44 protein-coding genes (1 of these 44 cut by a window edge) are annotated in these 57,671 nt (G+C 44.8%); 29 read left to right on the top strand and 15 right to left on the bottom strand.

The window, feature by feature from the left end; all coding sequences use genetic code 11:
- From G496_RS18540 to G496_RS0102070, 3 genes are all read right to left on the bottom strand, one after another.
- Positions 1–430, bottom strand: partial view of a sigma-54 interaction domain-containing protein gene (locus G496_RS18540; RefSeq protein WP_051294770.1) — the 5' end (the start) only. 1,160 nt of this gene lie to the left of the window's left edge; the window shows 430 of its 1,590 coding nt (coding positions 1–430); the start codon lies at positions 428–430; its stop codon lies off the left edge, out of view.
- A gap of 351 nt (positions 431–781) precedes the next feature.
- Positions 782–2,116, bottom strand: a complete 1,335-nt coding sequence (locus G496_RS0102075) for a sensor histidine kinase (protein WP_027177813.1) — start codon at positions 2,114–2,116, stop codon at positions 782–784.
- On the bottom strand, positions 2,116–2,805 hold the full coding sequence (locus G496_RS0102070; RefSeq protein ID WP_027177812.1) for a response regulator transcription factor: 690 nt from the start codon (positions 2,803–2,805) through the stop codon (positions 2,116–2,118). The genes G496_RS0102075 and G496_RS0102070 overlap by 1 nt, the downstream gene beginning before the upstream one ends.
- 192 nt (positions 2,806–2,997) lie before the next feature.
- Between G496_RS0102070 and G496_RS0102065 the strand changes: the two genes are divergently transcribed.
- The 4 genes from G496_RS0102065 (at position 2,998) to G496_RS0102050 (ending at position 9,596) form a co-directional block, all read left to right on the top strand.
- A complete protein-coding gene (locus G496_RS0102065; protein WP_027177811.1) occupies positions 2,998–4,179 on the top strand; it encodes an efflux RND transporter periplasmic adaptor subunit in 1,182 nt (393 codons plus the stop codon).
- A gap of 2 nt (positions 4,180–4,181) precedes the next feature.
- Positions 4,182–6,125, top strand: coding sequence for a MacB family efflux pump subunit (locus G496_RS0102060; RefSeq protein WP_027177810.1), 1,944 nt, complete (start codon positions 4,182–4,184; stop codon positions 6,123–6,125).
- A 10-nt stretch (positions 6,126–6,135) separates the two neighbouring features.
- Positions 6,136–7,599: a TolC family protein gene (locus G496_RS18535; protein ID WP_084407461.1), complete on the top strand. Its 1,464-nt coding sequence runs from the start codon at positions 6,136–6,138 to the stop codon at positions 7,597–7,599.
- 230 nt (positions 7,600–7,829) lie between these two features.
- Positions 7,830–9,596: a BACON domain-containing protein gene (locus G496_RS0102050; protein WP_027177809.1), complete on the top strand. Its 1,767-nt coding sequence runs from the start codon at positions 7,830–7,832 to the stop codon at positions 9,594–9,596.
- A 138-nt stretch (positions 9,597–9,734) separates the two neighbouring features.
- Here the strand turns inward: G496_RS0102050 and G496_RS0102045 are convergent, their stop codons facing one another.
- The 5 genes from G496_RS0102045 to G496_RS0102025 form a co-directional block, all read right to left on the bottom strand.
- Entirely contained in the window at positions 9,735–11,024 is a 1,290-nt protein-coding gene (locus tag G496_RS0102045; protein WP_027177808.1) for a TRAP transporter large permease, read from the bottom strand.
- A 1-nt stretch (position 11,025) separates the two neighbouring features.
- Positions 11,026–11,508: a TRAP transporter small permease gene (locus G496_RS20315; RefSeq protein WP_051294769.1), complete on the bottom strand. Its 483-nt coding sequence runs from the start codon at positions 11,506–11,508 to the stop codon at positions 11,026–11,028.
- Between the two features lie 105 nt (positions 11,509–11,613).
- A complete protein-coding gene (locus G496_RS0102035) occupies positions 11,614–12,687 on the bottom strand; it encodes a DctP family TRAP transporter solute-binding subunit (protein ID WP_027177807.1) in 1,074 nt (357 codons plus the stop codon).
- A 511-nt stretch (positions 12,688–13,198) separates the two neighbouring features.
- On the bottom strand, positions 13,199–15,166 hold the full coding sequence (locus G496_RS20310; RefSeq protein WP_051294768.1) for a response regulator: 1,968 nt from the start codon (positions 15,164–15,166) through the stop codon (positions 13,199–13,201).
- Position 15,167: 1 nt separating this feature from the next.
- Positions 15,168–18,566: a response regulator gene (locus tag G496_RS0102025; RefSeq protein WP_156900571.1), complete on the bottom strand. Its 3,399-nt coding sequence runs from the start codon at positions 18,564–18,566 to the stop codon at positions 15,168–15,170.
- A gap of 1,138 nt (positions 18,567–19,704) precedes the next feature.
- On the opposite strand from G496_RS0102025, the gene G496_RS0102020 reads away from it, so the two are divergent.
- The 13 genes from G496_RS0102020 (at position 19,705) to G496_RS0101955 (ending at position 33,313) form a co-directional block, all read left to right on the top strand.
- Positions 19,705–20,910: an MFS transporter gene (locus G496_RS0102020; RefSeq protein ID WP_027177805.1), complete on the top strand. Its 1,206-nt coding sequence runs from the start codon at positions 19,705–19,707 to the stop codon at positions 20,908–20,910.
- Positions 20,911–21,288: 378 nt separating this feature from the next.
- A complete protein-coding gene (locus G496_RS0102010; RefSeq protein WP_027177804.1) occupies positions 21,289–22,632 on the top strand; it encodes a Na(+)-translocating NADH-quinone reductase subunit A in 1,344 nt (447 codons plus the stop codon).
- A 5-nt stretch (positions 22,633–22,637) separates the two neighbouring features.
- On the top strand, positions 22,638–23,834 hold the full coding sequence (locus tag G496_RS0102005; protein WP_051294767.1) for an NADH:ubiquinone reductase (Na(+)-transporting) subunit B: 1,197 nt from the start codon (positions 22,638–22,640) through the stop codon (positions 23,832–23,834).
- The gene (locus G496_RS0102000) at positions 23,827–24,606 is read left to right on the top strand and encodes a Na(+)-translocating NADH-quinone reductase subunit C (RefSeq protein ID WP_027177802.1); all 780 of its coding nucleotides are present in this window, start codon (positions 23,827–23,829) and stop codon (positions 24,604–24,606) included. Before G496_RS0102005 ends, G496_RS0102000 begins: the two co-directional genes overlap by 8 nt.
- Entirely contained in the window at positions 24,599–25,222 is a 624-nt protein-coding gene (locus tag G496_RS0101995; RefSeq protein WP_034632039.1) for an NADH:ubiquinone reductase (Na(+)-transporting) subunit D, read from the top strand. Before G496_RS0102000 ends, G496_RS0101995 begins: the two co-directional genes overlap by 8 nt.
- 10 nt (positions 25,223–25,232) lie before the next feature.
- Positions 25,233–25,841, top strand: a complete 609-nt coding sequence (nqrE, locus tag G496_RS0101990) for an NADH:ubiquinone reductase (Na(+)-transporting) subunit E (protein WP_027177800.1) — start codon at positions 25,233–25,235, stop codon at positions 25,839–25,841.
- A gap of 64 nt (positions 25,842–25,905) precedes the next feature.
- Complete coding sequence (gene nqrF, locus G496_RS0101985; RefSeq protein ID WP_027177799.1) at positions 25,906–27,132, top strand: NADH:ubiquinone reductase (Na(+)-transporting) subunit F; 1,227 nt, start codon at positions 25,906–25,908, stop codon at positions 27,130–27,132.
- Positions 27,133–27,230: 98 nt separating this feature from the next.
- Complete coding sequence (locus G496_RS0101980) at positions 27,231–28,265, top strand: FAD:protein FMN transferase (RefSeq protein ID WP_027177798.1); 1,035 nt, start codon at positions 27,231–27,233, stop codon at positions 28,263–28,265.
- Positions 28,266–28,276: 11 nt separating this feature from the next.
- Positions 28,277–28,480 (top strand): hypothetical protein, encoded by a 204-nt coding sequence (locus tag G496_RS18520; RefSeq protein ID WP_034632037.1) that lies wholly within the window; start codon positions 28,277–28,279, stop codon positions 28,478–28,480.
- Positions 28,481–28,498: 18 nt separating this feature from the next.
- The gene (locus tag G496_RS0101970; protein WP_027177797.1) at positions 28,499–28,957 is read left to right on the top strand and encodes a hypothetical protein; all 459 of its coding nucleotides are present in this window, start codon (positions 28,499–28,501) and stop codon (positions 28,955–28,957) included.
- Positions 28,958–29,164: 207 nt separating this feature from the next.
- Positions 29,165–30,568 (top strand): anion permease, encoded by a 1,404-nt coding sequence (locus G496_RS0101965; protein ID WP_027177796.1) that lies wholly within the window; start codon positions 29,165–29,167, stop codon positions 30,566–30,568.
- 689 nt (positions 30,569–31,257) lie between these two features.
- The gene (locus tag G496_RS0101960) at positions 31,258–32,541 is read left to right on the top strand and encodes a reverse transcriptase domain-containing protein (RefSeq protein WP_245577843.1); all 1,284 of its coding nucleotides are present in this window, start codon (positions 31,258–31,260) and stop codon (positions 32,539–32,541) included.
- Between the two features lie 187 nt (positions 32,542–32,728).
- Positions 32,729–33,313, top strand: a complete 585-nt coding sequence (locus tag G496_RS0101955) for an SLATT domain-containing protein (protein WP_027177794.1) — start codon at positions 32,729–32,731, stop codon at positions 33,311–33,313.
- Between the two features lie 523 nt (positions 33,314–33,836).
- Here the strand turns inward: G496_RS0101955 and G496_RS0101950 are convergent.
- Positions 33,837–34,943: a LeuA family protein gene (locus G496_RS0101950; RefSeq protein WP_027177793.1), complete on the bottom strand. Its 1,107-nt coding sequence runs from the start codon at positions 34,941–34,943 to the stop codon at positions 33,837–33,839.
- 320 nt (positions 34,944–35,263) lie between these two features.
- On the opposite strand from G496_RS0101950, the gene nifH reads away from it, so the two are divergent.
- The 11 genes from nifH (at position 35,264) to nifB (ending at position 45,957) form a co-directional block, all read left to right on the top strand.
- On the top strand, positions 35,264–36,094 hold the full coding sequence (nifH, locus tag G496_RS0101945) for a nitrogenase iron protein (RefSeq protein WP_027177792.1): 831 nt from the start codon (positions 35,264–35,266) through the stop codon (positions 36,092–36,094).
- A 39-nt stretch (positions 36,095–36,133) separates the two neighbouring features.
- Positions 36,134–36,484, top strand: coding sequence for a P-II family nitrogen regulator (locus tag G496_RS0101940; RefSeq protein ID WP_027177791.1), 351 nt, complete (start codon positions 36,134–36,136; stop codon positions 36,482–36,484).
- A complete protein-coding gene (locus G496_RS0101935; protein WP_027177790.1) occupies positions 36,484–36,858 on the top strand; it encodes a P-II family nitrogen regulator in 375 nt (124 codons plus the stop codon). Before G496_RS0101940 ends, G496_RS0101935 begins: the two co-directional genes overlap by 1 nt.
- 16 nt (positions 36,859–36,874) lie before the next feature.
- Positions 36,875–38,506, top strand: a complete 1,632-nt coding sequence (gene nifD, locus G496_RS0101930) for a nitrogenase molybdenum-iron protein alpha chain (protein ID WP_156900574.1) — start codon at positions 36,875–36,877, stop codon at positions 38,504–38,506.
- A 15-nt stretch (positions 38,507–38,521) separates the two neighbouring features.
- The gene (nifK, locus tag G496_RS0101925) at positions 38,522–39,895 is read left to right on the top strand and encodes a nitrogenase molybdenum-iron protein subunit beta (protein WP_027177788.1); all 1,374 of its coding nucleotides are present in this window, start codon (positions 38,522–38,524) and stop codon (positions 39,893–39,895) included.
- Positions 39,896–39,969: 74 nt separating this feature from the next.
- Positions 39,970–41,097: a radical SAM protein gene (locus G496_RS0101920; protein ID WP_051294766.1), complete on the top strand. Its 1,128-nt coding sequence runs from the start codon at positions 39,970–39,972 to the stop codon at positions 41,095–41,097.
- 36 nt (positions 41,098–41,133) lie between these two features.
- Entirely contained in the window at positions 41,134–41,436 is a 303-nt protein-coding gene (locus G496_RS0101915; RefSeq protein WP_027177786.1) for a (2Fe-2S) ferredoxin domain-containing protein, read from the top strand.
- Positions 41,412–41,900 (top strand): GNAT family N-acetyltransferase, encoded by a 489-nt coding sequence (locus tag G496_RS0101910; RefSeq protein ID WP_051294765.1) that lies wholly within the window; start codon positions 41,412–41,414, stop codon positions 41,898–41,900. The genes G496_RS0101915 and G496_RS0101910 overlap by 25 nt, the downstream gene beginning before the upstream one ends.
- 15 nt (positions 41,901–41,915) lie before the next feature.
- Complete coding sequence (nifE, locus tag G496_RS0101905) at positions 41,916–43,307, top strand: nitrogenase iron-molybdenum cofactor biosynthesis protein NifE (RefSeq protein WP_027177784.1); 1,392 nt, start codon at positions 41,916–41,918, stop codon at positions 43,305–43,307.
- Positions 43,300–44,649, top strand: a complete 1,350-nt coding sequence (locus G496_RS0101900) for a nitrogenase component 1 (protein WP_027177783.1) — start codon at positions 43,300–43,302, stop codon at positions 44,647–44,649. Before nifE ends, G496_RS0101900 begins: the two co-directional genes overlap by 8 nt.
- A gap of 42 nt (positions 44,650–44,691) precedes the next feature.
- A complete protein-coding gene (nifB, locus tag G496_RS0101895) occupies positions 44,692–45,957 on the top strand; it encodes a nitrogenase cofactor biosynthesis protein NifB (protein ID WP_027177782.1) in 1,266 nt (421 codons plus the stop codon).
- Positions 45,958–46,124: 167 nt separating this feature from the next.
- On the opposite strand, the gene G496_RS0101890 is transcribed toward nifB, so the two are convergent.
- The 3 genes from G496_RS0101890 to G496_RS18515 form a co-directional block, all read right to left on the bottom strand.
- The gene (locus tag G496_RS0101890; RefSeq protein WP_084407459.1) at positions 46,125–48,776 is read right to left on the bottom strand and encodes an outer membrane protein assembly factor BamB; all 2,652 of its coding nucleotides are present in this window, start codon (positions 48,774–48,776) and stop codon (positions 46,125–46,127) included.
- Positions 48,777–49,031: 255 nt separating this feature from the next.
- Positions 49,032–50,624 (bottom strand): nif-specific transcriptional activator NifA, encoded by a 1,593-nt coding sequence (gene nifA, locus G496_RS0101885; RefSeq protein ID WP_027177780.1) that lies wholly within the window; start codon positions 50,622–50,624, stop codon positions 49,032–49,034.
- Positions 50,625–51,017: 393 nt separating this feature from the next.
- Entirely contained in the window at positions 51,018–51,887 is an 870-nt protein-coding gene (locus G496_RS18515) for a LysR substrate-binding domain-containing protein (protein WP_034632034.1), read from the bottom strand.
- 112 nt (positions 51,888–51,999) lie between these two features.
- Between G496_RS18515 and G496_RS0101875 the strand changes: the two genes are divergently transcribed.
- Positions 52,000–52,995 carry an aldo/keto reductase gene (locus G496_RS0101875; protein ID WP_211233821.1) on the top strand — a complete coding sequence of 332 codons (996 nt, stop codon included), beginning with the start codon at positions 52,000–52,002 and terminating at the stop codon, positions 52,993–52,995.
- 209 nt (positions 52,996–53,204) lie between these two features.
- Here the strand turns inward: G496_RS0101875 and nhaB are convergent, their stop codons facing one another.
- The 3 genes from nhaB to G496_RS0101860 all read right to left on the bottom strand — a co-directional run bounded on the left by nhaB (position 53,205) and on the right by G496_RS0101860 (position 57,345).
- On the bottom strand, positions 53,205–54,827 hold the full coding sequence (gene nhaB, locus G496_RS0101870) for a sodium/proton antiporter NhaB (RefSeq protein ID WP_027177778.1): 1,623 nt from the start codon (positions 54,825–54,827) through the stop codon (positions 53,205–53,207).
- Positions 54,828–55,025: 198 nt separating this feature from the next.
- Positions 55,026–56,831: an SLC13 family permease gene (locus G496_RS0101865; RefSeq protein WP_027177777.1), complete on the bottom strand. Its 1,806-nt coding sequence runs from the start codon at positions 56,829–56,831 to the stop codon at positions 55,026–55,028.
- 43 nt (positions 56,832–56,874) lie between these two features.
- Positions 56,875–57,345, bottom strand: coding sequence for a hypothetical protein (locus G496_RS0101860; RefSeq protein WP_051294764.1), 471 nt, complete (start codon positions 57,343–57,345; stop codon positions 56,875–56,877).
- Between the last annotated feature and the right edge of the window lie 326 nt (positions 57,346–57,671).

Genomic DNA, 57,671 nt, shown 5'->3' with positions numbered 1-57,671 from the left:
CTTTTTCCATCAGAATTGCGCATTGCTCCGCATCAAAAGCAACGACCTGAACCGCAGCTATGATTCTGCCGTGGACCGCAATGGGCGAAGTGTAGTTGGCAAGGTCGCGGCAGGTAAGCCGTTGTGAGCAGTCCCGGCAGGCAGCGTGGACTTTGGGGTCCGCGACCATAGTCGGACGACCGCTGGCCAGACTGTAACCTATGGCCGTGTCTCTTGGGCTGACACACCCTACAGCAGCTTCATAAAATCCTGACCCTGCCACACATAGATAGTCTGTGTTGATTATATAAAGATCTATCCCGGCAAGTCTGGACATGATTGTCACAGTTCTTTGCAGGTCCCTGCAAATTTCAAGAATGTCAGGGTCAACATTTCGCTGTCCCTTGGGAGGACAGGCCCATAACGGTGCATAACGCTTATTTTCACTCATAGATACATTCCGTTGCTTCCGCTGTCGGCATAGAGTATCAGCTTATTTGAATAGAATTCTCAATTTACAAATATGTAAATAATTAGAGACTCCACCAGCTGTTTTTATTGAGACCTCAGCCTCAATTCCATTTGCAGAGAGTTGCTGTTCAGTACAGGTTCTTACTTTTAATATTCTGAAATTATATACTTATTTTTTAAATGATAAAAGTAGAACAATAAGTTGAAAATTTTCAGTACAAAAAAGTTAAACCTGTATTTCGCATTTTTTGATAATAGAGATGAGAATAAAATAAGATTGACAAATTGCGATGAATAACATCTTGAAATATTTATATAAAAAATAAATATTTTATTGCTGTTCTTCTTCCGGTTCCACTGCCAGAGTCATGGTAATTGTCAATCCGGAACCGTTATCTGTACTTGCATTAATTGTTCCATTATGTGCGGTTACAGCCCTTTTTGCTATGGAAAGTCCTAATCCGGAGCCATGTGATTTATTCTGCCCCAGCCTGACAAAAGGTTCAAAAATTTCTTCGCTGGAATCTGCCGGAATTCCGGGACCGTGATCACTGATTTTAATCGAGCACCGACTGGATGTTTTATCAATTTCAAGCGCAACATCAACTGATGTTCCGCTGGGAGTATGCCTTATGGCGTTTCTGATGACATTCTCCAAAGCCCTTCGCATAAGCTCCGCATCCCCTTTTATTGTGACATTTTCATTTGCCAGCGGGGCTGAGAAATTTATTTCAATTCCATCCTGAGCTGCTTCAAATCTGGAGTTGTTGACTATGATTTTGATAAGTTCTTCAAGATCGAAGTATTCATCAAGGGGGCGGTTTTCATATTCCGCTCTGGAGAGGGTCAGCAGTTCACCTACAAGATCATCCATGCGGGATGATTCTTTTTCGATTCTATCCAGCAGAACCGGGGTGCGCGCCGGAGACTGCCGTGCCAGTCCGATGGCAATATGCTGCCGTGCCAGTGGTGACCGCAGTTCATGAGAAACATCATGCAGAAGACGTTCTCTTGATTTAACTATGGATTCCATGCGGCAGGCCATTTTATCAAAATCTCTGGCAAGGTCGGCTATTTCATCACGGCGGCGACCCATCAGGCTTCCCAGTCTTATATCAAGAACTCCCTCGGCTAGTTTTTCAAAGCCCATACGCAGCCGCCATACCGGAGCTGTAAGATACCACGCCAGCAATGAGCTGAACAGCAGGCCTCCTAAAAGTCCAAGTATTGCCAATTCCGGCGGAATATTAAAGGGACCGGGCTTGTGGTGGGGTACAAGTTCGGTTGTATCGTAATTTAATCGAATTTGTGATCCGTTGCTGCGTGTGGCAGTGGTGTGATAAATCTGTCCTGTATTTGAAATGGACTGATTGTGTGCTTGAGAAATTTCAGTTTTGCCGGAAGATTCAAGATCAAAGCTCAGCCGTGCCGCATCAGATTCCGGCCAGGAGTCACGCAACAGCTTAAGACCTTTTATTCCTCCGAGAATGAATGCACTTCTGGCGGAGTTCAACTGGACATCTGCCACGGAGCGTTGAATTTTTATTTCCCAAGGTCTCGGGTGCTGTGAGTCGTTTATGGAAAAAATTATCCACACTCCTTCAACTATACAGATAAAGGTCAGCCAGAAGCTGAACAGTATTTTCCAGAATAATCTGATGCGCATTATAAATGTATCCTGTAGCCGATGCCGCGGATAGTTTCGATTTTAATATTATCCCCGAGTACTTTCTGGAGTTTCTGCCTGAGGTGGCTCATGTGGACATCTATACTGCGGTCGTATGGTTCTCTCGGTCTGCCGAGAACTTTTTCAGACAGTTCGTCCTTCGTTACCACTCTGTCCTGTAGGTGCAGCAGCATTTCAAGGCAGTTAAATTCGGATACGGTGAGTTCTACCGGGGTATTCCCCCATTGAACTTTACGTCTTGGAATATTCAGTTTCAACTTATCAAGTTTGAGTTCTTCCTTATTCCAAAGGTCCGCATTCTGACTTGTGCGGCGCATCACGGCATGGAGTCTGGCTACAAGCTCCCGTGGATAGCAGGGTTTGGGCATATAATCATCCGCCCCCATTTCAAGGCCGAGAACCCGGTCAATCTGATCCCCTTTAGCCGTAAGCATAATAACAGGAATTCTGCTGGATCTTCTGATTCTGTTCAGGACTTCAACTCCGTCCCTGTCAGGCAGCATAATATCCAGGATAACAACATCATAAGACCCTGTCAGAGCTTCTTCAGTTCCTTTTATGCCTGTATGAACAACATTGACGGAAAATCCTTCTGCCTCAAGATATTCAGTCAGCAGATTACCGAGATCAATATCGTCATCCACAATTAGAATTCGGGTGTTTTTCATAGCTGTCTTTTATACTAATTTTTAAGTTAACCGTAGCTTGTTTAAGCTTCCTTTACACTCTCTTTACACTTTACTTCCCATTAATTAACCCCCGCGGGCAATTTATTAAGGTATCTTTTAACTGTCGATAACGGGGAATACCTACCCATTTTTGTCCCCCTGATTCAGTCTGCGGGACGCTGGAGAATATATATGAAATTATTTTGGAAAATAGTCATACCGATTGTACTTGTCTGTGCCGGGGCAGCCGTTAAAATTTTTATGTTTCCCGCAGAGCGGGAGATTCAGTTTATTACCCAGAAGGTTGCCAGAGGCAATATTACCGAAACGGTTCTGGCAACAGGAACTCTTGAAGCTTTTAAACAGGTCAGTGTCGGAGCTCAGGCTTCAGGCCGGGTGGAATCTCTTAAAGTCAGCCTTGGAGAGAAAGTTGAGAAAGGTCAGCTTATTGCGGAAATTGATTCCAAATCACAGCGAAACGCCCTGCGTATAGCTGAGGCTAATCTTGCTGATATAAAGGCTCAGCTGGAAGCCAAACAGGCTACATTCAAACAGGCTGAATCAGAATATAAAAGACAGAAGGGAATGCTTAAGGCCCGGGCAACATCCACACAGGACTATGAAAGCGCTCTAGCCTCATACGCCGAAACAAAGGCTGATATCGCTTCGCTTAAAGCGCAGATTGTTGCCGCTGAAATTGATGTGGATACCGCAAGGGTCGATCTTGGCTATACCTCCATTACTGCCCCGATGTCTGGTGTGGTTGTAGCGATTGTGACTAAAGAAGGGCAGACGGTCAACGCGGCGCAATCCACTCCGACCATCGTCAAACTGGCTCAAATGGACACCATGACCGTTAAAGCGGAAGTTTCGGAAGCTGATGTGGTTAACGTGCATTCAGGGCAGAAAGTTTATTTCAATATTCTTGGTGAACCTGATCACAACTACACGGCATCGCTCAGAAGCATAGAACCGGCACCTGATTCTATTGAAGATGAAGATACAGACTCTGTAAGCTCGGATGATGAAGCCATCTACTATAACGCTTTATTCGATGTTCCCAACCCTGAACAAAAACTCCGAATAGCAATGACTGCTGAAGTTACCATTGTTCTTGATGAAGCTGACAATACTCTCACCATTCCAGAAGCTGCTTTAGGTGAAAAGGATGCTGAGGGTCTTTTTTCGGTGAATGTTCTCGGTGAGGATAACCGGATTGAGGAGCGAAAAATTAAAACCGGACTGACGGATTCTGTGAATGTACAGGTCGTTTCAGGTTTAAATGAAGGTGAGCGTGTAATTCTGGGGCAGGCTGATGCTGCTGCGGTTATCGCTAAAGAAAAAAGTCGTCATCATCCTCCCATGGGAATTTAAGTATGCCGTTATTACAGGTTGAAAATTTACGAAAGGAATACCCCGCCGGCGAGGGCATGATGGCTGTTCTCAACGATGTGAATTTAAGCATTGAAGCCGGAGAAATGGTCGCCATTGTCGGATCATCAGGGTCAGGTAAATCCACCCTGATGAATATTCTGGGATGCCTTGATCAGCCAACGAGTGGTTCATACCGGATATCCGGCAGTGATGTCAGCGAATTTGATGCTGATGAGCTTGCCCGGCTGAGGCGGGAATATTTCGGTTTTATTTTTCAGCGTTATCATTTGCTATCATCACTAACAGCTTTGGAAAATGTCGAAATCCCGGCCGTATATGCCGGTATGAAACAAAAAGAACGGCGTGAAAGAGCCGGAGAGATCCTTGGCAGGCTAGGTCTTGGTGAAAGGGTGGAGCATCGACCGGGGCAGCTTTCCGGTGGTCAGCAGCAGCGGGTCAGCATTTCCAGAGCATTGATGAACGGCGGGCAGGTTATTCTTGCTGATGAACCAACCGGTGCCTTGGACAGTAGAAGCGGTCAGGACACAATGGAGCTACTGACCGAGTTGAATGCTGAAGGGCATACGGTTGTGGTGGTAACCCATGATATGGAAGTGGCTGCTTATGCCGGGCGTATAATCGAGATTAAAGATGGTGAAATAATTTCTGACAGCAGAAATTCATCTTCACCGGTATCTGCCTCCGGGAATAAAAAATATTCAGGAGGCCGATCTGCCGCATGGGCATGGTTTGACCGCAACAATGAGTTGCTGAGAATGGCTGTTTCCGCAATGGCCGCGCATAAACTGCGTACTTTCCTGACCATGCTGGGAATAATTATAGGCATTGCCTCAGTTGTTTCTGTTGTCGCTCTGGGGCAGGGCTCGCAGCAGCGGGTGCTTCAAAATATCAGCTCCATGGGAACGAATGTCATAAACGTTTTTCCCGGAGAAGGTTTCGGTGACCGCAGATCAGCTAATATTCACACCCTGTTACCTGCGGATGCGGAGGTCCTTGCCCGTCAATCCTATGTGGATAGCGTCACCCCCAAACTTTCAACCACGGTTGAACTTCGCTACCGAAATATTGATGTCTCGGCATCTGTAAACGGGGTCGGGAGTAAGTTTTTCAGGGTTTACGGTTATAAGATGTCTGCCGGAGCTGCATTCAGCAACAGTATGGTCAGAAAAATTAATCAGGTGGCTGTCATTGACGGCAACACCAGCACGCGGCTTTTTGCTTCGCCTTCAGCCGCTTTGGGCCGGGTTATCATTCTTGGCAGTGTTCCATGCAGAATTATAGGAGTGACTCAGAAAAAGGAAGCCATGTTCGGCAATAGTGACAGCCTGAATATCTGGGTTCCTTACACCACGGCAATGCATCGCATAATGGGGCAGTCCTACCTTGGAAATATAACTGTCCGCGTTAAAGACGGTGCTCCAATGCAGGCCGCTGAAAACGGTATACGCAAGCTGCTTTTAAGACGCCATAGAATGAAGGATTTTTTTATAATGAATACGGATACCATCCGAAAAACCATTGAAAGCACTACGAAAACCATGACCATGCTTATCTCAGCAATTGCAGTCATTTCTCTGGTGGTAGGAGGAATAGGGGTGATGAACATCATGCTTGTTTCAGTTACCGAACGTACATCTGAAATCGGTGTCCGTATGGCTGTAGGTGCCAGACGTGGAGATATTCTAAGCCAGTTTTTGATTGAGGCTGTCCTTGTCTGCCTTCTTGGTGGACTGCTTGGTATTATGCTGGCTTTTTCAATCGGTTTTCTGCTTTCATACAGCGGCAGCGGTTTCAGCATGGTTTATTCTCCGGCATCGATGATACTTGCATTCATCTGTTCAACATTTATCGGTGTTGTTTTTGGTTTTCTGCCTGCGCGAAATGCTGCACGGCTTAATCCTGTTGATGCTCTTGTCCGTGAATAGAGGTTAATTAATGCGTAACTTTTTAATATATATTGTGTTGCTGCCGTTTGTTCTTGGTGGTTGCGGATCATTTCTAAAGTCGGAGTTTAAATCTCCGGAAGTAACTTATCCCGCACATTGGAGTGAATTTGGAAACGGAACCACTGTGAATGTCACTGCGGCTGCAAAATGGCCTGACGCTTTCAACGATCCCGAGCTTTCAAGACTTGTGCAGCTTGCTCTTGAAAGAAATAATGACCTTGCTGCGGTAGCATACAAGGTTCGTGAAGCAAGACTTGAGGCTGGTATTGCTTTTAATGATCTTCTTCCGCAGCCTTCAGCAGGGCTGACGGGATCAAATAAAAAGGTTTTTGACAGGCATGACTGGCAGAATACTTATTCCGCGTCTCTTGATGTGAGCTATGAAGCTGACCTGTGGGGAAAACTCTCACGGGCTAATGATGCTGCAACATGGGAAGCTGTGGCTACAGATGAAGACCGCTTGAGTACGGCTCTTTCAATTGTCAGCACGACCATGCAGCTTTACTGGGAAATAGCTTATGACAATGTCCGCATCGAACTTAGCCGTAATAATATTGAATCATCCAAAGAAACCCTGAAACTTATTCTTGCTCAGGAGAGTTACGGTGCTGTTTCCGAGCTGGATGTCAGCCAGTCCAGACAGGACCTTGCCAGTTTAAAAGCTGAGTACTGCACTATTAAACAGTCCAGACAGGAAGCTTTAAGCTCGCTTGCAGTTCTTTTTGATCTGCCTCCGGGAAAAGTTATGGCTGACCCGAAGAACCTGATTGACCTCAATATGCCGGAAATACCGGCAGGCCTTCCTGTGGAAATTTTGAGCCGCAGGCCGGATTTGAAAGCCGCGGAATTGCGGCTCAGAAAGCTTCTGGCAAATACCGATGCTGCCAAAGCTGGATTTTATCCGACACTGTCACTTACCGGAAGTCTTGGAAGCTCAAGTACAGAACTGGCAAACCTGCTTGATAATCCTTTTGCGACGATAGCCTCCAGCATAACATTCCCGTTTCTCAACTGGCATAAACTGAGCCTCCAGCTGGATGAATCAAAGGCTGAATATGAGGAAGCCGTTATCAATTTCAGGCAGACTCTTTATGAAGCTATGAAGGAAGTTGAAGACGCTCTCTCGAACAGAACAAATCTTATGGCACAGGGCCGTCATCTGGCCCAAAGCTATAACTCCGCTAAAAATGTGGAGCATATATACGAGGTTCGTTACAGATCCGGTGCCGGAACTCTTAAAGACTGGCTTGATGCTCAGGATACCAGAAGGAGTGCGGAGCAGGCTCTTGCCGAAAACAGATACAATCTTCTCGTAAATTATGTGACTCTGTATAAAGCTCTGGGTGGTGAACCTTCTCAATATGCCGTCCCGATGAAAGATGTTGCCGGTAAGGAAAAGAAGGGAGACTCCGTTGACAGTGCTGCTGGAACTGCTGTCCATAAAAAATCCTGAAATGGGCAAGGTGGATTAGATAATTAGCTGGAGTTCAGCTGCCCGGTATAAATGCTCCTCTTGAATGTGGAGAACTCCGGGCATACCGGAGTACAGCTTAACTTTAGAATTACAGATTCAGCATAGTTCCGCATAAGAGTATGTCTTGTCATTAAAGCAGGGCATTATTGACAATACACATCATGCTAAATAGGTGTATGACAATTACTTCCAGAATATGGAGAGAAAAATTGTTATCCTACAGATCATGCCCGACTAAATGCGAATCCTTAATTTTTCTTATTCTGTTTCTTCTGCTGATTTCAAGCAGGTGTTTTGCTGCCTATGAGTATATGAAAATAGATGTTGGAGACCTCTATAAAAAATCCGGTGGTCCGGTGGATGTCTCCTATGTGCTGCTGGCAAACAGCGGACTCTGCAATACTCATGTGAAAGCTTTTCTGGATGGCGAAGAGATTTATGAAACTGTGCATAAAGCAGGAACCGGCAGCACCCAGTATTTTACTTTTACTGCTACCGGGGTAGGCCAGAAAACTCTTTCCATACGGCAGTATCAGAGCGGAGATGTTTTTTGTGTGGATTCTTCCGACTCTGTTACGCGCAGAAAAAGTTTTTATGTTGTAGACCCTGATAAATTCTCAATCTCGGTTAAGCCTGACAACTCCTCATGGTTTGATTATTCCAGCCCTCAGGGAACAATAATTATTAAAGCTTCTACACCATGGAAGATAGTTGCTCCGGACTGGGTTTACGGCGACAGATTTTCAATCCTTAAAACAACCGGTGAAGGGGATGCCCGGATACCGATCAGAATCAGCCGCAATACACTTTACGAACCAAGAAAGGGTGCGGTGTATTTATCTGTAAGCCCGGAAATAAAAGCAGATATTATTCAATATAATGAAGGTAATTCTCCCGGAAGCCATGTAGACTTAGCGCCATTTCTTAATATTCTGCTGCTCAATGGAAATCAGGTCTCATATGTGGAAAATGACAGTTATTACAAGCTGAAAGCGTTAACAGCTCAGGGCGATACGAATATTCTTGTTTTTAAAGGTTCAACCGGAGTGGATGGAGCTGTTGTCTCAAGAACAAAAGACGGGGCTGTTCTGACAACGAATTATTATCCCATGCCGGGAAGTACCAGAATTGCTATTACTGCCCGCAAAGGTGACAAAGGATTCTTTCTGGACTTTGCAAATACCAGCAATGTCATAGCAAAATTAGATAAGCTACAGGCTGGGGCTGATGATGCCAATAAAGAAATTCTATTGGATTTTATTAATACGTATTCCCCGGTGCAGCAATTAAACAGTGCGCTTGGCAGGCTTGAAGTCACATTGCCGAAAACTATGACTGCATATCTGTCTAAAACCTCATATGTCTCCAGAATTATGTCACAATTAAATTCCGGGCAGCTTGGAGTCATGGAGGATGACCCTGTAATAGGATGGTATTTTGATGATCCCGGTCCGGGCAGTGATTTCGAATATGTTCTGCCTTCGGAAAATAACGGGGGAACAGTCACAATATATAAGGACCCGGTTATCTTTGACGATTCTCTGACGAAAGTTACTTACAGGGAAGACAGTCAGGTTCAAAGCTACGAAACTAGTTTATTCCGGATTAATGACTTTGTAGACAGCCATGTCTTTTCAAAAGACGATCATTCCTCAGGAATCTATAACGTCTGTATTTCTAATCCATTTTATAAAATTAATGTTCTGCATAGAACTCCGCTGGATTATGAGCAGGAGCTTTATACCTATCTGCTCAGTTATACGGCTGACGGTAAGTGCAGTCTGAACCCGGACGCGGGATCACCCATTTATCTTTCGGCAGAGAATATGAATTATAAGGTAGACGTAGTTTATGGGCCTGAACCGCCTGACAGGGCGCAGTATTCATGTCTGGGAAGTATTGATGAATCAGGTTTGACTTTTGGTGACAGTGGATTCAGCCTGAAAAGAATCTGGATAGGGGTTTTGCCGCGCTGATTTTTAAGTCTGGAGAAATTAACTAAATGTAATTGTTAAATTTTAATTGATATTATTGCAGGATATTTTGTTTTCATGAGTCCTGAGCTTAATAAATAACCCCCATCCCGTTTGTCGAACGGGATGGGGGTTTCTCAGTTACGGATGATAGAGTCCGGCCCATTCAGGAAGGTAGAGAGATAGAGCCGGGATGAGGGATATTATTATCAATACTACAAAGTCCATCGCTACATAAGGTATGGCCTCTTTAGCAATTTCATCCACCTCGCACTCGGCAAGGTTGGCCGCAGTGAACAGGTTTACTCCCACAGGAGGTGTTGCCTGTCCAATGGCCAGAGCGGAGATGAAGATAACACCGTAGAATACCGGATCAACATGGAATGCTGAAAGTACCGGTATAAGGATGGGCATTACCAGATAGCAAATTGAGATAGCATCCAGCAGCATTCCCAGTGCAAACAGAAGGATGTTGACCAGAATGATCATCACCACTGCATTTGGTGAGATATTGATGATAAAATTAGCCAGAGTATCAATAACTCCGGTGACGGAAGCCGCCCAGGTGAAAATGCCGGCAAAAGCGACAATGAACATAATTACGGAGCTGGTAACAGCTGAGTCGACAAGAATTTCCATCAGGTCGCGCCATTTTATGGAGTGGTAGATAACCACAGCAACGAATAGACTGTAGAAAACCGCAACAACTGCAGCTTCGGTCGGAGTGAAAATTCCTGTATAAATTCCCCCGAGGATTACTACAGGGGCAAGCAGAGCCCAGAAGGATTTTCTGAGGGCTGTCATCAGTTCTCTGCAAGATCCCCGGCAGCACAGGCCCTTGTAACCTCTGCGGCGTGAAATATACCAGGCCACAACCATGGTGGCCAATCCGGTCAGAATACCGGGAATGATTCCGGCAACGAAGAGGGCTGAAACTGATACGGAGGTGATGTTGCCGTATATAATGAATGCTATGGAAGGCGGGATAATTATCGAAAGATCGGAGGCATTGGCAATTGTCGCCCCTGCAAAAGCTCTTCCGTAGCCGTTTCTGAGCATTGGAGTCAAAAGAATCATGCCGACAGCAGCGGTTGTAGCCGGTCCTGATCCTGACATAGCTCCCCAGAACATGCAGGTCAGCACGGCAACAATTGAAAGTCCGCCTGTGGCTTCGCCCACCAGCAGTTCAAAAAAACTGGCGATATGGGCCGCAATTCCAGCCCGCTCCAGAATTACCCCGGCAAGGACAAAAAACGGGATAGCCAGCAGGGGGAAGGATGCAATGCCTGAGGCGAAGTTTACTCCGAGCATGTCTGCTCCGAGGTCGAAATACATTATTGTCGCCACCGCAGAAACTCCGAGTGAAGTCCCGATTGGTGCTCCAATTACCAGAAGTATTATAAATAATACCAGAATAAGCAGAAATTCCATTTTATCCTTCCTTATCCTGATCGGTCAGTCTTGTTTTAGCGTCCTGATAAATTCCTCTGAAAACGAACAGGGAAAAGACGGGCAGTCCGAGATAATATATCCAGACCGGAATATTGAGTGAAGCTGATCGCGCCTGAAATAATGTTATCTCGTCGTAGATGGCATCAATCATATACCAGTCGAGGACCGCAAACAGTCCGGCAGCAAGAAGGGAATATATAATTATGCAGGCAGACTGCATTTTTTTGGGAAACAGATTGAAAAATGTTACCATTCCCATGTGCCCGCCGCGTTCGAAGGCAATGCCGATACCGATGGTTGTCATCCATACAAACAGGTTGATGGTGAGTTCTTCAGTAGCTGCGAGGGAAAAATGGAATATGTACCTGCTCAGTACATTTAAAAATGCGATCACTACCATCGCGGCCATACAGATGGCGACCAGCCAGTGATCAAGGCGGTAACCGAATAAGAGCTTTTTCACAGAAATACTCCGCTGTTTGGATTTTCGTTTTTACGAAATCCCATGAGAGGACAGCCCCGGAATATTAATTCCGGGGCGTGCAGAAATCATTAAATGCAGTCGAAGCTAGTTGGCCATGTCGGCTTTTGCTTTTTCGTAAACGTCTTTTCCGATTCTCGGAATCCACTGTTCGTAGACAGGACGGGTAGCTTCGATGAATTCTTTTAGCTCTTCCGGTGATAGTTTATGGACTTCCATACCCTTGCTTTCGAGGAATTTTAGAGGTTCGGGTACTTCCATTGTGTAATTGAATTTTTCTTTCAGCACTTTGATGGCGGTTCCATCATCAATTCCGGCTCTGCACAGGGCTGTTTCCCATTCGCCGGCTTCTTTGGCTGCGGACATAATTTTGTCCTGAATATCTTTGGGGAAAGCTTTCCATTCCCTCTGGTTCCAATAGATAATAAGAGGATCAACCACGTAATTCCACATGGTTACGTACTTGTGGTACTGATAAATCTGGATGGGAACAAGAACGCCTACAGGATTTTCCTGTCCGTCCACAACTCCCTGCTGGAAGCCGGCGACAGCGTCACCCCAGTTCATATTAACCGGGTCAGCGCCAAGTTGACGGAAGGTGTCGATAAAGAGCGGGTTGCCCACAACTCTGATGCGCAATCCCTTCATATCGGCAGGTGTTTTGACCAGCACCTTAGAATTGGTAAGCTGGCGGAATCCGTTTTCAGCCCAGGCAAGCGGCTCAAGGCGTTTGGCTTCCATTGCTTTGAATACAGCTTTACCGGCTTCACCGTTCTTAACTTTATCGAGGTTTTCAAAACTGTTTAGAAAAAAGGGCAGGTGGAAGATATTGGCCTCTGGAATAACCGGACTGATATTTATGGTGGAGTCTATAGCGCAATCAATAACTCCCTTTGCAACCATCTGTGAGCTTTTAAGCTGTGCGCCTTTAAGAAGAGCGGAACCAAAATATGGTTTTACAATAATCTGTCCGTCAGTCTTTTCTTTGACCAGTTCAGCAAATTTAGCGGCACCCATGCCCCAGTATAGTTTGGGACCCACGGTAACCTGCATTTTATATTCTCTTTTAAATCTTGCGGCGTTTGCTGAAACCGCTGTCATCATGAAAATTGCTGCAACAAGAACTGCTGCTGTTTTTGAAAAAAGTTTGAAAGTAGACATCCAAATCTCCACATCCTGAGATTAAAGCCGTAAAACACCAACCGCAATCAGTTTTGTTTTGTCACGGGTAAAAGTGTCTCGGCAAAAGCTATATATAAAAGGAACCGCCGCAGCTTAATGGCAGAGATCATGTCTGTAGATTTATCTTCTAAGGCATGGGGCTGATAACTCCGGTTTGAACTATATGCCTGAGCATAATAACTGGAGATAGCCTTACTGGTCTGCGACATACCGGCTTGCTGGACTGGTTCCCGATTAGCAATTTGATGATTCAGCTCATGCTTCAGGTGATCAATAGGGACTATCTTTTTAATTTAATTAGATAAATTACGATACCCCACTTGCACGCACTGCTGCGTCAACAAATTTGCGGAATATCAGCACAGGTAAATTCAAAAGTCTAGGATTTTGAGGGCCTGATTTTAGGTAAAATCATTTATATGGCCGCCATTAAATGCTGCTGTCACGGCAAAAGATATTTTAAGGAGGAGAAATCATGATTTGAATCCGCTTATGGCAGATAATCTTTCAGAACCTCAATGAAATATTTCATATCTACAGGTTTGGGGATTATGTGGTTTATCCCTTTTTCTTTAAACAGTTTGTTTTCATGTTCCTGAACTCTGGCTGTCAGGGCGATGATGGGTATTTTGGAATTTTCTTCTCCGGCGAGATTGTTCCTGATAGCGATTGTGGTCTCAAGACCGTCCATTTTGGGCATCTGGATATCCATAAGTATCAGGTCGAATTTTTTTTCAGCAAGGGCTTCCAGAACCAGCAGTCCGTTTGAAACGACATGACTCTGCACCCCAATGCTATGCAGCATTTTTTTTATGAACAGTGAACTGATGTCGTCATCTTCAGCTACGAGCACAGTTCCTTTTATCTCAGGAAGATCAAGGTTAAATCTATTCTTTTTAATGCCTGCTTCTGTCTTGTCTTTTTTAAGCTCAATGTCGAAACTTACAGCAGTCCCGCGACCTTCAACGCTGGAGATGCAGATACTGCCATTCATCATTTTTATGATACGGCTGCATATTGAAAGCCCCAGCCCTGCCCCCTGCGTATTGCGAGCGTAACCATCCTCAAGCTGGGTAAATGGTTTGAACAGAACATTTAGTTTTTCAGCCGCAATTCCTATTCCGGTATCTTCCACTTCCACAATCAGTCTGATTTTATTTTTATTAAGATCAATGCCTGTAACTGTTACACTTATTTTTCCCTGAGCTGTAGATTTAATAGCATTACTTATAAGGTTGGTGACAATTTGAATTATTCTTGATGAGTCTCCAATCAGCTGCTCCGGAAGAGTGCTCTCAATATGGAAATCAAGATCAATAGGAAGGGTTTCAATTTTTGGAGTGAAAAGGTCTTTGACCTGATCAAATATGGAGACTGTTTTGAACGGAGCCTCTATAATTTTCAATTTTCCTGCTTCAACCATGGAAAGGTCAAGAATGTCGGAAAGCAGATTGTTAAGTCTTGCGGAGGCCTTAAGAGCCATGGTTGTATATTCGAGCTGTTCTTCATCCTGTTCAGTGGTTTGAAGAACCTGCATCATACCGATAATACCGTTAAGGGGAGTACGTATTTCGTGGCTCATATTGCCGAGAAATTCGCTTTTGGCTTTATTGGCGGCTTCGGCTTTTTGAAGGGCTTTTCTTAAAGATTCTTCACTTTTAATAAGCGCCTGCCGTGATTTAATATTTTCATCAACATCCCTTACAATAACCCACCAGACTTTGTGTCCACCTATGTTGACCAGTCTGTTTTTTATTTCTACGGCTATTTCTCTGCCGTTACTGTTTTTTACAACTGTTTCAAGAGGATAAACAGTGTCGTCCTCTTTTATCTGAAGACTTATGCTCTCATCATTTTCAGGCAGAAATGCTGACAGTTTTTTACCCAGAAGTTTTTCTTCCTGAGAGTCGAGCAGGTTGCAGCACTCCTCGTTAACTTCAAGAATAGTGGTCGATCCATCAGTTATGAAGATTGCATCTGTGGCATGCTTGAAAAGTTTTCGGTATTGTTTTTCAGCTAAGGAGAGCTTTTTTGAGAGGTCTTTTTTTTCATTACTCAAGGCCTGCTGGTAGCTGCGCATATCCAGACAGACTTTAATTTTGGCTATGAGTTCTTCCGAGTCTATGGGGCGTGAAATAAAATCGTGCGCACCGGCTTCGAGTGCTTTAATTCTGAACTCAGGGGTGGAGCTGTGCGATGTAATCAGCAGAACTGGTATGTCTGAAAATTCTTTTTTTGAATGAATAATTCTGCATAATTCCAGACCATCTGTCCCCGGCATCTGGACATCACTTATAACCAGATCCGTTTCAGGAGTTAAAAGGGATATTGCTTCCTCTGCTCCGGAGGCCGAAGACACTTCCATGTCTTCAAGGTATTCGGATAACAGTTCTTCAAGAATAAAAAGGTTGTCCTGCTTATCATCAACAATGATAAGATGTGATTTTTTATTCTTCATATTAATCCGTCTCCCGGGATGTAAGCCATGTGCGCACAGTTTTTATAAGTTCATCAGGTGCATAGGGCTTGGCTATATAGTCGTCACATCCGGCTTTGATGAAATTTTCTTTTTCACCATGCATAGCCCTTGCGGTTACGGCCAAAACAGGAATGGAGGCTGTATCGGGGTTGGCTTTGATTATTTTAGTTGCTTCAAGCCCTGTTATGCCGGGAAGATGTATGTCCATAAGAATCAGGTCCGGCTTTATTGAGAGGGCCAGTGGTATTGCTTCTTCTCCGGTTTCGGCTACGACAAGCTTTCCGGTATAGATATTAAGAACTTCTTTCAGAACCATTATGTTTTCAGCATTGTCCTCAACTGCCAGTATTGTGCTGTTTTCACCGAAAGGTTCATTGGTATTAATCTCAACATTTATTTCTCTCTGTTCTTCTGCCAGTGAATCTGTTTTGGCTTGTTTTGATTTTATTATCTCCTCAATTTTTTGAACCAAATCCAGAATCGTGATGTCATAATCTTCGTCGAGGAACACTATTTCATCATTACCTTCGGCGCGGACTTCTGCCCGGCCGGATATATTTTTGTCGGCAAGCTGTATTAATGGTAAAGCTGAGAGCTTTGGATCATTATATATTTTATGCAGTATTTTTTTGCTTTTTTCTTCATCACCGCAATCGAATATGATTATATCCGTTGCTTCAGGATTCGGGTAGTCGCTTTCACTGACATTAAAACCGGATTTCTCCATGCTATTGCGGAGCAGCGGGAGCTGCCGTGAATTTTCAGGCCCGGTTATGACCACTTTGAGAGACTGCTTTTTTTCCAGACCGGCGAGTATTGAGAGTAATTTTTCTTTGTTGGGCGGCTTGCTTAAATAGCCTGATGCTCCAAGTGCTGAAGCAGTGGTTTTGTCTTTTGCAATGGAAACAAGAATTACAGGAATTTTTTCTGTTTCAGCATTCTGTTTAAGAATCTGCAAAACCTCCCATCCGTCCATGCCCGGCATCAATATATCGAGTATGATAGCATAGAATTTGTTCTGGCTGGCTATTTTAACAGCAGACTTGCCTTCTTCACACTCAATTACGCCGTAACCGTTATCTTCGAGATATTTTCTGATCAGCTCACGGTGTGACTGCATGTCATCAACAACTAATATTTTTTTGGAATTATTCTTTGTTTCAGGTTTATCCGGGACTAAGCAAATATCATCCTTGCTCTCGGTGCAGTAGTTAATCTTTACATAAAATTTAAAAGAACTGCCGTTGTTATCTGATGACTCCACGGAAATATCCCCGCCAAGCATCTGGGCAAACTTTTTGCTTATGGACAGCCCCAGCCCGGTTCCTTCATGTTTCTTGGAAGCTGAACCATCCACCTGTTGGAATTCTCCAAAGATATAGTCTCGCTGATCCTGAGGGATTCCTATACCGGTATCTGATACTGTAAATACGGCATTATCATTTTCTCTTTCAAGGTTGATGCTGATGCTGCCTTCTTCAGTAAATTTCACCGCGTTTGAGCATAAGTTTAATAAAATCTGTAGGATTTTATATCTGTCGGAATTTATTTCGCCCCTGAAAAGTAGTTCTGATTGTAGGGCAAGTCCTTTTTTATTTGCTAAAGGCGTTATAGTTTCAAGAACTTCGCTTACAACGTCTTCTGCTGTGAATCTGGTGATAGCAACTTCCATCTTGCCTGATTCTATTTTGGAAAGGTCAAGAATTTTACTTATCAATGAAAGTAACAGTCGACCGTTTTTTTCAATAACTGTAATATATTCCTTCTCTTTCGGGTTAAGGTGCTTTGCTCTGCGCTCAAGCATCAGTTGCGATAAAGCCAGAATGCTGTTCAACGGAGTACGCAGCTCGTGGCTCATGTTGGAAAGAAATTCTGATTTGAGTCTATCCGATTGTTGAACCTGCTCCTGCTTTATCTCCAGCTCATGTTTCTGCTTTTCAAGCTGTCTGGCTAGTTCGGTCAGCGTAAGGGTTTGCGATTCAAGCTCAGTTGTTTTATCGGCCAGCTCCTGATTACGCTTTGATAATTTTCTGTTTATTTCCTCATTTTCAACTTTCTTCTGTTTCAACATTTCGTTGGATGCGCTGGTTTCTTTGTATAGCTCATCAATCTGGGTTCTATTGTTGATTGAGTTCAGGCTTCCGGCAAGAAATGATCCTGAAAACCTGATGAATTCTGCTTCGATTTCAGTGAAAGATTCCATTTTGGCGAATTCCGCAACACCAACCAGTTCATTTTTGTATATAAGAGGAATGATTAGTACTGAATGCGCGATCATTTCTCCGGAATATGAAAAGCTTGAAGGTGGATTGGTTATATTCCCGGTAAGATATATTTCCTTCATATCTTTGGCCACCTGACCGACAAGTCCATGCCCGGCAGGAATTCTGCTTATTTCATTATCATTGTTATCCAGACTGTACGAAGCGATTAAGACAGAATCACCGGTTGATTGCTCGGATTTAAATACGGCTGCAATTCCGGCATTAATTTTTTTGGACATATAGCTTAACGTCTCGGAAAACATTGCCATTGATGATATGTCCATGAGCCGCTGGTTTAATTCGTTTATCCCGTCTCTCAACCAGAGTTGTCTGTTAATGGCTCCAATGAGGCTGTTAAAATTTTTGGCGAGATCGGTTATTTCGTTATTTCCAGCTTCATTCACTTCCACCAGCTGGTTCAGCTCTTCATTTCTTTTCAGCACTATTTTAAGTTCAGTGATCCTTCCGACAATATGTTTCATGACAATCCATGAAAAGAAAATGAGCGCAAGGATAAGAAAGGCGAGCATGTACCTTGTATTCTGCGCGATATGTTTTTGCACTTTATTGGCATTCTGCATAAAGCCGTCTGCTTTATTACGGGCGTATCCGGTCAGTTCTTCCATTTTGCGCTCAAGCATTCTTGCGTAATCGTCGCCTTCAGTCCTGTTTATTTCAAGAGCTTCCAGTCTTTTACCCTCTTGGAGGCTAGATATTATTTTATCCCGTAAAGTTTTCCACTCGGAGAAAGATTGGCTTGCTGCAACAACAAGCTGGTAACCGCGTTCGCCTAAAATATATTTTTTAAGAATTGCAAGCTGATCGTAAACCCGCTCTTCTTCCTGATTAATTTTTAGAATTATTTTGTTAAAGAGGTGTACTTCCTTTGTGTTCGCTAGCGATTCCATGTCGCGCTGCATTCGTATTATATCTGACTGGGCTGTGAGGGCTGCGTTTGAAACACGTAGAGGGTGGTTATAAAGTGTGCTGGTCAGTTCTCCCAGAGTATTCATTCCTGACATACTGAATACACCGAAAGAAATTGTAATCATTGTTATCAGACCGAACGTTCCCAGCATGCTGGAGCTTAAGCTTAACTTATCAATTATGCTCATTGTATGATCTTCCAGTTTAAATATTGCAGAGATCAGCTTATTTTGTATTGATAATATCAGCTTTTTTATTAAGTGCAAAATAATTTTGAAATAAGGGATGCTGTAATCGTGCGGAGTTAGATTTTTTATTAGATATCTATTTATTTTATAATCTTTCTTAGGATTTAAGCTTTTGGAAAAGGCTTTATAAATTGATGCTGGAAACAAAAAAGACGGCCTTTCAGTATTTAAATACTGAAAGGCCGTCTTTTTCAGAAGTACGGATTTCTAGGTCTACAGTTTTCTGCAGGACTGCACAGTGCACAGAGCACAGTCCCCAGTGTCCAATAAAGCTGCATCCCGGCAGAGGCCGTACTTTTCGGAATGGTTGCAGAGCGTCACAATCATCGGAAAGGAAACAAGTATTCCGGTCGAAGCCCTTTTTCGTCCGAAAATAACTTAAAGTTCCATTGTGGAGCTTTCTTTCAAAGATTGTGAACGTCCCCAAAACTATTCCTGTTCCGCGTGCAGGCTTTTCAGCCCGCGTTGAAGGATGAGTCTCACTGAAAATACAGGCATTACTTCAGAGAAACTCGGAGGAGAGGAGTTGTTCCTTTTCTACACACTACCGGAGTAGATATATTAATTTCGTTTAAAGGTTCTTATTTATGTCCCACTCGGATTAATACGCAGAATTTACCCATCGCAGGATACTTGTTATGAGCAAAATAAATGCCAAGAAATCTTTTTCAGTTTTTTTAGTGTGTTATGCAGAAAGGTTGATTTGTACCGGGGACACTCTTGTAAATTGATGACTCACTTCTGCGAGAAAAAGCTCCTGTTTGTTAATTTACCTCCAAATTAAAATTAATATTTACAGTATGTTATTATAGTAGATAACCTTTTGACCCATCTTATGACCCCAATTGAGTCAGATTGCCCCTTCTCCTGACGCAAAAAAGGTTGATAAAATTTGTATATTCAAATTTTATCGCCAGTGAAGTTTTGTAAGTCTGAAAGAAACTGAGGCTATTGCAGTTATAGCGCATATAAAGATCTCAATCCATAAAAATATTCAAACTGGAAGATGTTTGCATTTAACTGTAACGAATGAAGACATAGAACCTGATAATATGATTGAGTAATGTTAGGAACACATGTGAAAAAAACAGATCTTTTCTGGAGGGACAGCTTAAAGCAGTGTTCTCCTGTCGGACGAAGAGCCGTGGCAGCGGTTCTCGGATCGGCTTTTTTTTCGACCCTCGGAGTAGGGGCCTATACATTTGCTTTGTCATTGACTGCGGGTTCGTCAGGACTTTCCCCTTCATGGCTCGGGCTTGCTTTTTCAGGATATTTTCTGGCCAGACTTATACTTGCCCCTGTTGCCGGTTATTGTGCGGACTATATCGGGGCGGTGCCGCTTGTGCTTGGTGCGGCCGGGCTCGGGGCCTTATCGTGTGTTTCCTATATATTATATCCTTCACTTGAATTTTTGGGGCTCATTCAGATTTGTCTTGGATTCTGCTCGGGGATAATAAAACCGGTGAGCATGTCCATACTCGGGGAATATGCCCCTGAAAGTAACCGGGGCAGACTTTTCGGAGCTTATAACAGCTGTCTCTATGCTTCATTTGTGCTCGGGCCGCTGCTTGGAGGAGCTGTTGTAAAACTTAATACCGGGATAGGGCTTACAACTGTGCTTATTCCGGCAACGGGTATGGGGATATCTTTTCTGCTGTTTCTGCCTGCGGTGGGGAAATCATTAAAGGCCGGGAAGAAAAAGAAAAAAGAATATTCCGGGTTTCGATGGCGTGATCCGGGCTTCATTTCTCTGCTTCTGGCTGTCTTCGGCAGAACACTTGGGGCCTCCGTTGTAATTGCCTTTCTGCCACGGCTGCTTTCCGAGCGGTTTTTATTGGGAGCATTTTCAGCAGGAATTCTTTTTGCCCTGCCTAATGTCGCTATTCTCATAGGCATGCCTTTTACCAGTGGCTGGGCTGATACACGCGATAAACGCGGGCTGACTTTTCTGGGAATGGGGCTTTGTTCAGCCTGTCTTTTTGGATACGGACAGGCTGTTCCATTATGGGTGCTGGTCCTTCTGGTCGCCATGATGGGCTTCGGTTCAGCGCTGTCTCTTCCTGCGTCAATGTCTCTGGCTGCCGATATGGGGCCATCAAAGGGCAGTGTGATGGGAATTTTTCTGGGCGTTTCAAACCTTGGCTTTGTGCTTGGTCCCGGACTGGCCGGTTTTGCCGCTGAGTATGGGAGCATCTCAGACTCGTTTGAGCTTGCTGCGCTTGTCGGAGGAATGTGTCTGCTGCCTATTTTCCTTTTACTCAGCAAAAGATTGAATACTGAATAATAGCTCCCTGATTCAGGGTAATTTTATACTTATATATTTTAGTGTCATTTTTACCCATTAGTGGTTTTGCAATGTTTACGGCGTGTTTCACGCCGGTGACTAATTTTTTTAAAATATCTTTTAATAATCGGGTGATAAATATCACTACTTTATGAGAAAATTTTCACTATCTCTTGACGCAGATCACTGTTATCTGTAACTTAAATTTCACGCAGAATTCTTCGATTTTTCCCACTCATTTTGAATTTCACATTCAAAAGAATCGAAGGAAAATATACCCATCACAGGATACACCAAGGTGTTCGCACCGTGGCGTGCAGTCTTGACTGCACCCCAGTTTAAAGCCCGTAAAACCTTTAGGGACAAGGTGTATTCTCCATGATTAAACTTAAAAAAGGACTCGACATTCCTATCTCGGGCGGGCCGTCGGAGGATTTCTACGAAGCAAATCCACCACGGTATGTAGCCGTTCTCGGAAGCGATTACGTCGGTATGAAACCGACTATGGTTGTTTCCGAGGGTGACACAGTCAAGCTCGGGCAAACGATCTTCATTGACAAGAAGATCGAAGGCGTCGCTTTCACCGCACCGGGAGCAGGCAAGGTAATTGCCATCAACCGTGGTGAACGCAGGGCCTTGCAGTCTGTGGTTATTGAACTGGACGAAAGCGTCGGGGCTGAAGAGTTTCCGGCTTATGACCGGGATAAGCTTCTCGGCCTGAACCGTCAGTGCGTTGTGGACACGCTCGTTTCTTCGGGCATGTGGACTGCGCTGCGGACCCGTCCGTTCAGTAAAAGTCCGGCACTTGATTCCGTGCCCCATTCCATTTTTGTAACGGCTATGGATACCAATCCTCTGGCCGCAAACCCCGAAGACATCATCTGGAAAAATCCTGATGCATGGCAGGACGGCCTTAAGGTTCTGACAAATCTGACGGAAGGTGAGCTGCATGTCTGCATAGCTGATGGCAGCAACATCCCCATGATCAGGAAAGTCGACATTCAGACCTTCTGCGGACCTCATCCGGCAGGACTTGCCGGAACCCACATCCATTTCATTGATCCGGTTGGACCGAGTAAATCGGTCTGGTACATCAACTATCAGGACGTAATCGCCATAGGTAAGCTTTTTACCACCGGCCAGCTTTTTACCGACCGTTATGTCTCCCTTGCCGGACCGATGGTCAAACGTCCCAGAATAGTTAAAACCAGACTCGGTGCTGGTATCACTGAAATTATCAGCGGCGAGATAAAAGACGGCGATGCCAGAATTATCTCAGGTTCAATCCTGTCCGGCTTCAAGGCTGACGGACCTCTTGCCTATCTCGGACGTTTTCATAATCAGATAACAGCGGTTCCCGAAGGCGGAAAAAGAGATTTCATGGGCTGGATGGCTCCAGGTCGTGATAAATTCTCGTTCAAGCCTGTGTTCATGTCGGCTTTCAGTAAAAAGAAGAAAGAATTTGATTTCAATACTCTTCTTGGTGGAAGTCACAGGGCTATTTTCCCGACAGGAGCTTTTGACGATGTCATGCCTATGGATATTCTTCCTACATATCTGGTGCGTGCAATGGCAGTGATGGATTCTGATGAAGCTCAGGCCCTTGGCTGTCTGGAACTCGATGAGGAAGATGTAGCTCTGCTGTCCTTTGTGGACTGCGGTAAAAATGATTTCGGAAAAATGCTGCGTGAGGTCCTGAACCTTATCGAGAAGGAAGGATAGGGCTTATGAGTATATTTAAAAAAATGCACAAGGCAGTCACCGAAAACGAGAAGTACAAAAAATACTATCCGATCTATGAAATGGTGGACACCTTTCTGTTTTCACCTCTTGAAACCAGTTCGGGGGCTCCACACGTCCGCGATTCCATAGATCTGAAACGTGTTATGATTACCGTGGTATTCGCTCTTATACCATGTTTCTACATGGCAATGTGGAATACCGGTTATCAGGCCAACTCCGCTCTTGTCGCTGCCGGACTTCAATCCGGAGAAGGCTGGCGCTGGAGTTTTATGCACGCCATGGGACTTGCTGCAAATCCTGACAGCTTCGGGGCAAACATCATCCTCGGCGCGCTGTACTTCTTTCCTATATATATAGTCTGCAATATCGCAGGTGGTTTCTGGGAAACCCTTTTTGCAATAGTACGCAAACATGAAATCAACGAGGGTTTTCTTGTAACCGGTTCACTTATTCCTCTTATTGTTCCTCCGCAGATTCCATTGTGGCAGGTAGCTCTTGCTACCAGCTTCGGTGTTGTCATCGGTAAAGAAATATTCGGTGGAACAGGTAAGAACATTCTCAACCCCGCTCTTCTCGCAAGGGCCTTTCTCTTCTTTGCCTATCCTGCCCATATTTCCGGTAACAGCTGCTGGGTAGCCGTTGACGGTTATTCCGGTGCTACTCCTCTGGCTCTGGCCTCAGGCGGTGGACTTCAGGCTGTTATGGCAAAATATTCATGGTGGGACTGCTTTATCGGAACCATTCCCGGTTCACTTGGTGAAACTTCGACACTGGCCTGCCTTATCGGTGGTGTTGTGCTGATCATCACCGGTATAGCATCATGGCGCATCATGGTCTCCATTCTCGCCGGCGCATTCACAATGGCTATTATTTTCAATGCCGTTGGAAGTGCCACAAACCCGATGATGGCTGTCAGCCCTCTCTGGCATCTTGTAATGGGTGGACTCGCTTTCGGTACAGTCTACATGGCTACCGATCCGGTCTCGTCATCCATGACGCCGAAAGGGCAGTTCTATTACGGGGCATTAATCGGGGTCATGATCATTCTGATCCGTACGGTCAACCCGGCCTACCCGGAAGGTGTCATGCTGGCGATTCTCTTCGGTAACGTGTTTGCTCCGCTGATCGACCATTTTGTAATGCGGGCCAACATAAAGAGAAGGATGGTGCGCAGTGTCTAACGATTCCACGAAAAAAGTGTTCACTGTGGCGTTTTCTCTGTGCCTTGTCTGCTCGCTGCTGGTTTCCGTTGCCGCTGTCGGTCTGAAATCAATTCAGGAAGGCAACAAGGTCAAGGAACGCAAGGAAAATATCCTGAAAGCTGCGGGAATTTACGATGAAGACGTTCCCGTCAATGAACTTTATAAAAAAATTGAAGCAAAAGTAGTCGATCTGTCCACAGGTGAATATGTGGATATGGATGCCGCTTCCTTTGACCAGCGTAAAGCTGCCAAGGATGCTGAAACCAGCATCAAAATTCCCGCAGGACATGATAAAGCAGGCATAGTCAGACGTTCAAAATATGCCAGTGTTTATCTGCTTAAAGATGGCGGGAAACTGAAGCGCGTCATTCTGCCTATTCATGGTAAGGGACTCTGGTCCACAATGTATGGATTTATCGCTATCGCTCCCGATTTCAACACCGTCAAGCAGTTTGGATTCTATGAACATGCTGAAACACCCGGACTCGGCGGAGAAGTTGACAATCAGAAATGGAGAGATCTGTGGGTCGACAAAAAGATATATAGTGCCGACGGAAAGCCGATCATTGATGTGATTAAAGGTCATGTCACTGCCGAAGATCCGAAAGCGGCTTATAAAGTTGACGGCCTTGCCGGCGCAACTTTGACATCACGCGGTGTTGCTCATCTGGTTCAGTACTGGCTCGGTGAAGACGGTTTTGAACCATACTTAAAGAGACTCGCCGCTGAGAGAGGTGACCAAAATGGCTAAATTCAAGGAAGTCCTTCTCAAACCGATTCTGGAGGATAACCCTATTGCAGTGCAGATCCTGGGTATCTGCTCCGCTCTTGCGGTTACCACCAAGCTGGAAACAGCTTTCGTTATGAGTCTCGCGGTTATGTTTGTTACCGCTGCATCAAATGCTTCTGTCAGTGCGATAAGACAGCATATCCCTTCAAGCATACGTATCATCGCGATGATGACCATCATCGCAACGCTGGTTATTATTGTTGACCAGTTCCTGAAAGCGTTTGCCTATGGAGTAAGTAAACAGCTCTCGGTTTTTGTCGGGCTGATTATTACCAACTGCATCGTTATGGGACGTGCTGAAGCTTTCGCCATGCAGAATGATCCGAAAATAAGCTTTGCTGACGGACTCGGAAACGGCCTTGGTTACGGACTTGTACTGATGACTGTAGCTCTTTTGCGTGAGTTTTTCGGCTCCGGCAAAATCTTCGGACTCAGTATATTAAAGCTCGGCTCCGAAGGCGGCTGGTATGAACCTAATGGTCTTATGCTGCTTCCGCCCAGTGCCTTTTTCATTATTGGTCTGCTTATCTGGTCGGTAAACGTCTATGACAAGCGGAAGAAAGGCAACAAGCGCTAAGGAGTGAGCCATGGAACATCTGATTAATATCTTTGTTAAGTCCATCTTTATTGAAAATATGGCTCTGGCTTTCTTTCTCGGCATGTGCACCTATCTTGCCGTGTCGAAGAAAGTCGCAACAGCCTTGGGACTCGGTGTTGCTGTTGTCGTTGTTATGACCATAACAGTGCCGGTCAATAACCTCTTATATAACTACTTCCTGAGAGAAGGCGCTTTAGCATGGGCCGGTTTTGATAATACCGACCTGACCTTTGTCGGACTGATCTCCTACATCGGTGTTATCGCGGCGATCGTCCAGATTCTGGAGATGGCTCTCGATAAGTATGTGCCATCGCTGTATAACGCGCTGGGTATCTTCCTGCCGCTTATCACAGTTAACTGCGCTATTCTCGGAGCTTCACTCTTTATGGTCGAACGTGATTACAACTTTGCGGAATCCGTTACCTTCGGTCTCGGTTCCGGTATAGGTTGGGCTTTGGCCATTGTTGTTCTGGCCGGTGTGCGTGAAAAAATGAAGTATTCGGATGTGCCCGAAGGACTTCAGGGACTTGGAATCACTTTTATTGTTGTTGGACTTATGTCCTTCGGTTTCCTGTCCTTTTCCGGAATCCAGATGTAGGTGTATCGGGCGTTATTTGACGTCACTTGTTAGAGAACAGTCAAACTATGGGAAGTGAAAGACCATGGTTGAAATAATACTCGGTGTAGTAATGTTTACCGGCGTGGTTCTTGCGCTGTGTGTGTTCATTCTGCTTGCCCGGGCTAAACTTGTCCCGAGCGGCGAGGTGAGCATTGAAATTAATGGTGATCCGGAAAAGACTCTTGAAGTCAGACCCGGAGCTAAATTGCTTGGCGCGCTGGCTGAAAAGGAAATCTACGTTCCATCCGCATGCGGTGGCGGTGGTTCCTGCGGACAGTGCAAATGCAAAGTCCATGAAGGCGGTGGTGATATTCTGCCCACGGAAACTTCACATATAAGCAAGCGTGAAGCCCGTGAAGGAGTCCGCCTCGCCTGTCAGGTAAACGTCAAGCAGGACATGAAAATAGAAGTCCCGGCTGAAATCTTTGATATCAAGAAATGGGAATGCACGGTTAAATCCAACATTTCCCGCGCTACTTTTATTAAAGAACTCACCCTTGAGCTTCCGGCAGGAGAAAATGTTGACTTCCGCGCCGGTGGTTACATCCAGATCGAAGCTCCGGCTCACACTATCCACTACAAGGATTTTGAAGTCGGCGAGAAGTTCAAGGAAGACTGGGATAAATATAACCTCTGGCGTTATACGTCAGTAGTTAAAGAACCGATCATCAGGGCTTATTCAATGGCAAACTATCCCGGTGAAAAGGGTATCATCATGCTTAATGTGCGTGTATGCCCACCACCGCCGTTTGCTCCTGATGCCCCTCCCGGACAGATGTCCTCGTTCATATACGGTCTAAAACCCGGTGACAAAGTTACTATTTCAGGTCCTTACGGCGAGTTCTTTGCCCGTGATACTGATGCTGAAATGATCTTTATCGGCGGTGGTGCAGGTATGGCTCCTATGCGTTCACATATCTTCGACCAGCTGAAACGTCTGGATACAAAACGTAAGATCAGCTTCTGGTACGGTGCCCGCAGTCTGCGTGAGATGTTCTATGTTGATGAGTTTGACAAACTTGCCGAAGAGCATCCCAACTTCAGCTGGCATGTTGCTTTGTCCGATCCACTTCCTGAGGATAACTGGACAGGCAGTACCGGATTTATTCATCAGGTCTTGTATGATAACTATATTAAACAGCATCCCGCACCTGAAGATTGCGAATTCTATATGTGCGGACCGCCGATGATGGCTTCTGCCGTTGTTGATATGCTGATTTCGCAGGGCGTTGAAAGAGAAAACATCATGTTTGATGATTTCGGCGGCTAATACGGAAAAAGTCTATATGTGGTAAATATACGGGCCGGGATTTTACCCGGCCCGTGAAAGTAACAATCAGTTTTGATGGGTTTGAGAAAGGGAAGTTTATGAAGATGTTGCCGGGAATATTCCGAAGCTGGTTTGTCCTGCTTGCTTTTATCCTAGTGCTTGGTGGCTGCAGTGACGGGTCAAAACCAGTGAGACTCAAAGGAAAAGCGATAGGAACATATTATTCTGTTGTCGCTTACGGAGTTCCGCAGGGAATCTCCGCTGATGATTTGAGTAAAGGGATTGATAAGGTCGTTTCAGACATAAACTCGGTAATGTCACTTTTTGAAAAGGATTCGGAACTTTCACGTTTTAATGCCTACCAGAAGTCGGACTGGTTTCCGGTTTCGGCAGAAATGGAAAAGGTTGTTCAGACGGCGAAAGATGTTAACAGGGAAACCGGGGGAGTTTTTGATATAACAATTGCCCCTCTGGTCAATTTATGGGGATTCGGACCGGATAAACGGCCTGAAAAAATTCCGTCGGAAGCTGAAATTAAAACAGCAATATCTGAAATGGGATCACAGTATATTGAAACCCGTTTACAACCTCCGGCAATACGCAAACTAAATCCTGATATTACACTGGATTTAGCTGCAATAGCCAAAGGGTATTGTGTTGATAAGGTCAGCAACTGGCTTGAAAAACAGGGCGTAACCGCTTCTATGGTTGAAATAGGCGGAGAAATAAGAACCAGAGGTATGAAACCGGATGGTTCTCTATGGCGGATAGCTGTGGAGAAACCGGTAAGCATGGAACGCTCGGTGGAAGCTGTTATCGCTTTTACTGATAAATCAATGGCAACCTCGGGTGATTACCGCAACTATTTTGAGGATGGCGGAATTCGGTATTCCCATATCATCGACCCGACAACAGGGCGTCCGATTTCCCATAAACTTGTTTCAGTGAGTGTTATGGACGACACCTGCATCCGCGCTGATGCTCTGGCCACGGGACTAATGGTTCTCGGACCGGAGAAGGGCGTTGAATTTGCAAAAAAAATGAATCTGCCTGCGTTTTTCATCGTGAAGACTTCTGACGGGTTCGCTGAGTTCGTAACAGGGAATTTCCCCAAACATGAAAAGTTAAATTAAGGGGTACTTCTATGACGACACTTATGCTGACAGCTATAATTTTTGTGATTGCCTTTGCCGGTCTGGCTGTAGGAATCATTTTTAAACGCGGTTGTATTCGCGGTTCATGCCATGGCAGTATTCAATCAGGTGATGGTTCGGGATGCAGATGCGGGAAATACGATTTCGATAAGAAATGCAATGATAAGAATAATTCACCGAGGCCGTTTTTATAAAGCGACCGGGAGAAAAATATGACCCAGGTTCAAACTGCAAAGGATGTGATAGAGCAGACAAAAGCTTTTCACCATAAATTAAGTTCGTTCTACAAGAATCTCGCTGAGTCGGTTGAAAAAGAAAGAGTCAAGCTTGTTCTGGAATATATGAGTCGGCATCAGGAAAATATAGCCTGCATCATGGCAGATTATGAGTCAGAAGTTTCGGAACGCGTTCTAAATACTTGGATGATGTTCGCAGCCAAGGAATGTGACCTTAGTCCGTTTTTTGATGCTGAACTCAAAGAAGATATGACCGCTCAGGAAGCTATTGAAGTAGCAATAAAAGTTGACGGATGTATTCTTGATACCTACAAGGCCATGCTTGGTAGGGAAGTTCCTGACGATGTCAGTTCTGTTTTTGAGGATCTTCTTAAACTTGAGGAACGTGAAAAAATTAAAATGGCTAAAGCCGCTCTCAACATTGAGACCTTGTAACCAGATATAATTCTGATAATCTCTATTTCAGAGTCTGAGTCCCCTGTTTTGTTTTAAAAGCAAAGCAGGGGATTTATTTTTTGAAAGAAGCCACCATGAATTGGAATTTGTTGACCAAAATTAATTATTATGTGCATAATGGTTATAGGACTGTTTTCTTAGGTGTGAAGTCTGGTTCTCAGAAAATCAAAACAGGTGGTGGCTGTTATGGATTTACTGAAAAAATTTTCTCCGGTGATTGTTGCTATTCTCATTGCCTTGATTCCTACTCCGGAAGGCTTGCAAGCGGATGCATGGTATTTTCTCAGCATTTTTATCGGAGTGGTCGTGGGCCTTATAGTTGAACCTGTTCCAGCTGCTCTTGTGGGACTTATAGGAGTCTCAACCGTTGCCATGCTCGGTCTTGTTGCTCCCGGTGCGACAGCAAACCGCAACTGGGCCTTGTCCGGTTTTTCCAATGGAGTCATCTGGCTTATTTTTTCGGCCTTCATGTTTGCCCTCGGCTATCAGAAAACAGGTCTTGGAAAAAGAATCAGCCTGCTGTTGATAAGATACCTAGGAAAAAACACCCTTGGACTGGGCTACGCCGTAGCTTTTTCAGACCTGATCCTGTCCCCGTTCATGCCGTCAAATACAGCAAGAAGTGCAGGGACAATCTATCCCGTAGCCAGTAATATACCGCCAATGTTCGGCTCATACCCTGATAATGAACCCAGAAAGATGGGCGCATATCTTACATGGGTCGCATTTGCTTCTACATGCGTTACCAGCTCCATGTTTTTAACCGCCCTTGCTCCAAATCTTCTGGCTGTGGACATGTTTGCTCAGGGAACCGGGCATACCATTCAGTGGGGTGAATGGGCCAAAACCATGATACCGGTGATGCTTCCGCTGTTCATCATAACTCCGTGGCTGGCCTTTGTTATCTATCCGCCAACGCAGAAACATTCTCCCGAGGCTCCAAAGTGGGCTGCTCAAGAACTCTTGGAAATGGGAAGTATCAGCCGAAAAGAGCTGATGATGCTGGGCTACGCCGTTGTTGCTTTGTTTTTCTGGATATTCGGTAAAGAAATAGGTGTAAACGGAACCGTCGCCGCTGTGTTTGTGCTTTCACTGATGGTCCTTAGCGGTATCATCACCTGGGAGGATGTTATCAGAAACAAAGGCGCATGGAATGTTCTGGTGTGGTTTGCCACACTTGTTTCCATGGCCAGCGGCTTGAAAAAAACAGGTATCCTTAAGTGGATAGGTGATCTTGTCTCAATCTATCTACAGGGATTGCCACCCGGTACTGTAGCTATTCTGCTTATCGTTTTGTTTTTTGTGCTGCATTACTTTTTTGCCAGCACAACAGCTCATACCACAGCACTTCTGCCACTTTTTATAGCTATAGCCTCACCGATGATTTCACCGGAAATCATGCCGAAGCTGACTTTGATGCTGGCTGCATCCCTTGGAGTAATGGGAATAATCACTCCCTATGCAACAGGCCCTGCTCCTATCTGGTATGGCGCGGGATTCATCAGTCAGGCCAGATGGTGGGCTTTAGGTGGGATTTTTGGATTGATCTATCTGGGCTCTATGATTGTAGCGACAATATTTTATATTTAGTCAATTGGTCCTGCTGCCATTCTAAACTGGAATCAGCCTTGACTGCCGTGTCGGAAGCGGCGGTCAAGGCTGATTCTACCGGCTTGGCAAGCTGGACTAATTTTTTAATGTCTTAACGTGGAACCAATCTGGAGATCACTCCAACCCGTGCGGATTGCTTGATCAGTTCGAGACGTATGATCCGTCGCAGGTGGACAAGTGGATTGAGAAAGAGAAAGAGCTGTAAAACATAGAATCTCTAAAATGAAAGACCCACCGGTTTTCAGGTGGTCTTTTGGGTTTTCTGAGTCCAGACTATTTGTGGTTAAACCTTAGGAGAACAGGGTGTCAATTTAACCTTTATTAAACTCTAGATCGACAGCTAATTAGCTCGCTGAGATTGTTCACGTTGTGTATACTCTAGATGGACTTGTCCCCCGATGTCTCTCAAGCTACCCACCTTAAAAACGCTGCTCAGTGGTCCAATAAAGTGGCCTCATTTCTCATTGTTGTCTCTTGAGCTCTTGAATTAGATGGGTGAAAGGTGTACCAGATTTAGGTTATTTGTGCTCACGTTGAATATGACTTATTTTCAACCCTAGATTATTATGCAACTGTCTGAAAAATATAAAGAATATTTCTACACTTCTGCGTTGTTAGAAATTTATGAGTCTAAGGTTAAGCCTAAGTCTGGCCGGGGGCTTGATAGGATGTCAATTGTTGATTTTGACCGGAAAAAAGAGTTTCATTTTTCAGTAATCAGCTCGAAGTGCATAAGTGGGACTTATAAGTTTACACCCTACTTGCAGAAGCTAATCGTAAAATCTGCCTGCGAACGCCCTCGGATGATTTCTATACCCACCGTGCGCGATAAAGTGGTCTTAACAACTCTTAACAGAATTTTGCAGGACGTAATGCCGGATTTCGTTAATCGCGAACACCCTAATCTTAAAATAAGAAATCTATCAGACTATATGGGAGGCTCTGGAACTTGCGGGAAAAAGTTGTCTTTAAATAGGATAGATATTAAAGGTTTTTATGATAATTTGAACCGTGACAGATTGAAAGATATACTTCGCACTAAAATGAATGATGATGCGTTGGTTAGTTTGCTGTTGAAGGCTATCAATAATATCTCTGTACCCAACGGATATCATAAGGAAGAAAGGTCAAAATACAAGGAGTCGCAGAAAAATGGAGTCCCTCAAGGGCTGCCAATATCGAACATCCTTGCTGAGGCGTATTTAGAAGAGTTTGATGCGGTTTTGACGCGCTCTTCAAACTATTATGATCGGTATGTCGACGATATAGTTGCCATCACAGATGTTGATGATTTTGAGGAGCAGTGTTTGGAGCTGTTTTCGGAGTTGAGGCTTGAATTGAATGTAGAAAAATCAAGTTTTGACTGCAGCTTGAACAATCTTGATTTTCTTGGGTATAAATTTGTTAATGGGTACGTATCTGTTAGGGATAGCTCTTTCGAGAGATTCTTGCGGTCTATTTCGATGATGTTTGTTCGTTTGAGAAAGGCGATAGGAATAGATAGACGAAAAGAAAAACTAAGGCAGCTTGGTATCGAGAATATTGAGGCGGCTTTTATTGAAGATTTAAATGTCAAGATTAGTGGAGCCAGATTTAAAAGCAAAAGATATGGTTGGATACAGTACTTTTCTGAAATCAACGACATGAGTAAATTAAATATTATAGATAGTCATGTGGCCCGTGAGTTGGGCCGATGCTCTTTTTTTAGAAGCCTTCCAAAAGTTAAAAAGGCTACTCGCGCGTATTTCGAATTGAAATACAATTGGCGCGACTCGGAGTATTTTTTTGACTACGAAACAGATGATATAGAAGTAAAGCACAGGTGGTTAAGAAGGCGTGGGCTAGCAAAAGTTTCTTTTTCCACCGACGAAATCGATCGGCTTTATGACTATCATGTAGGAAAATTTCTTAATCAGATGGAGACTGATTTGGGAGTTGATTACCATATTTAGGAGGGGAGGGGCTTAGGCCATACCCGCTGCCAAGTTCGCTTGGTATCGGCTAATCTAATCTAATCGCTTAATTGCTGCGAGTCGAAAGGGGGGAGGCCCCGAGTAGACTGGATCCCCTAGCTTGAAGAGCTTAAGGTGGGAAATAACTTTAAATTTAGCACTCCCCTCCTTCTAATTTGGAGCAAAAATGAATTTTATTAAATCTCTAGATGACAAGGTTTGGATGACTGCTAAGGCTCGCTATAATGCCTCAGCTCGTCTTAATAAAAAACACCAAGCATTGACTTTTACCATCTCTTTCCTTTCGGTTGCGCAAATTGTACTTACCTTCTGCATGTTGGTTGATATCTGTTTCGGTTTTCCAGAAAAGGTTCTCATGTTTATAGCTATGACTACCTCGGTGATGATCTTAGTTATTGCCAACCAGTCTGCTTTGGGCTCTCTGTTGATAGAGTCAGAAAAATTGCATCGGTTTGGCATTAAATTCCAGTCCCTCTATGAGGAAATTTCCCTTTATATTAAGTTGGATAAGGCCAATAAATCTGTTGAGGAGGGGTTTCAACAGAGGTATTCACAGCTGCTTCGAGAGGCAGATATTAATCATCTAAAAATTGACGAAGAGTTGGTTAAGGCTGAAAGAAAATCTTTCGAACTCAATCCTATTTGTGCTTTATGGATTAAGTTTAAAAATCTTGTGGCAATTTATTTGTCATCATTTCTCTACTTGGCCATCCCCTTAGGCCTGCTGTGGGGCGCAAGTTGGTTAAAATAGCATTGGTGGGGGGAGAGTGTGAACACTTGCCTGTCCTTGAACTTGCTACACCAAGTTACTACAGTAGAACTAGCCGTTGCTGCTGTGACTTGCTGAAAAACAGACCGTTGGGCTCTTTTTGATTCTGGCGTAACTGCCTGAAACAAGAATCGAAAATGAGGAAGATTCTGGAAAGCGTGTGTGGGCTAACGTCCACCGGAGGTTTAACCCTTCTCCTCTCCGCCACAATGACAACAAAGTCCCTCTAAAATTAGAGGGACATCATACCTATTTCGCTACCACTAATTCAGCTGACTGAGAAATATACATCCCAGAACCTCCCCCTTGCACTCAATTTATATCAACCGCGCATATCAAATCCTGCCGACGGAATGTGCTTATATACCATTGATATTATAGCTCATCTTTCCAGAACGTGGCTAACACAACTCGCCTTTCAGCATTCTAAACTGGAATCAGCCTTGACTGCCGTGTCGGAAGCGGCGGTCAAGGCTGATTCTACTTGGGAGAACGATGGGATAGATCAGGATAAATGTTCTCCACTGCTGAGTTTGATAAATTCACTTCTCGTAAGCGGTCGTTTCAACCTGCTTGAAAGCTGTCTCACTGCCATTGTCAGGGCTGTAATATCTTTGGGATCATTTTCAACACCGCAGTCTTTAAGGGCTGATTTCACCGCGGCTTTTCCGCTTTTACCACCAACGGCAAGCTTGCGGGATATGCCGACTGATTCAGGCTGATAAGGCTCAAAAAGTTCGGGTGATTTGCTTAGAGCGTGTGTATGCAGGCCGGATTCACAGGCAAAGATATCTTCACCCACAACAGCCTTGGTTCTGGGAACCACAACTCCTGCTTCTAATGCAACCATGCTGCATAAGGCTTTTATTTTCTGTGTGGAATATCTTTTTTTACCACAGCGCAGGGCCAGATATGCGGCCAGTTCTTCCGTTGCGGCTATACCGGAGCGTTCCCCGATACCAAGCACAGAAACATCAGCATAATCAGCACCACATTCAAGAGCTGTAACCGCGTTGGCCGTAGCCATGCCGAAGTCATCGTGACAATGAACAGCCGTATCTATTTTTACGTGGTTACGAAATGTTTCAATCAACTTTTCCATGCTCTTAGGAGTCAGTTGTCCGAGAGAGTCAGAAAGCCTTATGCGGGAAGCTCCACAATTTTTGGCATGTGCTGCAACCGTTAAAGCAAAATCAGGATCAGCTCTGGAGACGTCCTCCATGCCGACTGAAACATATTCAATTCCAAAGGCTTTAGCTGTTCTGATAGCTGATGAAAGACGGTGCAGAAGTCCGTTGCGGTCAAGTCCAAGTCTCTCTTCAATATGCAGATCAGAAACAGGAACACCAATATTAACCCTGTCTATAGGCAGTTTAGAAGCCTTCATAATATCGGCCTCCCTGCATGGTGTCCAAACACTCAGGTAAGTGTCTTTTGAAATGTCTTTTATATATTCAGCAAGAGTGCCGAGATTATCCTGTCCTATCCATCCCAGCTCTATTTCGTCTATTCCGACTTCAGCCAGACCCGCAGCAATTTTTTTGCGGGTGGACAGATTGAAATATGCGCCGAAAAGCTGAGCTCCTTCACGCAGTGTAGTATCTATAAGCATTGTCCAGGCTCCTTATTAGCAGTTAATCTGTAAATATTTAGAAGCAGGAATAATGCCAAAGGATCAATACTATATAATAGGGGCTAACTCTCTGAATTTAAAATGTATTTATATTGGTTATAATGAATACCAAAATGTAGGTTAATACACTTTTGAATTGTATTTTCGTAACAAGATACACTTTTGAAATTCTGAAAAAAATCGCTGTCATATTTTAAATATTTAATAAATATAGTATGTTATGTAGTGTATTCAGTTTTGGCACGGCAATTGCCCTATAGCCTTCATCATACGAACAAAATCCATGATGGAGGATTATCATGAGAAAGGTAGCAATCTACGGTAAAGGCGGAATCGGTAAGTCCACAACAACTCAGAACACAGTAGCAGGCCTGAGCACAATGGGCCGTAAAGTAATGGTCGTCGGATGTGACCCTAAAGCTGACTCAACCAGACTTCTTCTTGGTGGTCTTGCTCAGAAGTCCGTTCTCGATACCCTTCGTGAAGAAGGTGAAGATGTAGAACTCGAGGATATCCGTAAAAAAGGTTTCGGCGACACATGGTGCGTTGAATCAGGCGGACCTGAACCTGGAGTAGGTTGTGCTGGCCGCGGTATCATCACCTCGATCAACATGCTTGAAAGCCTCGGTGCTTATGAAGAAAGCGAAGGCCTTGACTATGCCTTCTACGATGTTCTCGGTGACGTTGTTTGTGGTGGATTCGCAATGCCTATCCGCGATGGTAAAGCAGAAGAAATTTACATTGTCTGTTCCGGTGAAATGATGGCCATGTATGCAGCTAACAACATCTGCAAAGGTATCATGAAATATGCTCAGTCCGGTTCAGTTCGTCTTGGTGGTCTCATTTGTAACTCCCGTAATGTTGATAACGAAAAAGAAATGATCGAAGAGCTCGCTAAAAAAATCGGAACTCAGATGATCTACTTCGTACCCCGTGACAACGATGTTCAGCGCGCAGAGATCAACCGTAAAACAGTAATTGAATGGAACGATCAGGTTCCTCAGGCAGAAGTCTACAAAGGCCTCGCCAAGGCTATCGACGAAAATGAAATGTTCGTCGTCCCCACTCCTCTCGAAATTGAAGACCTTGAACAGCTCCTTCTTGACTTCGGTCTCTTGGAAGTTGCTTAACCCCCAATTGCATAACGATAAACCACAGGAGAATGTGAGATGATGATCATGGTGAGAGCTATTGTAAGACCTGAAAAAGCAGACGCTGTACTCGCTGCCCTCATGGACAACGGGTTCCCGGCCGTAACCAAATACTCCGTAGCCGGCCGCGGTAAACAGCGCGGTATCAAAATCGGTGAAGTTACTTACGATGAAATTCCTAAAACCATGCTGGTAAGCGTTGTTAAGGATACAGATAAGGATTTCGTAATCAATACTATCATGGACGCCGCTCGTTCAGGTTCCAAGGGTGCTTTTGGTGACGGTAAGATTTTTGTGAGTGAAGTTGAAGACGTTTACACCATCAGCTCCGGTATCAATGAAGCCGCTTCCGCCGAGGAGGATTCTTGATGAAAGAGATTATCGCAATTGTGCGCATGAACATGATGGGACGCACCAAAGCCGCACTTACCGAAGCTGGCGTAGATGCTTTCTTTGCTCATGAAGCACAGGGTCGCGGACAAGGGTTCGTGAACAAAAAGGTCTTGGAAGGAGCGGAAGAAGGATATGAGGAAGCCGCCGCAGTTCTGGGCGAAAAAGGCAAACTCTATCCCAAAAGAATTGTAACAGTAGTTGTCCCTGATCCAATGGTGGATGACGTTGTTGAAGCCATTATAGCAGCAAATAAGACCGGAAAGCCCGGTGATGGAAAGATTTTTGTCACACCCCTTAAAGATTCAGTTCGCGTAAGAACCGGGGAAGCTGGCGAAAAGTCCATAGTCTAGGGAGAAGACCATGACCATGACAAAGAATAAGGCACAGTGGAACCCCACGGATATCAAGGAGGAACTCCTTAAGAAGTATCCGCCTAAGGTAGCCCGTAAACGTGCCAAGCAGATAATGATCAATGAAGCTCTTGAAGCCGGAACCCCGCCGGAAATCGTAGCAAACGTACGTACCATTCCGGGAATTATCACCATGCGCGGCTGTACTTATGCAGGCTGTAAGGGTGTTATCATGGGACCCACACGCGATGTTGTAAACATCACCCACGGTCCTATCGGATGCGGTTTCTATTCATGGCTTACACGCCGTAACCAGACTGATGCAGGTGCTGACGGCGAAAACTACATGACCTACTGCTTCTCCACCGATATGCATGACAAAGATATCATCTTCGGTGGTGAAAAGAAGCTGGAAGCAGCAATTCAGGAAGCTTACGACCTGCTGCATCCCAAGGGCATCTGCATTTTCTCAACATGCCCCGTAGGACTCATCGGTGACGACGTTCACGCCGTTGCCCGCAAAATGAAAGAAAAATTCGGTGACTGCAACGTATTCGCCTTCTCCTGTGAAGGATACAAGGGTGTTTCTCAGTCCGCAGGTCACCATATCGCCAACAACCAGATTTTTACAAACCTCGTAGGTGAAAACAAGGTTGCCCCCGAAGGTGAATATAAAATTAACCTTCTTGGTGAATACAACATCGGTGGTGATGCTTTTGAAATCGACCGTATCCTTAAAAAATGCGGCATAACAAACATCGCAACCTTTTCCGGAAACTCAAGCTACGACCAGTTCGCTTCGGCTCAGCATGCAGATTTAAGCTGCGTTATGTGTCACCGTTCTATCAACTACGTAGCTGACATGCTTGAAACCAAATACGGTATTCCGTGGATCAAGATCAACTTTATCGGAGCTGAAAGCACTGCCAAGTCACTGCGCAAAATCGGTGCATACTTCGGTGAGAAAAAGCTCATTGACAGGATTGAAGAAGTTATAGCTGAAGAAATGCCCGCAGTTGAGGAAGCAGCTAAGAAAGCTCTGCCCACTACCAAAGGCAAAAAAGCAATGCTCTTCGTTGGTGGCTCCCGTGCTCACCATTATCAGGACCTCTTTGCTGAACTCGGCATGAAGACTCTTTCTGCCGGTTATGAGTTCGCACACCGTGATGACTATGAAGGCCGTCGCGTAATCCCTGATATCCAGGTTGATGCTGACTCCCGTAACATCGAGGAAATCGAAGTTACTGCCGATCCGGAACTTTATAATCCGCGTAAGTCTGAAGCCGAAATGAAATCTCTGGAAGACAGCGGCTTCAAGTTCAAAGAATACGAAGGCATCAACAAGGATATGGATGAAGGTACCATCGTTATCGATGACCTGAACCAGTACGAAGCTGAAAAGCTTGTTGAACTCCTCAAGCCGGATGTTTTCTGCGCAGGTATTAAAGAAAAGTATTCCATTCAGAAACTTGGTGTCCCCATGAAACAGCTTCACAGCTATGACTACGGTGGACCTTACGCAGGATTCAAGGGCGCAATCAATTTCTATGAGGAAATGGACAGACTTCTTGGAAGCAAGGTCTGGAGCTACATGAAGGCCCCCTGGCAGGAAAATCCTGAACTCACAGCTACATTCGTGTGGGATTAATCAGGAGGTATAGATATGTTACTTAGACACACACCAGTAGAAATAAAAGAACGTAAAGCCCTGACTATCAACCCGGCCAAGACTTGCCAGCCTATCGGCGCAATGTATGCGGCTCTCGGAATTCACGGCTGTCTTCCCCATAGTCACGGATCACAGGGATGCTGTGCTTATCACAGATCCACTCTGACAAGGCACTATAAAGAGCCTATCTCCGCTTCAACCAGCTCCTTTACTGAAGGTGCATCAGTTTTCGGCGGACAGGCCAACCTCGTGCAGGCACTCAACAACATCTTCAATGTTTATGACCCGGAAGTTGTTGCTGTGCACACCACCTGCCTCTCTGAAACCATTGGTGACGACCTTAACCAGATTCGCATCAAGGCAGAAAAAGATGGCAAGCTGCCCAAGGGTAAATACATGATCGGTGCGCCTACTCCAAGTTATGTAGGTTCACATGTAACAGGTTTCAGCAACATGGTTAAGGCCATGGCTCAGATGGCTGAACCCACCGACAAAAAGAACGGTAAAATCAACCTCATCCCCGGTTGGGTAGAGCCTTGCGATATGGAAGAGCTCAAACGCATAGCCGCTTTGATGGATATTGATATTACTATGTTCCCTGATACTTCCGGTATTCTTAACGGTCCCTTGACCGGTGAATACAAGATGTTCCCTGAAGGCGGTGTAACTGTCCAGGAACTTATAGAATCAGCTCAGGCTACTGCAACAATAGCTCTTGGTGAATGGTGCTCTGCCGATGCCGCTCGTTGGCTCGACTCCAAGCATAAAGTTCCCTGCTCTATTCTTGATATGCCTTTCGGTCTTGCTGCTACAGACCGTTTTGTAAACGTAATGCGTACTGTTGCCGGTGTCAGCGTACCTGATGCCATCACCCATGAAAGGGGACAGCTTGTCGACTTCATCTCCGACATGCACCAGTACTTCTATCAGAAGAGAGTAGCTATCTTCGGTGATCCTGATCAGCTGATCTCCATGTGCGAGTTCCTGCGCTCTATCGATATGTACCCGGCTTACGTTGTAACCGGTACTCCCGGTAAGAAGTTTGTAAAACGCATTCAGGAAATCTGCTCAGATATGCCTTTCGAAGTAAAGGTTAAAGCTGAAGGCGACATGTTCCTCATGCATCAGTGGATCAAAAATGAGCCTGTAGACCTGCTCATCGGTAACTCCTACGGCAAGTACATTGCCCGTGACGAAGACATTCCGTTCGTACGCTGGGGCTTCCCCATCCTCGATCGTCAGGGTCATCAGTACTTCCCGACAGTAGGTTACAAAGGCGCTCTGCGTCTGCTCGAAAAATTCGTCGGAGTACTTCTCGACCGTAAGGATCGTGATTCTCCCGAAACATCCTTCGAGCTCGTCCTTTAATACAATAAATACTGCCTGCGGCCTAAGCGCCGCAGGCAGAACAAACTTTCCGAAACTTACCGGAGCAGCACGCAATGAAATCTATGGATACCGTAAATTCACCCTGTTTTAATCCCGACACCAGAGGTGCGCTGAGCAAAATTCATCTCCCCGTCGCCGGGATTTCATTTGCGAAAACAAAATATGAAGTTTCCCAGCCCAAGGGAAAAGTCGTGATGCCCGAGTATGCTTTCAACCTTCTTGAAAATTTTATTAAAAGCTCAAGCCTCCCGAAGATGGTTTCAATTTCAGGCCCGGGAGATCCCATGGCAGACCCGGTTAAGACTATTAAAACCCTGTCACTTGTAAGGGAAAGTCACAGCGACATTCCTCTTTGTATCACAACTCTGGGTTTTAATATTGAAGACTGGATAGACGAGCTTAAAAAAATGGATCTCTCCCATGTGACCATTTTCATGGAAGCCGCTACAGCTGCTACAGCTGAAAAAGTGTATGCCTGGATCCGTCCCGGCAGGAAGAACCTGTCCATCACCAAAGGGGCCGAACTGCTTGTGGCTGCACAGGAAAGCGCAGTCAGAAAGCTTAAGGAAGCCGGGATAAAAGTAAAGGTTAATACAATACTTTATCCTGAAACTTTTGAAGAAATTGAAGCAATAGCCGAAAAAGCCGCGGAATACGGCGCTGACATTATGTCGATAATTCCATGGAAGGCAGAAGACGAAGAAGCTGACTGCGGGACTGAAAGGCTGAACAAGGCCACAGAGCTTGCTGAAAAATTTATTGAACTGGTTCCGGCACCCCAAGGGTGTGAAAATGATCTTGATTTCAGCTCCGAAAAGGCTGCTATGCCAACTCCGAGCGCATCAAGACCTAATGTAGCCGTTGTCAGTTACGGTGGCATGGAACTGGATCTGCACCTTGGTCACGCAACAAAAGTAATGATTTACGGAAAGCGTGAAGATGGTCTTCCCTGTCTTAAGGAAGTTCGTGAAGCCCCTAAACCCGGTGGCGGTGAAAAGCGCTGGGAAGATATGGCCTCTATTCTTGATGATTGTTTTGTTTTGCTGGCAGCGGCAGCAGGAGAAAAACCGCGCGAGATCCTGGATCGCAGTGGTTTAGCTGTAATGACTTTCCAATCCGAAGTCGAAGGGGCTGTTGATGTCCTTTTTGGTGGAGGAAAAAAAGGCAAATGCAAGAAGTAGTTAACCAATTTTGACAACAATCTAAGGAGAAATAACATGGCTACACCTCAAAGAATGATCATCTGCTGTCAGAGCTTTAGAGCTGCAGGAGAGCCCAAAGGTATCTGTCATAAGTCCAGCGATGGTTTTTTGCAGTATATCGAGGAAGAAGTCATCGACCGCGGTCTTGATGCAATTGTTGTAGGCTCAACCTGTCTTAAACAGTGTGAGTCCGGTCCCATCATGGTTATTCAGCCTGAGAACTGGTGGTTCAAAGGTGTGGATAGCGAAGAAAAGATCGATGAAATTCTTGATGGCCTTGAGGACGGGGAGCCATGTGCGGACTACCTGCTCAGCTAGAACGGGAACAAAGGTCCGTATCGGTAACAATACGGACCGCTTCCGCTGATGACCTAGGCGGAATGGTTGAGATTCTAGAACAGCTTTTCAGTATTGAGGAAGATTTTAAGCCGGATAGAGGACTTCAGATTAAGGGGTTGAAACTCCTTTTAGAAAATAATTCAGGCTGCCTGCTGGTGGCAAAATCCGGTGAAAAAGTAGTTGGAATGTGCAGTGGACAGATTCTTATTTCGACAGCGGAGGGTGGTCCCTGTCTTATGATGGAAGATCTGGTTGTTCATGAAAATTACAGAGGACACGGCATAGGAACAAGACTGATTGAACGTCTTGAAAGGTTTGCGAACAGCAGGGAAATTTCAAGGGTGCAACTGCTGGCAGATCGCAACAATACACCCGCATTAAAGTTTTATGAAAAAAACGGCTGGAAGACCACCAGCCTAATATGTCTTAGAGAAAGGATCTAAGAAGGGGAAAACGCCATGAGTAATACCATCCTTGAAGAAAGAAAAGACCAGATAATCAGAACCGGAAGCGGAAAAAGCGCCATTGACATGGCCTGCAACAGGCAGTCACTTGCCGGTGCAGTCAGTCAGCGCGCATGTGTTTTCTGTGGTTCCAGGGTGGTGCTTTATCCGATTGCAGATGCTTTGCATCTGGTACACGGACCAATCGGCTGCGCCGTGTATACCTGGGATATCCGCGGAGCCCTTTCCAGCGGACCGGAAATACACCGTCTTTCTTTTTCCACCGACCTTCAGGAAACTGATGTTATTTTCGGCGGAGAAAAAAAACTTGAGGCTGCTCTGGATGAATTGATTGACCGTCATCATCCGAAAGCCGCATTTGTTTATTCAACATGCATTGTCGGTATCATCGGCGACGACCTTGAAGCTGTATGCAGAAAAATGACTGAAAAGAAAGGAATTCCTGTTCTTCCGGTTATGTCTGAAGGCTTTAAAGGAAGTAAGCGCGAAGGATATCTGGCTGCATGTAAAGCCATGTTTCAGCTTGTAGGAACCGAAGACGTTTCCGATGTCCCGGAAGTCTCGGTAAATATCCTTGGTGATTTCAATATCGCCGGCGAAATATGGATAATCAGAGAATATTTCGAACGCATGGGAGTTAAAGTCGTTGCCAATATCACAGGTGATGGCAGAGTCCGGGATGTAAGGCGCAGTCATGGCGCAGGACTCAACCTCGTGCAGTGTTCCGGTGCAACTCTTGATCTGGCTAAAATGATGGAAGAGAAATACGGCACTCCCTACATCAGGGTTTCCTACCTTGGTGTGGAAGATATGGCTGAATCTCTTTATGCCGTTGCCGATCATTTCAAAGATATAGACCCCGGTATTGTCGAGCGCACCAGCAAGCTGGTTAAGGAAGAGCTGGATAAGCTGCTCCCTGAGCTGGCCCGCATGCGCAAGGACCTGGAAGGAAAGAAAGTCGCAATGTATGTCGGCGGCTCGTTTAAAGCTTTCTCACTGCTGAAAGCCTTCCGTTATCTCGGTATGAAAGTAGTCGTTGTCGGCTCGCAGACCGGAACCAAGGAAGACTACGCTGAACTTGAGAAAATATCTGATCCGGGAACAATCCTTGTTGATGATGCCAACCCTCTTGAGCTCTCTGAGTTCATTAAAGAAAAAGACGTAGATGTCTTTGTCGGAGGGGTTAAGGAACGTCCTATTGCCTATAAAATGGGTGTTGGTTTCTGCGATCACAATCATGAGCGTAAAGAGGCTCTTGAAGGATTTGTGGGAATGCTCAATTTTGCCCGTGAAATACATTCATCGGCAATGAGCCCGGTATGGCAGTTCGTTCCAAGGCGCGCAAACAGGAATAAGGAATCTTTGAAGGAGGCCGGCAATGCTTAAACCAAATTTTGTTTCAACCACCAATGCATGCAAGCTCTGTACACCTCTGGGAGCATCTCTTGCTTTTCGCGGAATAGAAGGAGCCATACCTTTTCTGCACGGTTCACAGGGATGCGCAACTTATATGCGCCGTTACATCATCAGTCACTATCGTGAACCGGTTGATATCGCTTCATCCGCACTCAGTGAAAAGAACGCAATTTATGGCGGAGCCCCTAACCTTAAAAAGGGGATCCTCAACGTCATGAAAAAATATGAGCCAGAGCTTATCGGCGTGGCAACAACCTGCCTCACTGAAACAATTGGTGATGACGTCAAAAGAATACTTTTTGAGTTCCACAATGAATTCGGAGATCTTGATCTTCCTGAAATAGTACATGTTTCCACACCGAGCTATAATGGAACACATACCGACGGCTGGCACGGTGCTGTTAAATCTCTGGCTGAACAGCTTTATGATGAAGACAGCCCCGAAAACAGTTCCATTAATATTCTGCCGAATATGGTTTCATGTGAAGATATCCGTCATTTGAAGGAAATCATGCGTAATTTCGGGGTGAAAGCCACGATACTGCCGGATATTTCAGAGACTTTTGATGGTCCCTCATACGAGGACTATGTAAAAATTCCAACAGGTGGAACTCCTGTGGAGTCTATCAAAAATATGTCCGGCAGCAGAGGAACGATTGAATTCGGACGCTGCCTCCAGAAGGAAAGTGCCGGAACATTTCTGGCTGGAAAAGGTGTGCCCAATCATCGCATAGGCATACCCATGGGTCTTCGTGAATCTGATATATTTTTCGACACTCTTGAAGCTGTCACCGGAAAGGATCTTCCGGAGATTTATGAACAGGAAAGAGGCCGGCTGATTGATGCTTATGTTGACGGACATAAATATGTCTTCGGCAAACGTGCCATCGTCTACGGTGAGGAAGATCTGGTCACCGGTCTTTGTTCATTTCTGGCTGAAATCGGCGTTGATGTGGTTCTTGCAGGGAGTGGTTCCCGCAACCGGGGGCTTGGTGAGGCTGTAAAGGCCGTCACTGACGGAATGGGCCGCACCACCCCCGAAGTTCGGGAAGGTGTTGATTTCCATGACATAGCTGAAGAAGCCGAGTCGCTGAAACCGGATCTCCTGATAGGCCATTCCAAGGGTTACCGCTATGCCAAGGCATGGAATATCCCGCTTATTCGTGTTGGCTTTCCGATCCATGACCGTTTCGGCGGACAGCGTATTCAGACTATCGGATATAAAGGAACTCTTGCTCTTTATGACCGCATTGTTAACGCAGTTCTGGAGAAGAAGCAGAGCGACAGTAAAATTGGTTACGGATACATGTAGTTGTAATAATTAAGTGTAGAAATATATGACAGGAGACCAAAAATGAAAGATTCTTCAAAGCATCCATGTTTTAACAAGTCCAGTGCAGGCTCCTGTGGACGCGTGCATCTTCCCGTTGCTCCCAAGTGCAACATCCAGTGTAACTACTGCAACCGTAAATACGATTGCGTTAATGAATCACGCCCCGGCGTTTCCAGCGGAGTTTTAAAGCCTTTTCAGGCATCCACATATATGGAAAAAGTTCTTGAGGCAGAACCGCGTATTACTGTTGCCGGAATAGCCGGCCCCGGTGATCCTTTCGCAAATCCTGCTGAAGTTCTCGAAACAATGAGACTCCTGGAGAAAGATCATCCTGAACTTATTTTCTGTCTTTCTTCTAACGGCATGAATATTCTGCCCTACCTTGATGATCTCAAGGACCTCGGTGTTTCTCATGTGACCATTACTATCAGTGCTGTTGACCCTGAAATAGGCGCAAAAATCTATTCGTGGGTCAAAGACGGTAATGTTGTCTACAGAGGAATTAAGGGAGCTGAATTACTTCTTGAAAGGCAGCTTGCAGCCATTAAGGGACTTAAAGAACGTGGTATAACTGTTAAAGTTAATTCTATCGTTATTCCCGGAATTAATGATGAACATGTGGTTGAAGTTGCAAAGGTTGTTTCTGAGCTTGGTGCTGATATACAGAACCTCATTCCGCTCAAGCCGACTGAAGATACTCCTTTCCATTCATTTGAAGAACCTGATCATAAAATGATTAACAGGCTCCGCAAGGAAGCTTCGGAATACATAGAACAGATGACTCATTGCAGACGCTGTCGTGCAGATGCTGTCGGCCTGCTCAGCAATGACAAGTCCGGCTGTCTTTCCGGAACACTTCAGGCCTGTTCAAAACTTACACCGCTTAATCTTGAAGCCGGACGTCCTTTTGTAGCTGTAGCAAGCCGGGAAGGAATGCTCATCAATCAGCATCTCGGTGAAGCAAAGAGCTTTTATATCTGGGGACAGTCCGCAGACGGTTACCGTCTTATTGAAGAACGTCCTGCACCGACTTCAGGTTGCGGGCCCAAACGCTGGGATGAACTGGCAGCAGTGCTCAAAGATTGTCGTGCAGTCCTTTGCGCGGCTGTTGGTGAAACTCCCCGTCTGGCTCTTGAAGAGAGCGGCATAGCCTGTCACGCAATAAGCGGTTTTATTGAAACAGCTCTTGAGGCTGTTTACACAGGCGGAAATATTGAAGCGTTGAGTGGTCGCAGAGGCGGTATCGCCGGAGGATGCTGTACTGGTACAGGCCTTAACTGCGGCTAATAATCAGAACTGGTCGGGGGGAGCTTTGCTCTCTCCTTCTTATAGGGATGGTTGAAGGTAACTCTACATGGCGGGAGTAACTTTCACACATGATAATATCCCATCAGCCTTGGAGCCCGTAATCCTGGTCAGATTACGGGCTCCATAACTTTTTATAGTCGGTTTTATTAATTAAGAAGCAGAAGTTGTATGGCCGGGGTGATATTCTTTGCAGTTACTTTGATGGATGATGCGGATGTATTGCTGTTATTCCCCGCGAATTTAGGCCATGCAGAGTCTGCAAGACCTCCGCAATCTGTAGCTATTTTGTATGCCGTGCCTGAGTATGTTCCTAAGTAGATACTGCCGTCAGCAGTGATAACCGGAGCTGTTCTTAATGTGCCGTCAACATTTGAGGACCAGATTTTTATTCCGTTTCTGAAAGCAAATAATTCACTGGCACCATCAATGAAACTTGCTGCTAAAAAGACGGTTCCATCCGCCGTGGCCACGGGTGTGTTTGAGATCAGATATCTTGTAGAATAGCTGTCATAGCCGGAAGCCTGAGCAAGCTCGTGTCCGAACCTATAGGTCCACAGTAAACTTCCTGACGGATCTACAGTGATGATGTCTGTCATTGTAGTGAAGCAGATGTTGCCGCTGTTATCAATTACCGGCGAATTTACCACATTAATATTTACATTATATTCCCACATTTTATGGCCATCAGCAGTGATAGCTAAAAGTGATCTGCCTCCTCCAACATATATAGTTCCATCTTTGCCTAGAGCCGCTTCTGATATGGAAGTTTCTCCTGATGAAAATATCCATTTCCTTGAACCGGTATTATCCAGTGCTTCGATATCCCCATTATCAGAAAAGCAGTATATTGCTCCGTCTCCGGAAATATTGAGATATGCAACTTTTGAATTAAGGGGAACAGACCATCTAAGATGACCTTCAGGTGATATTGCAAAGAGGGTGCTGTTGCCGGAACTATCCCGCGATGCGAGGTAGATTGTATTATCAGCAGCGAGGGCATACCGTGAATAACTGGATGCGTTGAAATCCCATTTCAAGCTTCCATCAGGATTTATGGCGTAGAATTTATTTTCAGTTGAGCTGATGTATACTGTTCCGTCTTTAGCCACCACAGGTCCCTGACTGTAGTAGTCTGTTGGTCCTGTGGGGTACCCCCATTTTAAATCTCCATTTGGAGTTAATGCTTCAAGCGAAGTTGAATTGTAGAAGTACATAGTCCCGTCAGCAGCAATTGCGGGTGATTTTGAACGAAATTTTGAAAGAGACCCCACGGTCCAGACAGGAGCCCAGTCAATTACAGCATGAGGATCAGTCCCTGCTTTATATTCATCAAGGTTTGAAAGATTGTCACCGTCAGGGTCGGAGTCGGAATCATTGATATTAGGGTCAGTATGATTATCTACTTCCCATTTATCCGGAATTCCATCACTGTCGGAATCTTTTTTAGCTGGGTTTGTGTTTAGATTAAACTCCCTGCTGTTGTTCAGTCCGTCCTTGTCATAGTCGCCTGCGGAATTTTGATTGAGGTTTGAGAAATTTGCATACTCCCATGCATCCGGGAGTCCGTCATTATCTTTGTCGTAGTTGGTTTTCCAATGGGTTCCGCTGTGTTTGGAGTCGCGGCCCTGCATGGGCCATGGTGAATTTGCCGGGCCGTTGCTGGAAGTACTGAAAGAGTAGAGATAAGAATCGTAAGAAGGAATATATAATGTCCCATCCGCAGCAAGGGTCGTGGCGGTGAATCCAATGCCTCTTCCTGTGCTGTCTACACCGGTGAAAGCATGTTCCCTTATTTTTGTCCCGGAAGGACTGATTACATACAAAATGTTATTACATACTGCTAAGTAGATATTTCCGTCAGCACCGATTACCGGGCATCCAAATGCCTGTGCCCACGAACCTGAACTATAGGATGCAAACCCCCACTTTTTATGTCCTTCCGGGGTTAAAGCGAAAAGCTTGTCTCCCGCTACATAAATAGTTCCATCTGCTCCGATAGCTGGTTGTGAGGTAAAAGGTCCGCTATCAGTAAAAGTCCATTTTATGCTGCCATTCGGGGCAAGCGCATAAAATGTATTGGTTGCGTCATATTGAAATGTTCCAAAATAAATAGTTCCATCAGCGCCAATTGCCGGTGCTGCTGTCACCGGATAAGCAGCAGTGAATTTCCATTTCTCGGTGCCATTAGGATTCAGCGCATAAATCTTGTTGCTGCTGGTTGCAAAATATATTGTTCCGTCCTTAGCTATAACCGGGACTGTCGCAACATCACCATCAGGACTGAAAGTCCATTTGGTGGAACCGTCTTTTGGATTGAGGGCATACATGAGACCGCTACCGTCTCCAAATGCGCTTTCTGTACCCGTATAAACAGTTCCGTCACTACCGACAGCAGGGCCGTTATTGTTGCCGATACGAATATTTTTTTTCCAGTTTATTCTACCATTGTGAGTCAGAGAAACCAGTGAAACCTCTGTCCCGAAATAAATATTACCGTCAGGACTTACTGCTGTAGGAGAGTAGGCGCTGTAGTTTGTATAGTATGTCCATTTTACGGTTTTATCAGGATTCAGGGCAATGAGTTTTATAGTTTCAGCATTCTCGTTGGTAGTTCCTAAATATACGGTTCCATCAGTCCCAACAGCAGGGCAGCTGTAGAGCCTCCAGTCAGTTTTAAATTTCCACTTCATGGTTTCAGCAGCTCTGGACTGGCTTGCACAGGCTAAGCATATAATAAATGTAATGATCAGTATAAAATTATAACTACTAAACTTCGACAATGTTGTATCGCTACCCATAATATTCCCCCATTAACTACATTCTAAAGCTCAATAGATGTAATTCAGTATAAAGCCATAACGTTGATTCAAAAGATAATTGCTAAAGTCAGTTCTTTATTTATCTTTAGTTTAGAATGTCAATATATTGCTTAGTTGGGAATTTTGTATGGATATGTTCTGACAGTGCTGTAGGATCAGCCTGAGTAGTGTAGAAGATTCTTAAGGGGTACTTAAAAGGCTCTGTAGGTGAGACTATGGACGGTAAGGTCAAGCCTATCTTCTCAGATCAGCCCGGCCTTCGGCAATCATGCTTTCAAGCTTGTATTTACGCACTCTGTAACCCATCTGTCTGGCAGTCAGACCGAGATCTTCGGCAGCTTTATACTGTATCCAGCCGTTGCGCTCCAAAGCGGAAACAAGTTCTTCACGCTCAACTTCTTTAAGCGATTTATTTTTAGGAGCTTTTACCGGGGGAGTGGCTTCCGGTTTCGGGCGTTCAAGCTGGGCTGCTTCAACAAGTTCAGCAGAAGAATCCAGATTTACATACGATTCCAGAAAGTCGAGGCTGATCATTTCACTTTCGGACATGATTACCAGCCGTTCGATAAGGTTCTGCATTTCCCGGACATTTCCGGGCCAGTCGTATGAAATAAGGGCGTCCAGAGCAGGAGGTGAGAAAAACATTTTGCGACCGTAGTCTTCTGACATTTTCTGCAGAAAATGATTAAGAAGTTTAGTTATATCTTCTTTACGGTCTCTAAGCGGTGGAACCAGAATAGGGAAGATATTCAGACGATAGTAGAGATCAAGCCTGAATTCATTTCTTTCAACAAGCTCTTTTATATCCCGGTTTGTTGCCGCAAGTATTCTTACATCTATAGTTCTGGTGCGGTTTGATCCAAGTCTTTCAAGCTCTTTTTCCTGAAGAACCCGCAACAGTTTTGCCTGTAGATTCATGGGAAATTCGCCAATTTCGTCAAGGAAAATGGTTCCGCCGTCAGCCTCTTCAAATCTGCCCTGTCTCGTACCGGTTGCTCCGGTAAATGCTCCCTTTTCGTAACCGAAAAGTTCTGATTCAAGCAGATTTTCAGGGATTGAGGCACAGTTCACTTTAATGAACGGATGACCGTTCCTTTCGGAAAGTTCATGGATAATTCTGGCGATCAGGGTTTTACCGACACCGGACTCACCAAGAAGCATGACGGTTGCCTTGGTGGGAGATACTTTTTCAATTTTGCGCTGGACTTCAGTCATAGCCGAGCTCTGGCCGACTATATATAAGCCCTTTGATTTTTTGGACACCTGATAGCGGAGTGAAGTGTTTTCCCTTTTCAGAACTTCTTCACGTTTCAATATCTTTTCATTCAGGCTGATGAACTGGCCGATGAGAGTTGCTACAATTTTCAGAAAGTCTATATCTTCTTCAAATTCAATATCATCCTCAAAAAGGCGGTCAACATTCAGAACCCCTATGGGATCACCATGCAGTATAATGGGAACGCCGATAAATGAGGTTGTAGCCCTCTGAAGTTTGCGTGAACCTGTTTTATCAAGAAACAGAGGTTCCTTACTGATGTCAGGTACATAGAAAGGTTCCCCGGTTCTGAAAATTCGACCGGTAACCCCTTCGTCAAGCCGATAGACCCCCCTCTGTTTTTCTTCAACAGTCAAACCGTATGAGGAGGTGATGGAAAGATGCCCGCTGCCTGCATCATGTAAGGTAACGGTGGCCCGCTGCATGCTCAGTTTTTCGGAGAGTATTTTAAGAACTCCGTTAAGAGCTGATTCCAGATTCAGAGCCTGATCAATTACCTGACATATTGCCAGCAGAGCAGATATTTTTAGGCCGCTTAGTGATGATGGCATAGACATTTAGCAAGCAAATTGAGTGCCATTAGACTGTAAAGTAAATATATCTTTAAAATCAGTAGGATAAGAATATATTATTATAAAATATTATTACATAATTGTTAATCTACAAAAACTCTTAGACATAATTGCAAATGTTTATACTAATAGTGTTTGTCCCTGATGGCTTTATATTGCAATATTGAAACTTGGATAAGTCGAACTGTAATAAAGATGAAATAATATTAACAGTTAAACGGCAGCAATGATAGCCCGTAATGTGTTTTTAAAGTTACATTTATGTTCTGTGTATAATTTGTTCTTTGCAGTGTCTTTAAGCTATTTTTAATTTTAAAAGCTGTAAATGGGGCAAAACATCATAACTGATCAATGTTTATGAATTAAAATTAATTAAGTGGTGGTTAAAAAATTTCGCAGTGCGGGATTTTCATTACTTTCAAGGTAAGCAATATGAAGCTCAAGGTCAGGAATTGGACCTGAAAGTTTTTTAAAAATTACTTCTTTTGAAGATCGCATAGACAGGCTTTCCGGAACTATGGATATACCAAGTCCGGCTCGGACAAGGGCCAGAGCTGTATTTTTACTCTCTGCTTCCTGTACAATATCCGGTATAAATCCGGCCTCGGAGAAGATTTTCAGCCATTCATCATATAAGGCACTTTGTATTCTTCGTGGAGCAAAGATAAATTTTTCTCCGGCAAGCTCCGCAATATTGACTGATTTTTTACTCTCAAATCTATGTCCGGCCGGGATTATCAGTGCATAAGACTCTGAATGAAACAAATCATAAGCCAATCCTTCTGTATTATGCCTAAAAAGTCTGACTATCCCCGCGTCAACTGATCCTTTACGAATTTCATCCAGCTGATTGAATGTTTTCATCTCCAGAAGTGAAAGCTTTACTTCGGGATAATCTGTTTTGTAACGACCGATTTTAAGCGGCAGGTCAGTATCAAGTGCCGGGGCAACGTAGGAAAGGGTCAGTGTCCCGGCTCTGCCTTGGGCTGTAGCCTTCAATTTTTCTTCGGCCAGATCAGTAAGTCTGAGAATCCGCCGCGCATCTTCAAGCAAACTTTTGCCTGCGGCGGTAAGAGTCACAGACCTTTTATTGCGGGAAAACAGTTTTGTTTCCAGCTCCTCTTCAAATTTTATAATATGCTGGCTAAGGGGAGGCTGGGACATGTTAAGCCGCTTAGCGGCCTTGCCGAAATGCAGTTCTTCTGCCACTGCAACAAAGTATCTGAGCTGTTTTGAGTCCATTTAATAAGTCGTAATCAATCTTACAGTAATTGAAAAGATATATTTCTCATATTTATCATTCCTGCATATTAATGGAGCCGTCAAATCAATTTAATAAACAGGAGATGTAAATATGTCCGGTAAGATGAAAACTTTGAAGCTCGGTATGACTGATATTGAAGTTTCAGCTCTTGGTTTAGGCTGTATGGGACTTAGTGAGTTTTACGGTGAAGCTTCCACAAAAGAGCAGGCTTCAGAGCTGATCAATTACGCTCTTGATAACGGGGTCAATTTCTTCGATACGGCAGACACATACGGTCATGGACATAATGAAGAACTGCTGGCCTATTCCCTTAAAGGCAAAAGGGATCGGGCCGTCATTGCAACTAAATTTGGTATTGTCAGGAAAAAAGGTGAATACGCCCGTGTACTGGATGGTCGTCCTGAATATGTAAGAAAAGCATGCCATGACAGCCTGAAACGTTTAAACACGGATTATATAGATCTGTATTATATCCACAGGCTTGGTAATGATACTCCGGTAGAAGAAACTGTTGGCGAACTTTCGCGTCTGGTTGAAGAAGGAAAAATAAGAGCTATTGGAATGTCCGAAGTTTCAAAGGAGACTCTGGAAAAGGCCTGCGCTGTTCATCCTGTAACCGCTTTGCAGACAGAGTATTCAATGTTTACCCGTGATCCCGAGCAGGAAATCCTTCCTGCCACCAGAGAAATGGGAATAACATTTGTTCCATACAGCCCTATTTGCAGAGGACTTCTCAGTTCTCAGGCTCCATCATGTGAAGGTGATTCCGATTTCAGGTCCTCCTTGCCTCGTTTCAGCGGTGAGGCTTATGATAATAATCTCAGGATTGCACAGGAGCTGAGTCAGATTGCCGAAAATAAGAAATGCAGCCTTGCACAATTGTCGCTGGCGTGGGTTATGAGTCAGTCTGATAATATAGTTCCCATTCCCGGCACCACAAAAGTTGAGCATCTGAAATCAAATATCGGAGCGGCTGCTGTTGATTTCAGCACCAAGGAAATGAGCGAAATCAACAGTCTCCTTGCTTCACGAATAATAATCGGCCAACGCTATACTGATGAAGGAATGAAGGGCCTTAATGCCTAGATTAACGACTAAAAGACTGCTTAGTATGTGTTGGAAATAATTTTCTAAGGGTCTTGTGAAAATTATAACATCTTTTTTAAAATATATTATGTTGGAGTAAAAAAGTCCCCCGAAAGCGCTCTTTCGGGGGACTTTTATTATCTTAAGCAGATTGAGTAGCGGGTATATTCGCATCCTCGTGTCCACATGACGTGGTTTAGCTGTTTAAACTAAAGGAAGAAATAAACAGCGAAAAGACCGGTCAGTGACATGGTTATTGTATAAGGAAGAGCCAGCTTTACCATTCTTCCGTATGAAAGCCTGATGACAGGAGCCAGAGCAGATGTCAGCAGGAAGAGGAAGGCTGCCTGACCGTTTGGTGTTGCGACACTTGGAATATTTGTTCCGGTGTTGATGGCAACAGCCAGCTTGTCGAAATGCAGCATGAGAGCCTTGGCCTGCGCTGCGGCTGCCTGAGGCAGAGTTGAAAGGACATCGGCACGGGTTAAATGAGGATCAGTAAGCTTATCCATAAGCTGCTGTCCGGTCATACCGATATCAGGGATGGCTCCGAGCATGTGAACAAAGTGAAGCTTGGTTTCAGATATGTAAACTGTTGCAACAAATACGTTATCTGAAATAGATGAAAGCAGTCCGTTTGCTACATAGTATGCTGCAAGCTGATGGCTGCCGTGCATGCTCAGAACAAAATCAATGATGGGTTTGAACAGCTGCTGGTCATGGATAACCGCAACAACTGAGAAGAATACAACCAGCAGAGCGGTAAAAGGAAGAGCTTCTTCAAAGGCTTCACCAAGCTGATGTTCTTCAGTAATACCGGTCATTGAGGTCAGGATGACAATAACTGAAAGTCCGACCAGACCTACAGCGGCAAGGTGGAAAGCCAGTGCGCACACGAGCCAGATACCGGTAATGCACTGGATTACGATTTTTGCTTTTCCTGCTTCGCCGTTCTTTTTTTCCTGCTTTACAGCTGTTTCAAGCAGGTGGGAGCGGATGTTGCCGGGGAGCTGGAATCCGTAACCGAATACATGGAATTTCTCTACCAGCAGACATGTCAGCAGACCTATAATAAGAACAGGAACGGTGACAGGTGAAACTTCTTTGGCAAAAGGCATGAAGTGCCAGCCCATTTCACTGCCGATAAGGAGGTTCTGAGGTTCACCAACGAGTGTACATACACCGCCGAGAGCAGTACCAACAGCACCGTGCATCATCAGGTTGCGCAGGAATCCTCTGAATTCGAGAAGATCCTTTCTGTTCATTTCCTTTACAAGATCATCACTTGCGAGGTTGTGTTCCTCATCAATTTTTTTACCGGAAATGAAGCGGTGGTAAACGTTGTAGAAGCCGTATGAAACAGCCATGATGACCGCGGTAACTGTCAGAGCGTCCAGAAATGCTGAAAGAAAAGCTCCTGCGAGGCAGAACAGGAGTGAAATCGCATACTTTGAGCGAACTCTTGTCAGGATTCTGGTGAACGTGAACTGAAGAAAGTCCTTCATGAAGTGAATACCGGCAACCATGAAAATAAGCAGCAGGATTACTTCAAAGTTTTTAAGAGCTTCTTCATAGACAGTTTCAGCGTTGGTCATTTTTAGAATGATTGCTTCAAAAGCGAGAAGGCCGCCAGCGGGCAGGGGATAGCATTTTAGAGCCATAGCCAGAGTAAAGATAAACTCGGCGATCAGGAGCCATCCTGAGACAAATGGTCCTGCTGTAAAAAGCACAACCGGGTTGAGAATTAAAAAGGCCAGAATTGTTTTTTTGTACCATCCCGGCGCACTTCCAAGGAAATTGCGCCCGTAGGTTTGTGAAAAACCGAGACTCATTGTTTTATACTCCTACTAGTATGCAGTCTTGACTGAATGAAACCGGAAAAATGCACAGGGGCTCTGAGCCCCTGTGCAACTTTCAAGTCTCACTGCTTAAGTATAGGGAAAAGGAAACAGTGCTTGGAGGTTTCTATAAACCTGAGTCAGGATGTGTGCAAGTATCCTAGACTGGCTATAACTCCAATAATAAGCTGGTTAAACTCCGTATAAAAAGACCAGAGCGGATATCATTACGACAAGATACAGAATTGTCATTCCTGCGCCTGACTTGACGTAATCTATTGTTTTATAACCTCCCGGTCTCATTATCAGGGCGTTAACCTGATGGGTGGGGAGAACAAAAGTATTGGACGCGGCGACAGCAACGGTCAATGCTGCCATGCGTGGGTCAACTCCTGCTCTTAAAGCCATATTCATTGAAAGTGGGACTAAAAGTACCGTTGCGCCGACGTTTGAAGCTACAAGAGTAAAGAATGAGGTCAGAATACCAATGACTGTGAGCAGAACGATCGGTGTCGGGGTGCCAAGCGTGGTCATAATGGTATCGGCAATATATTTTGCCGCTCCTGTATTTTCAAAAGCCATGCCCAAGGGAATAAGTCCACCCAGCAGAAAGACGGTCATCCAGTCTACTGAGTTGTAGGCCTCGTCAATAGTCAGAACCTTTGTCAGGATCATACCCAAAGCTCCCGCAAGAAGGGCTATGGAGAGCTGGACATGGAAACCAAGGATCATGACAAGAGATACTGCAAGCCATAAAAGGGCGGTACGGGCTTTGTCCGCGCGGAGAATCTCTCCTCTTACAGTCTCTGTGAAAACGAGGTCCGGTCTTTCTTTCAGAACATGGAACATTTCCCAGCGGCCGTGCATCAACAGAGCATCACCTGTTTCGAGCTCTATGTCGTTAAGGCCGCTGACGAAAATTTTCTCGCCACGGAAAATGGCAAGAGGTGAAACCTGAAATCTGTTTCTGAGTTTGACGTCTTTTAAAGTTTCGCCGACCCATTCAGATCTCGGGGTAATAATACCTTCCATAATTCCGGCATTATTGGGGGAAAGCTCTTCTGCGAATGAGCTTAATTCCGACTGGAGATTCCAGTTCATTTTTTCAGCCATTTTAGAGGCATATTCCTGCGGTCCAACAACCACGATATGGTCACCGGGCTGAAGTCTGAAAGACGGTTCCGGAGCATGGTAGTGCTCAGTGCCTCCGTTTCTGGAGACGGCAACAACCGTACAGAAGAAAATGGGACGCAGTTCAAGTGCGTGAAGGGGGCCGGCACTTTCCCATTCATTAGGGATATGCAGCTCATACATGGAGCCTACTCCACTGTATGTGTCCGAGATAACAGCTGACATGGGTCCGGAATTTTCATCACCTTTTCTTGAAGGGAGTATAAACCTGCCGAAAAGTATGAAATAAGCCAGAGCAGCTATTATCAGAGCTATACCAATTGGAGTTACTCCAAAAAGTCCGAAGGGTTCGTAATGCTTTCCGCCTACGACCATGAGGTCGTTGAGCAGGATAAGCGGACTGGAACCGACAAGTGTCAGACAGCCGCCGATGATGGCGCAGAATCCCATGGGCATCAGAATTCTGCCGACTGGTACTCCGGTCTGGTTACCGATTCGTTTTGCTGCCGGCATAAAGAGGGCAGCTGCTCCGATATTCTGCATGAACCCGGAAATTACAGCTACTGTAGCGGCGATCAGGGTTGTTATTCTGGTTTCGCTTTTTCCGGCAAAACGCAGAATTATTCTGGCCATGGAGTTCATAACTCCTGTTTTGTCCAGACCTGCGCCGATAATTATAACTGCTATGATTGATACAACAGCATTACTGCTGAGTCCGCTTATGGCCTGCTTCGGTGTTACCAGGCCAAGAAGCGGGAGAAGAACCATCATGATTATCCCGACAACATCAACTCTGACCCATTCAAATATGAAGAGCAGAACCGCGAAGACGAGAACACCGATAACGAGAATTATTTCTGGGGTCATATCAGTACCTTGTTGTTTTTAAGCTCAGAGCGGAACCAAAATTTTATTTGGCCCGCATCGTTGCCCGGGTATAAACAGGAAAGGTTGTAGCGCCTGTTCTTGCACGGGGAACGTCATTGATAACATACCTGTATTGAGGATCTTTAGCGTGAAGCTGAGCTATAACGTTATCCTCGTTTCCGCTTTCAACAAGGTGGTTGAAACAGAGACCCATTTCAGATGCAGCTGAGGAGAAGGCATCTATTCTGCGGCAGGATTCATCGGCATAGCCTGTAAAGTCCTGTCCGTTTTCATAAATATTCAGGGCGACAATTGAAGAGTCTGTTTTCGCAGCCATGGAAACGGAATAAGAGATAATTTCCCGTGAAAAGGTCGGTTCGTTGCTTACTACAAGGATTTTGCAGGTTTCGCGGCATTCTTCCTTGTTCTCGTTCGCACAGGTGCATGTTTCTGCAACAGTGCTTTCGGCCTTATCCATATTTTTACCAAACAATTTTGAAAAGAAATTTTTCAATTGTAATCCCTCCTTTCTCTCGCAGAGAAAACTATTATGGTTGATTACCCAGGAACCGGTACTACATGTGCTTCTATTGTCCTTTGCCAGTTGGGCTTGGTGTTTATCCAAGAAATTTACAACAGCTTGGTAGAGCATACAGAGTCCTCCTGTTTGCTCTATAAATTACAATTAGCGTGCCAAGGATTTTTAAAAGCGTAACATATTGAAATAATTGAATCAGGCTGCTAGACGATAAGGTGGCAATATAGCGTGTGTTACACTATGAAACATGAAACACGGTGTTTTTTAAGAATGCTTGCGCTATCTCGGATAAGTTTTTTAAA

This window comes from Maridesulfovibrio bastinii DSM 16055 (assembly GCF_000429985.1).
Lineage (GTDB): Bacteria > Desulfobacterota > Desulfovibrionia > Desulfovibrionales > Desulfovibrionaceae > Maridesulfovibrio > Maridesulfovibrio bastinii.
Note: the sequence above shows the minus strand (reverse complement) of the source record. Positions and strands in the feature narration are given on the sequence as shown.

What these genes read in the sequence shown, in the direction of transcription:
- G496_RS0102075 (WP_027177813.1), bottom strand. Translation starts at nt 2,116, where the DNA reads ATGCGCATCAGATTATTCTGGAAAATACTGTTCAGCTTCTGGCTGACC.
- G496_RS0102070 (WP_027177812.1), bottom strand. Translation starts at nt 2,805, where the DNA reads ATGAAAAACACCCGAATTCTAATTGTGGATGACGATATTGATCTCGGT.
- G496_RS0102065 (WP_027177811.1), top strand. Translation starts at nt 2,998, where the DNA reads ATGAAATTATTTTGGAAAATAGTCATACCGATTGTACTTGTCTGTGCC.
- G496_RS0102060 (WP_027177810.1), top strand. Translation starts at nt 4,182, where the DNA reads ATGCCGTTATTACAGGTTGAAAATTTACGAAAGGAATACCCCGCCGGC.
- G496_RS18535 (WP_084407461.1), top strand. Translation starts at nt 6,136, where the DNA reads ATGCGTAACTTTTTAATATATATTGTGTTGCTGCCGTTTGTTCTTGGT.
- G496_RS0102045 (WP_027177808.1), bottom strand. Translation starts at nt 11,024, where the DNA reads ATGGAATTTCTGCTTATTCTGGTATTATTTATAATACTTCTGGTAATT.
- G496_RS0102035 (WP_027177807.1), bottom strand. Translation starts at nt 12,687, where the DNA reads ATGTCTACTTTCAAACTTTTTTCAAAAACAGCAGCAGTTCTTGTTGCA.
- G496_RS20310 (WP_051294768.1), bottom strand. Translation starts at nt 15,166, where the DNA reads ATGAAGAATAAAAAATCACATCTTATCATTGTTGATGATAAGCAGGAC.
- G496_RS0102025 (WP_156900571.1), bottom strand. Translation starts at nt 18,566, where the DNA reads ATGAGCATAATTGATAAGTTAAGCTTAAGCTCCAGCATGCTGGGAACG.
- G496_RS0102010 (WP_027177804.1), top strand. Translation starts at nt 21,289, where the DNA reads ATGATTAAACTTAAAAAAGGACTCGACATTCCTATCTCGGGCGGGCCG.
- G496_RS0102005 (WP_051294767.1), top strand. Translation starts at nt 22,638, where the DNA reads ATGAGTATATTTAAAAAAATGCACAAGGCAGTCACCGAAAACGAGAAG.
- G496_RS0101995 (WP_034632039.1), top strand. Translation starts at nt 24,599, where the DNA reads ATGGCTAAATTCAAGGAAGTCCTTCTCAAACCGATTCTGGAGGATAAC.
- nqrE (WP_027177800.1), top strand. Translation starts at nt 25,233, where the DNA reads ATGGAACATCTGATTAATATCTTTGTTAAGTCCATCTTTATTGAAAAT.
- nqrF (WP_027177799.1), top strand. Translation starts at nt 25,906, where the DNA reads ATGGTTGAAATAATACTCGGTGTAGTAATGTTTACCGGCGTGGTTCTT.
- G496_RS0101980 (WP_027177798.1), top strand. Translation starts at nt 27,231, where the DNA reads ATGAAGATGTTGCCGGGAATATTCCGAAGCTGGTTTGTCCTGCTTGCT.
- G496_RS18520 (WP_034632037.1), top strand. Translation starts at nt 28,277, where the DNA reads ATGACGACACTTATGCTGACAGCTATAATTTTTGTGATTGCCTTTGCC.
- G496_RS0101970 (WP_027177797.1), top strand. Translation starts at nt 28,499, where the DNA reads ATGACCCAGGTTCAAACTGCAAAGGATGTGATAGAGCAGACAAAAGCT.
- G496_RS0101965 (WP_027177796.1), top strand. Translation starts at nt 29,165, where the DNA reads ATGGATTTACTGAAAAAATTTTCTCCGGTGATTGTTGCTATTCTCATT.
- G496_RS0101960 (WP_245577843.1), top strand. Translation starts at nt 31,258, where the DNA reads ATGTCAATTGTTGATTTTGACCGGAAAAAAGAGTTTCATTTTTCAGTA.
- G496_RS0101955 (WP_027177794.1), top strand. Translation starts at nt 32,729, where the DNA reads ATGAATTTTATTAAATCTCTAGATGACAAGGTTTGGATGACTGCTAAG.
- G496_RS0101950 (WP_027177793.1), bottom strand. Translation starts at nt 34,943, where the DNA reads ATGCTTATAGATACTACACTGCGTGAAGGAGCTCAGCTTTTCGGCGCA.
- nifH (WP_027177792.1), top strand. Translation starts at nt 35,264, where the DNA reads ATGAGAAAGGTAGCAATCTACGGTAAAGGCGGAATCGGTAAGTCCACA.
- G496_RS0101940 (WP_027177791.1), top strand. Translation starts at nt 36,134, where the DNA reads ATGATGATCATGGTGAGAGCTATTGTAAGACCTGAAAAAGCAGACGCT.
- G496_RS0101935 (WP_027177790.1), top strand. Translation starts at nt 36,484, where the DNA reads ATGAAAGAGATTATCGCAATTGTGCGCATGAACATGATGGGACGCACC.
- nifD (WP_156900574.1), top strand. Translation starts at nt 36,875, where the DNA reads ATGACAAAGAATAAGGCACAGTGGAACCCCACGGATATCAAGGAGGAA.
- nifK (WP_027177788.1), top strand. Translation starts at nt 38,522, where the DNA reads ATGTTACTTAGACACACACCAGTAGAAATAAAAGAACGTAAAGCCCTG.
- G496_RS0101920 (WP_051294766.1), top strand. Translation starts at nt 39,970, where the DNA reads ATGAAATCTATGGATACCGTAAATTCACCCTGTTTTAATCCCGACACC.
- G496_RS0101915 (WP_027177786.1), top strand. Translation starts at nt 41,134, where the DNA reads ATGGCTACACCTCAAAGAATGATCATCTGCTGTCAGAGCTTTAGAGCT.
- G496_RS0101910 (WP_051294765.1), top strand. Translation starts at nt 41,412, where the DNA reads ATGTGCGGACTACCTGCTCAGCTAGAACGGGAACAAAGGTCCGTATCG.
- nifE (WP_027177784.1), top strand. Translation starts at nt 41,916, where the DNA reads ATGAGTAATACCATCCTTGAAGAAAGAAAAGACCAGATAATCAGAACC.
- G496_RS0101900 (WP_027177783.1), top strand. Translation starts at nt 43,300, where the DNA reads ATGCTTAAACCAAATTTTGTTTCAACCACCAATGCATGCAAGCTCTGT.
- nifB (WP_027177782.1), top strand. Translation starts at nt 44,692, where the DNA reads ATGAAAGATTCTTCAAAGCATCCATGTTTTAACAAGTCCAGTGCAGGC.
- G496_RS0101890 (WP_084407459.1), bottom strand. Translation starts at nt 48,776, where the DNA reads ATGGGTAGCGATACAACATTGTCGAAGTTTAGTAGTTATAATTTTATA.
- nifA (WP_027177780.1), bottom strand. Translation starts at nt 50,624, where the DNA reads ATGCCATCATCACTAAGCGGCCTAAAAATATCTGCTCTGCTGGCAATA.
- G496_RS18515 (WP_034632034.1), bottom strand. Translation starts at nt 51,887, where the DNA reads ATGGACTCAAAACAGCTCAGATACTTTGTTGCAGTGGCAGAAGAACTG.
- G496_RS0101875 (WP_211233821.1), top strand. Translation starts at nt 52,000, where the DNA reads ATGTCCGGTAAGATGAAAACTTTGAAGCTCGGTATGACTGATATTGAA.
- nhaB (WP_027177778.1), bottom strand. Translation starts at nt 54,827, where the DNA reads ATGAGTCTCGGTTTTTCACAAACCTACGGGCGCAATTTCCTTGGAAGT.
- G496_RS0101865 (WP_027177777.1), bottom strand. Translation starts at nt 56,831, where the DNA reads ATGACCCCAGAAATAATTCTCGTTATCGGTGTTCTCGTCTTCGCGGTT.